Genomic DNA, 57,671 nt, shown 5'->3' with positions numbered 1-57,671 from the left:
ACTGCATCTGGCGAATGAAGAAGAACCAGAGTCCGAGGAACAGAGCGAAGGGCGCGAGCTGAAGCAGGAAGGTGATCCAGCCGTTCGAGCTGGTGTCCTTGACCGTGATGCTGACGCCGTGGTCGCGGAGCGACTTGTAGAGGTCGGGGTAGTTGGCCGGGATGATGGTGTGGAACTGGTTCTTCGCGTCGTCGCGGTAGTGGCCCGTGACCTCTTCGCCGTTGACGGTGATGTCGCTGATCTTGCCTGCATCAGAGTCATTGAGCAACTGCGTCAGGCTGACGTTCTTTTCCTGGCCTGTGCCTGTGCTTTTGACCACAAACTGCCAAAGGAAGACAAGGCAGGCGGCCATGAACACCCAGATTAGAATTTGGCGAACGGTCGAGTTCAAAGCGAATTCCTCATGATTTCCGGTCCGAAGCAGCCTCGGGAGATCGCATCTGGCGGCTTGCCGAACCAGGCTTCCGGGTGGCTATGGCTCCCGGAGGCCCTGTTTCTTTAGACGGCATTCGTGCGGGAAGGTTCCGGGCGTGCTCGGCTCCGGACCTCTTGGCGGCAGGTACACCGACATCTAGTTTGATTCTACTCTTCACCTCGGGGATTCAGGAGGATGATTTGGGAATGTCGATGTGACTAAAGAGTGATGGAGCACCTGGTTGGGTAATGGCTTATGGCTTGCGTGAGAGGCGAAGTTCGCGGGCGGAACGCTCGGCGTGGAGGCCGTTGGCGAGTGCGAGTGTGGCTCCGGTGCGGGCGGCGACGGTGGGGGCTCCGATGGGAGGGTAAGGGCGAAAACCGCACAGGGCGAGCAGGCGGGCGGTCTCGTCGAAGCTGAGACGTGCTCCAAGCTGGCGCGCTGCGGCCCGGATGACGCGGCGGCGGAGAGCGGGGTCGAGCGATTTGAGGCGGTCGAGCTCGATGGCGACGGAGGATTCGCCGGGGGTGGTGGAGACGGCGCGGCCGCCTCCGCGGACGGGCTTGCCGGGGAGCAGGATTTGCGGGAGCAGGCGGGTCAGTTCGGACTGCCAGCGGGACTCTTCTTCGCGGGCCAGCTCGGCGAGGTTGGCGAGGGTCTGGTCGAGGCTGGGGTTGTACTGGCGGAGTTGCGGGAGGAGCTCGTGGCGGATGCGGTTGCGGGTGTAGGTGGTGTCGGTGTTGGTGGAGTCTTCGCGCCAGGGCTGGTTTTGGTGCTTGAGGAAGGCTTCGATCTCGGACCGGCGCGTGGAGAGGAAGAGGCGGAGGATTTTGCCTTGTTTTTGTGGCGGGGTGTTGACGAGGACTACGGGGTGGATGCCGCTGAGGCCCTCGGTCCAGGCTCCGCGGAGGAGTTTCATGAGGACGGTTTCGGCTTGGTCGTCGAGGGTGTGGGCGGTGAGGATGGAGTCGGCGTGGCCGGAGGCGATGAGGTTGGAGAAAAATTCGTAGCGGACTTCGCGGGCGGCTTCTTCGATGGTCTCGCGGGTCTGGGCTGCGCGGGCGGGGACGTCGGCGTGGTGGATGTGTAGCGGGATTTCGAGCGCGGCGCAGAGGTCGCGGACGAAGTTGAGGTCGGCGGCGGATTCTTCGGTGCTGCGGATGCCGTGGACGACGTGGACGGCGGAGAGGCCTGCGCCGAGGGCGTCGTGCTTTGCCTGGTTTGCTGCGTGGAGCGTGAGCAGCAGGGCGACCGAGTCTGCTCCGCCGGAGATCGCGGCGCAGATGCGGTCTCCGGGGTGGATGTGGGTGCGGTCGAAGGGCAGGAGGGCGGGCTGCGGCATGTTTTTATGCTAATGGCTGATGCGTCAGACGCTGAGGCCGATGAGGCGCATGAGCTCGACTCCGTTGCTGTGCGTGACGATGCCTTCGCGGAGTTTGTAGTCGAACTTCATCTTGCCGTTCTCGATCTCGTCCTGGAAGTGGACGTTGTGGATGCGGCGGTCTTCTGGGTTTTCGCTGCTTTCGCGGTCGTCGATGTTGGTGAGGGCGAGGTCGTGGGTGCTGATGAGGCCGATGGCGTTGCGGTCGAGCAGGGCTCGGACGATGCCTTGGGCGCCGGTGAGGCGGTCTTTGGAGTTCGTGCCTTGAAGGAGCTCGTCGAGTAGAAAGAGCAGCGCGGGGTCCTTGCCGGCGAGGTCGGAGATGTGGCGCAGGCGCGTGATTTCGGCGTAGAAGCGGGAGCTGCCTTGCTGGAGCGAGTCGTTGATGAGGATGCTGGCGCCGAGTTGTAGGGCAGTGAGCTTCATGCTTGCGGCGCGGACGGGCGCGCCTGCCATGGCAAGGACGGTGTTGATGCCGATGGCGCGCAGGAGGGTGCTTTTGCCGGACATGTTGGAGCCGCTGACGAGGAGGGCTTTGGTCTCCTCTCCGAGGTTGATGTTGTTGCGGACGCACTTTGCCGCCGGAAGGAGTGGGTGGCCGAGGGCTTCGGCGTGGAACGAGGGTGGGGCGTGCTCGATCAGCTCGGGGAATGGGTCGGCGGGGTGCTCGTAGCTGTAGGCGCTGAGTGAGAGCAGGGCTTCGGCGGTGCCGATGGAGTTGAGCCAGTGGCGGACTGCGCTTCCGTGCGCGTGGCGCCAGGACTCTGCGGCGTAGGCGGTTTGCACGGTGTAGAGGAGGGGGATGTCGAGGAGGTGGACAAATATGTTTTCGAGCGAGTGGATGTATTCGACGATGTTAGCCAGTCGTGCGATGGCCTTGGATGCGGACTGGTTTTGCGAGATGAGTTGTTGTCGCAGGTTTTCGAGTAGCGGCGTGGTGAACGTCTCGCGCTCGAAACGGCTGAGCACGGCGGAGAGCAGCTTGAGATCATCGAACGCCTGTTCGGTTGTGTAGAGGACCGTTGTGGTTTTCTTCCTGAGCAGGAGAGTGATCGTGCCTTCGACGATCAGGACGGCGAAGAATGGGGCTTTGATTCCGGCTTCTCCCCAGATGATGGCGGCTGCGATTGCTGCGACTGCGAGCACGAGCGCGAGCCAGCGGACCCAGGTGTGGGTGAGGATGGCGGGGGCTTCAGCCCATGCGAGCAGGGCTTCGGGATGCACGCCGGTCTTTAGCTTTTCGTCGCCGAGGATGGCGAGGTCTTCGCGAAGGTCGAGGCGCGGGCGGAGTTCGGCGATGGCTGCCTGGCGGCGGCGGATGTCCGCGATGGGCGATGGCGCGAGCAGCCAGCTTGCCAGTGTGTCTTCGCCCATATGGGTGCGAGCCTGAGAAAGCAGTTGGAAGAGGCTGGCTGGTCCGAAGAGATCGAGATCGGCTGCGTAGAGATGCGAGGTGAGGTTGGGGCGAGGGCTTTGATTGCCTGCGCCAGTCTGGTGGTCAGCCCAGCGGTCTTCGATGCGGGCGATGCCTCTGCGATAGAAGTCGGCGGCGCGCCTGGCGAGTGTGCGTTGGTGAAGGACGCGCCTGTGGAAGGCGGCGACTGCCGTGAAGATTGCGATGGGGATGAGCAGCCACCATGGGGAGAGTGTGCGGTAGATGGACCACCACGCCATGACGAGGATTGTGGCGACAAGCAGAAGGCGCAGGTATCCGATGCGGATGTGGATCTGCTCGAAGTGTGCGGCGGTGGCTTCGCGCCGTCGCTCGCGTTGGCTGTACTCTTCGGCTGGAGGCTGCGGGTTGGCGGGCACGTGGTTATTATCGCCTGTCTGTTTGTCAGGCCATGCCTGTGGAGTGCGGTCTTGTTATACTTCGCTGGGTATTTATGCAAGTATTTGTGATTCTTCCAGCAGCAGGAATCGGCACGCGGATGGCCGCGCCGGGGGCGCATGTGGCCTTGCCGAAGCAGTTTCTTGAGATTGATGGCGTGCCGGTGCTGATTCGATCGGTGATGGCGTTTCTGGCGGTGAAGCGCGTGGATGCGGTGTGCATTGCGGTGCGTGGACCGGAGCGGGCGCGTGTGGAGACGCTGGTGGACGCGCATAAGCTGGGGCCGCGTGTTCATATGGTGGAGGGCGGCGACAATCGGCAACAGTCGGTGAGCAATGCGCTGGCGGCGCTCGAATGCCATCCGGACGACGTGGTGATGGTGCATGATGCGGTGCGTCCGCTGATTGACCCGGCGACGATTGAGCGGACGATTGAGGCGGTTGCGAAGCATGGAGCGGCGATTGTCGGGCTGCCTGCTGTGGATACGATCAAGCAGGTGGAGCGCACGGCGGAAGGCGCGATTGTGACGGCTACGATTCCGCGTGAGCGTATTGTTCTTGCACAGACGCCGCAGGGTGCGATGTGCAAGTTGCTGCGGCGGGCTTTTACCGAGGCCGCGGCTGACGGCTTTACCGGAACGGATGAGGCGAGCTTGCTGGAGCGGGCGGGGATTGAGGTCTCGGTCGTGGCTGGGTCTCCGCGCAACTTCAAGATTACGCAGCCGGGAGATATTGAACTGGCTGAGTTCTACCTGCGGCAGGGGCACCCGTAAGGCTGGGTTCTGCGTAGTCGTTGAAAGCATGGGAAGATAAGCGTATGGGGATGAGAATTGGATACGGGTTTGATTCGCATGCGTTTAAGGCGGGTGTTCCGCTGGTGATTGGCGGGTTGCCGATCGAGCATCCTGAGGGGCTGGCGGGCCACTCGGACGGCGACGTGCTGCTGCATGCGATTACGGATGCGCTGCTGGGCGCGGTTTCGGCGGGGGATATTGGCACGTTCTTTCCTCCGAGCGATCCGCGGTGGAAGGGCGCCGACTCGCGTGTGTTTTTGAAGACGGCGCTCGAAGAAGTGGCCGTGGCGGGCTACAAGATCGTGAATGTGGACACGGTCCTGGTGATGTCGAAGCCGAAGATTGTGCCGATTGCAGGCGACATGCGCGAGCGCGTGGCGGAGCTGCTGGGCGTGAAGCCGGGCGATGTTGGCATCAAGGCGAAGACGCCGGAGGGACTGAATCAGGACGGTGTCGCCGTGGCCCATGCGACGGTGCTGCTGGAGAGCGTGAAGCTCGCCGATCAGACAGGGCGCATGGCCGCAGTTGCCGATGTGGATGAGATCGACCAGGTGGTGAAGGGATTGGTGGGCGGCGCACATGATGTGTCCGCCCTGGGGCGCAAACGGCCTACGTTCAATCCGGATGATCTGACCTAAGGAGACTCTGATTAAGTCCTGAACGATCCCCTCAGAGGCTAAAGCCTCATTGAATAGAGGGACGTTACGGCGTGGCTGAAGCCACGCCCCTTCAAGGCTGCGACTTAATCAGAGCTTCCCTATGCGGTCAGGCTTTGTCTTTGACGATGGCGAGTGCGAAGCCGTCGTGGTGTTTGCTGCCTACGGTCTGGATGGCGGTTGCGTCGAGTAGTGGGTGGCTGCCGAGCTTTTCGAGAAAGAGACGCGTGCCGGTTACGTTGGGGTCGGTGTCGTTGGTGTCGATGATGGCGCCTTCGCGGATGACGTTGTCTCCGATGATGACGGTGCCGGGATGCGAGAGCTTGATTGCCCAGTCGAGGTAGACGGGGTTGCTGGGCTTGTCGGCGTCGAGGAAGATGAAGTCGAAGGGCACGGATTTTTCGGTGTGGAGGCGCGCGAGTGAATCAGCGGCCGGGCCTACGCGCAGATCGACGAGATGGCTGAGGCCTGCGCGGCGGATGTTGGCTGCGGCGACCTCGGCGTGTTTGGGGCTGAGTTCGAGGGTGACGAGTACGCCGTCTTTGGGCAGTGCGCGCGCAAGCCAGATGGTGCTGTAGCCGCCGAGCGTTCCGACTTCGAGGATGCGCTTTGCTCCTGACATGCGGGCAAGCAGATGGAGCAGCTTGCCTTGTACGGGGCTGACGTCGATGGATGGGAGTTTGGCTGCGGCGTTTGCCTTCAGAGCTTCGTGGAGTGGTGCGTCTTCCGGGAGAAGTTTGTCGGCGAGGTAGTGGTCGACTGCGGCGAAGAGTTTCTGGCTCATGCAAGAAGCATAGCGGCGCATCGGCTTGTGTGCCAGATGCGCCGCTGCTTTATCCAGATGCTGCTTTACCAGATGTGGATGCGGTCTTTCGGCGCGAGGTAGAGTTTGTCGCCAGGTTTGATGTCGAAGGATGAGTACCAGCCGTCGTTGTTGCGTACGGTGTCGGCGCGGAACTCGGCGGGCGCGTGCGGGTCGGTGAGCAATTGTCTGCGTAGCGCAGCTGGTCGTATGACCGAAGCCCAGTTCTGGCCGAAGGCGATGAAGAACTGCTGGTCGCCGGTGAAGCCGTGGAGCTTTGGCGCTTCTTTGCCGTGCAGCGAGGCGTGGAAGCCGTCGTATGCGGCGGCGAGGCCGGCGACGTCGGCGATGTCTTCGCCGAGCGTCTGCTTGCCGTTGACGGAGGCGTCGGGGAATGGCTTGTAGCTGCTGTATTGCGCGGCAAGTGCGGAGGTGACTTGTTCGAAGTGTGCGAAGTCTTCCTGGGTCCACCAGTTGCGCACGCGGCCTTTGGAGTCGAATGCTGCGCCTTGCGAGTCGAAGGTGTGGCTGATCTCGTGACCGATGATGGTGCCGATGGCTCCGTAGTTGGCGGCTGCGGGAGCTTTCGGATCGAAGAACGGCGGTTGCAGGATGGCGGCGGGGAAGTTAAGGCCGTTGTCGAGCGGGAGGTTGACGGCGTTGACGGTCTGCGGCGTCATGCACCACTCTTTGCGGTCGACTGACTTGCCGATGCGGCCGAGCGAGTAGTGGTACTCGAAGAGGTCGGAGTTCCAGATGTTCTCAAAGAGGTTGTCGGGAGAGACGCTGTAGTCTGCGTAGCTGCGCCAGTGGTCCGGATAGCCGACACCGACTTGCAGCGTGCCAAGTTTGGCCAGCGCTTCGGTCTTTGTTGCCGGGGCCATCCATGTCACGTTCTCGAGGCGCTTGCGAAACGCTGCGAGGAGATTGGCGACCAGATCCTGCGCCTGTGCCTTGGCTTCGGGCGGGAAGTATTTTTGCGCGTAGATTTTTCCTACGGCTTCGCCGAGATGCGATGAGACGAAGAGGTCTCCGCGGAAGTCACGTGGGCGCTGCTGTGGCGTGCCGCTGAGCGTCTGGCCGAAGAAGGCGAAGTGCTCATCGGCGAGTGCTTTTGAAGCACCGGTGGAGTAGTCCTCGATCAGGTGGTAGGAGAGCAGGTCTTTCCAGGCGTCGAGCGGCTGCGAGGCGACCAGTTCAACTTCGCCGGAGAACGCGCCGGGCTGCCACACGATGAACTCCTTCTGGCTTTCGAGTCCGGCGGCGCGGAAGAACTCCTTCCAGTCGAGGCCGGGGGCTTTCTCCTTGAAGTCGGCTACAGTCCATGGGTTGTTGGCGTGCTCGATGTTTTCGCTGTCGGCGAGGGAGACCTGCGCTTTGGCGATGGCTGTTTCGAGCGTGAGGACGCGGGCAGCGCGTGCGTCCGCGTCGCTGATTCCTGCGAGGCGGAACATTGCGGCTACGTGCTTCTGGTATTTATCGCGCACCTCTTTCATGTGTGCGGAGTCGGACAGATAGTAGTCGCGGTCGGGCATCTCGATGCCGCCTTCGAGCAGGTAGGGCGCGTAGTGGTCGGGATCATTGAAGCTGGCCGCGACCCACAGACCGAAGATGTTTGCGGTGTGGTAGTTGGTGACGTTCAGCGGGTCTACGTCTGCGCGCAGCGAGTGACCGAGGGCGCGGGCCAGGTCGGCGGGGGTTTTGATTGCGGAGATCTCGTCGAGGTGCGGCTTCAGCGAGGCCATGCCGTGTGCTTCGATTGCCGCTTCGTCCATGTAGGAGTGATAGAGGTCGGCGATCTTGCGCTGGTCGGAGCCTGCGGGCGCGTTTGCTTTCGCGGCTTCCGCGATGATCTCTGCGATCTGTTTGGAGCTTCTGTCGATCAGGGTGTTGAACGTTCCCATGGAGGTGCGGTCTGCTGGCAGCTTTGTCCGCGCGACGTAACCGCCGTTGGCGTAGAGGAAGAAGTTGTCGCCGGGGTGGACGGAGGTGTCCATGTTGGAGGTGGCGATGCCGTGCGACACGGGAGTTTGCGCGGGTGTTGCTAACGAAAGGGTGGTGCAGAGGAGAGCAGGGAGGAGTGCGCGGGTCATGTTCATTGCTTGAGGTGCTCCATTAGGTTTAGGCGCGGTCTTTCGCTTTGCTACCTTTGGCACGGTATCACTTGAGGGCGAGCTTGAGAAGGCGTCGGGTCAGCGCGGCGGATAAAATTGAATCATGAGCAAACATGCGCCTGATGTTGCGCCGGCCATGGAGTTTTCGGCGGTAGTCACGGATATTCGCGAGGAGTCGCGCGCGGCGGGAAGACAGCGCTGGCAGATTGCGCTCGATCGTACTGAGTTCGGCACGGATGGTGATAGACGCGTTGGAGTGATGGAGGCTGTGGCTCCGCGTGGAGCGCGGCTGATCGTGCCTGTGCTTGATGTGGTGGTGGACGCGGCGGGTGAGGTTTGGCAGGTTGTCGAAAAGCCGCTGGCTGCCGGGACACGCGTAACGGCACGCGTTGGCGTGGCGGAGTTTGAGCGAAGCGCGGCTTGCTGATACACTCAATGAAGTTATTCCAACAGCGTGTGCGTCTGCTTTGGTGGAGGCCGCGTATCTGGTGGGGGGCTGTAGCTCAGTTGGGAGAGCGCCTCGTTCGCAACGAGGAGGTCAGCGGTTCGATCCCGCTCAGCTCCACCAAAAAATCAATTACATGCGGTGATGGTAAAGACGGTGGCGATGTCTTTGTGTCGCTGTTTGTGTCGTAGAAAGCGCGTCCAGCGCGCGTTGCGCTTACAGTGAGAGCTAAACTCGTATTGTGATGCCGCACCCGTCATGGAATGAGAGTTACGCTTCGGGACAGTTGCCCTGGGACACCGGGCAACCAGAGCCTCTGCTCGTCGAGTTCGTCACTTCGAGCGAGGTCAAACCAGGTCCGACACTGGAGATCGGCGCGGGTACTGGCACGAATGCAATTTGGTTGGCGGAACGCGGTTTCGACGTGCTCGGAGTCGATGTTTCTCCGCTCGCCGTCGAAAGAGCCCAAGCCAAGATCAACGGGCGCGCACTCCGCTGCCGCTTTACCGCATTGGACATTCTCGCTACGCCACCTTCCGAGGGCCCGTTCCAGTTCGTCTTCGACCGTGGCTGCTTTCATGTGTTCGATGAACCAGGCGAAAGGCAGCAATTCGCGGCAAGAGTGGCTGCCGCGCTGGTGCCGGGCGGCTGGTGGTTGAGCTTGATCGGCAGCACTGAAGGACCGCCTCGTGAGGTCGGACCGCCGCGCCGCTCGGCACATGAGGTCACCCTCGCCATCGAGCCAGCGCTGGAGATTGTTGAATTGCGATCCGTCGAGTTCCGCGAGCACGGCGCGAAGGCGTGGTTTTGCCTGTCGCGTCGACGCACTATGCCGGCGCAGCCCTCGATCAACCGTTTTTCAGTTGATCGGTGAAGAATAGAGGCACACTCCTTCATTGCCGTGCCGAGACGCACCATGTCTGCTCGCACTTGCGAGCCACTGGGCCGTCAAGTGTTATACCCCCATCCCGGTGACTGGTCTGCGCTCCATTCGTATGCGGAAGGTAATGAGCGCGCCCACCAGCAGGAGTCCGCCACAGATTCCGAAGATAGGTCCCAGGCCAATGTGGCTCTTTAAAGCGCCTGCGCCGGCTGCGACGATGCCGCCGCAGAATGTTCCCGCAAAGTTGAGGATGCCGAACGCTGTTGCGCGCCTGTGCGGGTCCACTCCTTCACACAGCACGGGCATCGTGTTTCCGTCGTACATCCCTTTGCCGAGTCCGAAGAGAACCATTCCCACGTACAGCATGGCAGGAACCCGCGTGATCCCGCTCAGTACAAGGAATGGAGCCGCGATCAGCAAACCTGCTGTCTGGGTGAAGACATAGCCCGACCTGGAGAAGCGAAACCATGCATCGCCGAGGAAGCCGCCCACGAGTAGCCCTGCGAAGCCTCCTGCCTTCATGTAGAACGTTGCGGCAAAGCCCGCTTTCGCCAGCGAGAAGTGAAAGCTCTCGTACAGGTAAAACGGCATCCAGGTATAAATCGCCCAGTCGCAGACCGAAGCAATCGCGAACACGATGAGCAGTTTGCGGTAGCCGGGAGTGGTGAGGATCTCTATGACGATCTCACGCACGTGCCGTTGTGCTGCCACAGGCTTTTCTTCTACTGGAGCTTTGTCGCGCAGCACGAGGAGCAGCACGATCGCGTAGGCGCAGCCAACTGCACCGAAGATGCCAAAGACTGACCGCCAGCCGTAATAGGCCGCAAGAAGGCCTCCGAGCGTGCCGCCCAACACGGTTCCGATGTAGGTTCCGCTGTAATGCAGACTGATGGCCTTCGCCCGGGTTCGCTGGCTGTGAAACGCGGCGATCAGTGCGAGTCCCGCCGGAAGATAGCAGGCTTCGCTGATGCCCATCAGGGAGCGCAGCCATAGGAGCCGCTCGAACGAGCGGGCATGTCCTGTTGCCAGCGTGACGGCGGACCAAACTAAAAGACTTGCGCAGATCATCCGCTTGCTGCCAATCCGGTCTGCAAGGTAGCCCGCGATCGGACTGCTGAATGCATACACCCAGAGAAACGACGTTCCCAGCAGTCCAAGCTGGAAAGTGGAGATGTGAAGCTCCTTTTCCAGCAGAGGAAAGACGGAGAACAATACCTGCCGGTCCAGGTAATTCAACATCCAGACCAGCGTCAGCAGGAGGACGACGATCCATGCATAGGCGTTCGAGGATGAAATTTTTTTTGACGAATGGAACATCGGCTCATGATACATTATCAATTATCGTTTTGAGGGGTTCTTTTGAACACTGCACTCGCTGGTCTCTACTCCGCCTTCCTGACTCCACTGACTCCAGACAGGAAGTTTAATCCTGCCGTTGCCGAGCCGATGCTTCACTCCCTGCTGCGCGCTGGTTTTGACGGAGTTTACGTTGCGGGTACGACCGGGGAGGGACTGCACCTTGCACTCGATGAACGCAGGGCATTGGTCGAAACGCTGGCTCGTTGCCTCACGCCGGGCAAGCGGCTTCTGGTCCATGTCGGGGCTTCTACGATCAAGGATGCTTTGATGCTTGCCGAGCACGCCGCGCGGCACGGAGCCGACGCCGTCAGCAGTCTTCCTCCGAAGGGAGATGCTGCTGCGATTGGCGCCTACTATGCCGAGCTGGCCGCAGGCTCTCCACTGCCTTTGATTCTCTATTATTTTCCCAAAGCGTCTCCTCATGCCTTCTCCGATCCCGAGCAACTGCTCGAGATCTGCGATCTTCCGAATGTACTCGGTGTTAAATTTACTGACTTCAACTTCTACCTGATGCAGCGACTCATCAAGCGCGGCAACCTTGTCTTCAACGGATACGACGAAGCCCTTGCCGCAGGACTTCTTATGGGGGCTCAGGGCGGTATCGGCTCCACGTACAACATCATGCCTGAGGCCTACCTAAGCCTCTACCGTGCGGCGATGGCGGCCGAATGGGAGACTGCACGTCGCTGGCAGACCCAGATCAACGACGTCATCACCACTCTGCTTAACTATCCGTTCTTCCCGGCGCTTCGTGCCGTGATGAAGGAGAAGGGCTTCAACTGCGGCCCTATGATGAGTGGAGAGGAACTTCTTCCCGAGTCGCAACGAGTGGCCCTGCTCGCGGACCTGGATCGCAATGTGTCTCGTGAGATTGCAACGATTCTGAGCCTGGGCACAGCGGGAGCGCTGATCAATCCTCGATAATATTGCCTCACCATTCTTCTTTCGGTAGGATAAAGCGCGTGGCCACACACGATCTGACCCCAGTCCGGGCCCTCAGTAAATCACGCGAGGTCTTTGAGAGGCTGCGCAGCGCGATCTGGTCAGGCGACCTCGCTCCCGGGACGGCCTTGCGTGAAGCACACCTTGCCAAGCAGTTGAATGTCAGCCAGGTTCCCGTGCGTGAAGCGCTCCTGCAACTGGAGCATCTTGGACTGGTTGTGCGCGTGCCCGATCGTGGCACGACCGTGACGAAGCTGACGCGTGTCGAGATCGAGCAGATGATGGCGGTCCGCCGCCATCTGGAGCATATGGCGTTTCAGCTTGCAGGTAGCCGGATTACTCCTGATATCGAGACCACGTTGCGGGCGCACATCCGCCGCATGGAAGAGGCCGCAGCGAAGAACGATCACTTTGCCGTGGCAGATGAGGACTTCAACTTTCATCGAACCGTCTGGAAGGCCTCTGGCAATGAAGTGCTCGAAAAGACTCTGGAGCACCTTTGCATTGCGGTGTATGCGTTTGTCAGCCTCAAGCGTCACGCGGCCGGCGAGACCATGAAATCTGCTGTGCGCTCGCACAAAAAGCTGCTCTCAGCGCTGCTCTCTAAGAATGCCAAGACCATCCGCCAGGGTGTCGATGAACATCTTGTGCCGGACGCCGTCATCCCCCCTTCAATCGCCGAGTAGCTGCCCTCCAGCACATCCAGCCGCTTTTTTCGCGAGGACGTGTCTCTGTATCTCCGTAAAAAGCAGGGGCCGGGAAATTTTTTGTTGACAAACATACTAACGATTATCAATTATCCATAAAGTTTGATTCGCCCCAAATTCCATGCCATGCACTATGGGGCCTTCCGAGGTCAAAAATGAAGTTTGTCGCAACCGTTCTTCTATCGCTCTGTGTCTTCTTTGCCGTCCAGTGCTCCACGCTCGCGTCTGCCCAGGCCATTGCCGCTGCGGAGTTGGATGGCACGGTCGCCGATCCATCGGGCGCGCTCGTTCCTGGGGCGGCCATCACTGCCACCAACACCGAAACGGGAGCAGCCCGTGCCACTACGTCCAACAAAGCCGGCCAGTTTGCCCTGCCCAACCTTCCAGTAGGACCGTACCGTCTGGATGTGAGGATGAAGGGCTTCAAGGATTACGAACAGACCGGCATTACTCTCCAGGTTGGCAATTCGGCTTCAATTGCTGTGGTGCTGTCGATGGGATCTTCCGCTCAGGCCATCGTGGTGCAGTCGAACGCCCAGATGGTCGAGACGAATAATACGGCCATCTCTTCGGTCATTAATACGCAGGAGATCAACGACCTGCCACTGAATGGCCGGCTCGCTACACAGCTCGTTCTCATTGCCGGCGCATCGGTCAACACGACAGGAGGAGACCTGACCGGCAGCAAGCAATTCTTCAGCTCGCAGTCGATCTCGCTTGCTGGCGGACAGGGCAACGGGCTGAACTACATGCTCGATGGCAGCGACAACAACGATCCGTTCTCAAATGTGAATCTGCCATTTCCATTTCCTGACGCGCTGCGCGAGTTCAGCGTCTCCACCAGCGCTCTGCCCGCGCAGTATGGAACCCACCCTGGCGGAGCCGTCAACGCCGTGACACTCTCTGGCACGAATGATTTCCACGGAGTCCTCTTAGAGTACTGGAGAAACAACATCTTCAACGCTCTCGGGTATTTCTCCGTCAAAGACACGCTGCACCGTAACCAGTATGGTGGCACGATCGGTGGCCCTATTCTGCACAATCGCCTGTTCTTCTTCGGTGGTTACCAGGGGACGCATAACGTACAGCAAGCTGTCTCTACTTCGGCCAAGGTCCCAACCCCGGCGATGATTGCGGGCGACTGGTCCACTTATGAGTCGGCCTCTTGCGTGTCTTCGGGGAAGGCGCGGCAGTTGAAAGACCCCTCAACCGGCCTGCCCTATCCGAATAACCAGATTCCTGTTTCCGAGTACAACTCATCCACACTGAAGCTGCTGGACTATCTTCCTGCGGCGGCTGACTCCTGCGGCAACGTCAAGTATGGAATCCTGAACAACAGCGATGAGTGGCAGAGCATTGGCCGCGTCGATTGGACTATTAGCCCGCGCCAGTCAGCCTTTGTGCGTTACTTCATCGACGATTATGGGGTTCCAGCAACCTTCATTCCTCACAATCTTCTCGTCACTACGCAGTCGGGCAATCAGGAGCGGGCGCAGACACTCACGGTCGGTCACACGCTGGTGATCAATAGCAGCACACTCAATGTGATGCACGGCGGCTTCACACGGCGTCGCGACAACCGTCTGCCTGCGGCTGAGGGTATCAATGGCCCTGCGATCGGCAGTAACATCTACTCGCTTGAGAAGAACTCGTTGCGCCTCTCGGTGCCGGGTAACTTCAGCATGAGCTGTTCTTCCTGTGCGCAGGGCAAGTTCAACGACAATACCTTCGAGTTCTCCGACGATCTCTCCATGTCACGCGGCCGCCATCAGATTGATATCGGCGGCAGCGTCATGCGTATTCAGCTCAACCAGGAGAACAACTACCTGTTGGACGGGAGCTATACCTTCGGCGCTTCCTTCAGCGGCGATAATATGTCCGACTTCATGCTCGGCAAGCTCAGCGAATTTTCCCAGAGCGCGCAGCAGGGAACGGCAAACAGGCAGACGCTTCCTGGTATCTATGCGCAAGACACCTTCCGTATCTCTCCGAAATTGACAATCACTGGAGGCCTTCGCTGGGAGCCGCATATCTTTCCGCAGGATTACTTCGGACGAGGCAGCCTTTTTGATCGCGCTGCCTTTGACGCTGGAATCCACAGCAGTGTCTTCGTCAACGCGCCGGCGGGTAGCTTCTACTACGGTGACCGCGGAGTTTTGAAGAGCTTCGTTCATTCAGATTGGATGGGTTTCTCTCCGCGTCTGGGGCTTGTTCTCTCGCCGCGCGGCGGGCAGGATGTCTTTCGCCTCGGCTACGGCATGCTCTACGACAACATCGAGCAGTACTATGACGAGCGCGTTCAATCCAACCCGCCTTTCACCGACGAGGTGGACAACACAAATCCTGGTTCATTCGACAACCCCTGGGCCAACTATCCTGGCGGCAATCCCTTTCCTATTGCGCGTCCCAGCGCCAACATCGCATTTCCCACGTCGGCGCTCTATGTAACCCTGCCTACGCATCTTAAGCCTACGTACATCAGCCAGTGGAATGCGAACTTCGAGCACCAGTTCTCAAGTAACTGGCTGTTCTCGCTGAGCTATATCGGCAACAAGACAACCCACCTATGGGCGGGGCAGGAGACCAATCCTGGCGTCTACATTCCGGGGACCTGTGGCAAATCGGCATGTTCTACGACGACCAACACACAGAGCCGCCGCGTGCTCACGCTCGCCAATCCTGTTCAGGGCGCGTACTACGGCTCCATGCCTACCACCAACGACGAGGCCAACGCGAGCTATAACGGACTGCTGGCATCGCTCAATCACCGCTACAGCCACAACTTTTCGTTACGGCTCAACTACACATGGTCGCACTGCATCAGCGAGAGCGATTTCAATATCGAGCTCACCGGCCCGACCTACATGAATCCCAACAATCTTGCCGAGGACCGTGGCAACTGCAATCAAGACGTGCGTCACGTATTCAACGGCTCTGTGATTGCCACCAGCACCTACGGCGGAAATCATCTGTTGCACTTGCTTCTTGCCGACTGGAAGGTTGCACCGCTTGCGCGCATCACTTCGGGCGGATCAATTAACGTGACCTCTGGCGTGGACAACTCACTCACTGGCGTTGGGCTAGACAGGCCGAACATGGCCAACCCTCTGATCGTCTATGAGAAGAGTACCTACCACTATGCTGATTCAAAGCATGTTTATCTGAATGCGCTGGCATTTTCGGAAAACGCGGCTGGGACCTTCGGTAATCTCCAGCGGAACGCATTCAAAGGACCTGGGTACTTTGATCTTGATGCCTCCGTTGCCAGAATTTTTCCTTTCACAGAGCGCTGGCGTTTCGAGTTGCGTATGGATGCCTTCAACATGCTCAACCACGTCAACTTTAATAGCCCATCCTCGCTGGGAATGAACGCTTCTACCTTTGGTGAAATTCAATCGGCGCAGGCCAACCGCATCCTTCAGTTTTCAGGAAAGATCCACTTTTAGCAGGGTGAAGAGGAACATGATATCTCGTATACGTTTTGCGATTGTTTGTGCGTTGTCTCTGGTTCTGCTTGCGTATCCTTCCGTTGCCGCATCCTCTCCGCAGTGGTCCCAGACACTGCTGTGGAAGGCCGGCACGGATGGGTACGAAACCTTTCGCATTCCCGGCGTCGTCGCCACGGCGCGCGGAACCATCCTGGCGTATGCGGTGGGGCGACGGTTTCTCAAAGACGGGGATTGGTCTGACAGCGACATTTTTTTCCGTCGCAGCGACGATGACGGGAGTACCTGGAGCCGAGCCTACAGGGTTGCAGGCAACAGTCACGGAGTCACCGACAACCCTGTCGCGATTGCCGATCGCAGGCGAGGTGTCATCCACCTTCTCTACCAGCACAATTATGCCCAGGTTTTCTATATGCGCAGCGACGATGACGGGAAGAGCTTCACCCGGCCTACCGACATTACGTCCGCGCTCGTGGGGATTAGGGCGAAGTTTGACTGGACTGTGGTTGCTCTTGGCCCGGGTCATGCCATTCAGTTGCGCAACGGAAGGCTCCTTGTTCCCGTGTGGATGGCGGAGGGAGGCTCGATCGGCAACGGCAGACGCAGGCATTCTCCCACGGCCATCACAACGCTCTACAGCGACAATGATGGCAGGACGTGGCATCACGGCGAAATTATCGCGGTCAATTCGCCGGATTTGCCCAACCCTAACGAGATGCAGGTGGTGCAACTGGCCGACGGAAATATCATGGCCAATATCCGCTCAGGCGGAAAACAGATGCTTCGCGCTGTAGCCATCAGCCCGGACGGCATCAGCCATTGGACCGCGCCACATTTCGACAAGCATCTCTACGATCCTATTTGTGCCGCCGCCATCGTTCGGTATGGCAAGGACCCGACGAGCGGACGCAACCTTATGCTCTTTACCAACCCCGATAGCCAATCGCTCGTAGGCCGTTCTTCTCGCAGTCATGGCCTCCGGCGCAATCTTGTGTTGAAGATGAGCGAGAATGGTGGTGGAACGTGGCCAGCTTCACGGCTTCTCCATGAGGGCAGTGCTGGCTACAGTGATATTGCGGTTGCACCCGATAAGATGATCTACGTTATTTACGAAGGTGCGTTCAAGTCGGGAGACAAGGCTAATAGCGTTACCATTCTGCGATTCAACCTTGCATGGGCCCAATCTCAGGATGACTCTGAACAACATTGAGGCTAGCGGAATTCTTCCGGAAACATGGTACTTTGCTTCTGTTCGATGGTCAGTTGGAAATTCGGCCAACGAGATTTAGATCGATCGCAACATCATTCTCAGCTTTCCAGAACATAAAGCTTGGATTTTTGAGACCCCACTGAACATAGGGAACCGAGAATTGCGCTTTAACGATTACCTTGGCGCCATCCATCTGAATCTGCATCGGAATCGTCAGGTCGTGAGGATTGCCAAGTATGGTGAACACTCCGCTCACCTGAATTGTTGAGTCGCCGGAAGGCGCGATCGTCCCGGCGTAGGTCTTAGGCGCAAAGGATACGGTGGTGTATTGATCCGCCTTGAGAATGTCCTTGTTCATCTTCTTGTCGCGGATGCCGTTACCAGTCTTCCCGCTGCCTGCCAGTACGACCACCGAACCAGATAGTTTAGGAGCATTGCGGTCAAACTCAATCGATCCCGATTGGATATGAAACGTGCCGTTGACGACCTCGTGAGTTGTACCGAGTGTCATCTTGACTTGACTGGCATCGGGGTTGACTGTGAAAGTCTGATGCTGAGCAAGTGCGGTTGAAGCGAGTATGAACGCGAGAGCCGAGACCACGAAGGACTTCATTGCATCTCTCCTTAGTACGATTCTGACTAGCCAGTGGTCACCCGCGCGTAGCTCAACTTCAATTTGCGAAAGCTTCTGGAGCAACAGCGGGGGGCTGGGTCACCCGCGTGAGCGTAGCCGTCACACGCATCGCGCCCGGCCAGACTCTTAAGCAGAACGGCAATACAGCGCGTGCAAGTGCGTTGTTCAAACCGTTGGCGGCGGCCTCGGCAAGGCGCATCTGGGGCAGCATTGCGGAACGCAATTTGGGCTGAAAAATCGTCGCCGGCTCGGCGGCAAGATAAGCAGAGACAGCACTGCGAGCAGTATGGAGCGCAATGGATATACCATCGCCAGTGAACGACGGGATGACAGCCGCCTGATCGCCGATGCAATAGAGGCCCTCCTCCGTTGTGCGGCGAAGATAACCATAGGGGATATGTGTGACAGTGATCGGCTTGGCGAGTAGTGGCTCAGCTCCTGCAAGCCGCATCGCGAGGTGAGGGCAATCCTTCTGCATATTTGCAATGAGGCCCTCCCAGCGAAGACCCGCACGTGTGAAATACCGTTGTTGCACCACACAGCAGAAATTCGCAACGCCGCCTTCCACCGGTTGAATACCCCCGTAGCCTCCGGAATAGAGAGTTAGCTCGGACGCGTCACCCAGGTCAGCGGTCTGAGCGGCAGACAGACGGTAATACATCTTGAAGGCTACCCACCGATGAGGATCCCTGGGGCGCGCGTGGCCACGGAGATCGTGTTTGCCCGTGGCGAGAAAGACTGTAGGGGCTTCATGCGTACTGCCGTCATCGAGGATCGCCTGCCAGCGGTTAGCGGTCGTGCGGCTGAGTGACTGTACACTGCGCCCGCACTTTACGCTGACTCCCGCGGTAATAGCTTCGGCGATGAGCGCCGTATCAAGCGACTTACGTGTGAGCGAGGCTGCGGGAAAAGGCAACGGAGCTTCAGCGGCTCGCCTGGCTGCGGCAAGGCGAACGTACTCGATAGGTACCGCGCCGAGCGAAGCCACGTCAATACCGAGAGCGCGCAGGTCATCGAGGGCTTCGCCGCTCAGGAACTCGCCGCATACCTTATGGCGCGGCGTGGGCTCGCGTTCGATTAGTGTGACGCTTTTTCCTTTGCGGGCAAGTGCGATTGAAGCGGCGCAGCCTGCCACTCCACCTCCTACGATTAGAACTTCATCTTGCAAAGCATCGCTCCTAATTCACTGGATGTCGAACCAACTTGTGGAGGGGCTCCATCTTTTCTAGTAGACGTCTAAAAGGCGGCTTGGCGGGTCATTCTGAACAAAACGTCATTTGAATGGACGAAGTGAAGGGCTATTAGGTATCTCAAAGAGCCAAACTCTGAATCGAGGCCATTGACGGAACGAAGCAATTTCCTTGTCGCTGATGATGCCGTGAAGCTCTCGCCGTATCTTATCCGACAATCAGGCACGGCGAGTGGTGAGTTCGCGCCAGTTGAGGCCGATATCTACGACTAGCAGGGAGACGAGGGTGAAGGCGATGACGCCGACGGCAGAGAGGGTATCGCCGAGGTGGCTCCAATAGCGAGGCCATAGGTTGAGCACACGGCTGGAGACAAAGGTAAACGTCACAGCATAGGAGCGGGCCATCCATTGGCGGTGTTGGATAATGTGGCGATTGCGTGCGGTGACCAGGGCAGCCGCGGTGCAAACGACCCAGGCGGTAGCTTGCATGGCGGTTCCGGGAAAACCGGGACGGCCGCTGGCGAGAGCGACTCCGGTTGCGGCGCCGATGAAAACGGAGATGACGTAGATGCGTCCGAGAACGCGATGGAGCTTGAGGTATCGTTCGCGGATCCGCGAGGAGAAATTGATTGGGCCAATTAAGAGAGCGAGTGTTCCGGCGAGTACATGTGGAATGAGGAGATGTCGGTCTGCTATAACCTGCAAACGATAAGCGTGGTACATCGGATAATCGGTAATGAGAAGGAGCTCGGATGTAATAAAGACAAAGAGCGTGGTGAGACCGAGCGAGGCCCAGAGAATAGTTTTGAATCTGGAAGCGGTGGATCTGGGCGCTAGTGTGGATATTGGCATGATTCGCTCGAATGGCTAGACGAGTGAGGCGCACCATGATGTGTAGCACGGGTGAGAGCCTTCATGTATTCAAGTCTAACGAGAAGTTTCAGAATCGCCGACCTCACTTCCACCGCCCAACGCATAACCGTCCAGGCCGCCATTGCTCCACCGTCACTGCCTCGTGCGGGACCCCAGCAGCAGCCAGCAGGCGTGCCCAATCTTCCTTCCGGAAGGCTCGCCTGAACGATATTGGTCCATCATGCCGCACAAGCCAGTGCCACCGCACCCACCCGAACATCCGACTGGTCCACTTTGATCGCTCCAAATCATTGATAAACCAACCTACCTGCACGGTCGTTTCCATCCATCTCAGCAGGGCGATAATCTCCTCGTCCTCCAGATGATGTGCCATCAGTGAGCTAACGACGATATGCATCGGCTTCTCCGGTCGATACACCATAGCATCGCCGGTCACCCATGTGATCCCGCATTCCTTCGGTGTGAATTCCACGGCTGCACGCGCGGCATGAGGATTCAAGTCGATCCCCGTTAGCTGCACAGCAATGCGCCGTCTCCGTGCCCAGCCTGCAATTCGACGCAGAAAATCCCCGCCGCCACTACCTATATCGACGATGTGTAGTGGATCACGCAATCCATTTGGCAATCGTTTCAGCCAAGCCAGTGTAGGCCGATAGCCCAGCAGCCAGCGGTTGACCGTTTCCAGACTACGCATGCAGTCACGGAAGTCCTCATAGCTACAGTCACCATCCATCAGTTCTGGCAACTCACGTGGCGAGACCCGCTTCCTAAAGTCAACCTTTGCACTAGACCACATGAAAGCGCATCGTCTCCGCTGTTAGACCGGGTCCAAATGACATCGCACACCCGCGTTGCCCAGACCTCGCCTTCTGCATTATCCGCTGTAGCACAAACATCACCGTCGCCGACGACATATTTCCGAAAGACGACAGCACCTCGCGCGAAGTTGCCAGCGCATCGGCCGGTAGTTCCAACCCTCTCTCCACAGCATCCAGAATCGACCGTCCTCCTGGATGAACTGCCCATAAGTCGGTGCCATCGCGGTCGGCCATCAATTCGCCCCCATGTAGCGCGCGGCCCAACTCCACTGGAACCTTGCCCGACAGAAACATGTCGAATCCCAGATCACGGATCTTCCAGGTAATCAGTCCCCTTGTTTCGGGGAGCGTTACCGCCTTGAAGCTGTCCAGTGCGAAGCCCTGCTCGCGTGCAGTAATTAGACTCGCGGCCGCGCCATCAGCAAAGATGAGGAAGGAAAGTATTTGCTCTAGCTGCTGGGTCTCCTGGAAGTGCAGCGTACAAAGCTCCAGATTGACCATCAGAACACCAGCTTTTGGATCTGAGCGAACAATATGCCGCGCCAGCTTTAGCGCATTGATCGCGGCATAGCATCCCATGAACCCAATCACCGTGCGCTCCACATCAGCAGAAAGCCCGATATGGTCAACGATTTCAAAATCCAGCCCGGGTGCATAGAGCCCAGTACAACAAGTCACGAGCACGTGAGTAATGCCGGAGCGCTCCTCTTCGCTCAGCGCAAGCTGATCTACGGCATTCCGCATCAGCACCGGAGCGCTCTCCTCAAACAGCTGCATACGCCGTGCTGTGCTCGGAAAATTAGATCGCCGATAAAACTCATTCGCATCATGCGACGAGAGTCGGTCGGAAGATTTGCGCGGATCAAGGAAGGAATAGCGATGCGCAATGTCGGCGCGGCTCGCCATTCGACGGAAGATCGCACGTAGCCGCTGGTCGACAAGCATTTTCTCCGCGAATTCGACGAAGGCGTCATGTACATCGTGCTCTGGCACGGCAGTGGCAATGCGATTCAGGTAAGCCGTGGTCATGCTTTAAGTAGGCCCTCAGCCCAGATTGTCAGGACTAGATGTCGGATGTATGTCTTGTGGATGCCGAATCACGAAGATACGACAGCATAGCGCAGTCGACTACTTGAGAGAACAGGCTCCGAATTCTCATTACAATGGTTCTCTTTGAGACGAGACCGCTGTTCTTTTGATAGCACTTTGCAGAAAGGAAATAGGATGACGATTCGTTCATAGAGGCATCAGCACCGCGGTATCAATGTCTTACCATGTTGTATGCGCCTTCTGCTGGTTGAGGATGAATTTGAGATTCAAGATTTCGTCAAGCAATCCTTGATCGAGGCTGGATATGAAGTGGATGCGGCGGACGACGGGAGTGCCGCGATTCAGCTAGCGTCTAAGCACGTCTACAACGGCCTCATTATTGACTTGGGACTTCCGGATCAAGATGGCATTGACCTGATTCTTCAGCTCCGACGGTCTGGTATTAGCAGCCCTGTATTGATACTTTCAGCCAGAAGATCGGTCGACGATAGGGTCAAAGGTCTGGAACAAGGTGGGGACGACTACCTGACAAAACCCTTCGCAGTCGCAGAGCTGCTGGCCAGATTGCGTAATCTTTTGCGACGTAATCTGGTTGCGAGTGAAGAGACGACTCGCCTCCGGATACTGGATCTGGAGCTGGATTTCATCAGCCGCAGAGCTTCACGTGGAGGAGAGCTTTTAAATCTAAGTCCGCAAGAATTCGTACTTCTGGCGTATCTATGTCGGCACGCTGGGCGTGTTGTCACTCGATCGATGCTTCTCTCCGAAGTATGGGGGATGAGAATTCAACCTAACACCAATGTTGTTGATGTACATGTCTACCGCCTGCGCGGCAAAGTGGATACAGAAGGCCGTGAGCCGCTGATCAAGACCTTGCGAGGTATCGGCTATGTCCTCAAAGACCACTAATTCCGTCGTGCGTAGCGCTGCATGGCGCATTTCTCTATGGGCAACGCTTGCATTTGCCCTTGGAATAATGCTGGCCTTTGTGATGCTTCACAGCTTTGTAGCCAACGACATCCAGCGTAGGACTGACGCTTGGCTTACTGGAGAGGTGGGAGTTCTCGGTGATGTGGCGGCACGAACGCCAAAGGACCGTCTCTATGGTCGGGTAGTGAGAGAAGTCGCAGAGCTCGCGAGCAGAGAGGTGCCAGACAAACTCCGCTCCAACGGCGATGAGAACGACTCCGTCTTTTTTCTTCAAGCCGGGGACGATGGGACTCTGAAGCTTTGGGTGGGGTCCGGCGACGGGCAGCCAAACTTAGCCGCGATTCGTGCGCAGAAGTTTATCTCTGATGTTCCCTACGACTTGAACGTCAAAGGATTTAATCATCCCTTTCGAGTAGCGTCAGTACGGCTCGACGACGGGAGCCACATTTATCTAGGGCTTTCAGAGCGAGATGAACTACATGTACTTAACAATTTGCGTTTCCGTTTTTTCTGTCTCTGGGTAATGCTTGTGCTGTTCGGTTTCTCGATTGTCTTCTTTGTGACCAGACGCATGCTGGGTCATGTTCGCGAGATAACCGAAGCAGCGTCTCAGATCGGACAATCGGATTTGAGTAGCAGGGTTCCAACTAGCAAGCGGAATGACGAAATTGGGCACCTGGCGCTAACACTCAACCGCATGCTGGACCGGATAGAAAACTCTGTACATCAACTACACACTATTACTGGGGCTCTTGCCCACGATCTTCGCAGCCCGTTGACGGCAATTCGGGGAAAGCTGGAGATCGCTTTATCGGGCGACTTAAAGGGCGAGCAAAGTGAGCCACTTGTCACCGCTATTGATGAACTGGATCGACTAACGGAGTTCCTAAACGTCTCGCTTGACGTCGCAGAAGCGAAAGCCGATGCGCTTCAGCTTTCCCTCACGGAAGTGGATCTTGATGAACTGATTCGAGTCATGATTGACCTGTATGAGCCTTCCATGTCAGAGAAAGGGCTTCGAGTGAATCTGCGCAGCACGGGGCCTGTCACGATAGTGGCAGATGCGGCCCTTCTGCATAGAGTGATCGCAAACCTTCTCGATAATGAGCTTAACCACTTACCCGCCTCATGCACAGTTTCCATACGACTCGGCTCAAACGAAAATGCTGCGACGTTGGTTGTCGAGGATGATGGCCCCGGATTTGCTTCGGAAATTGCTGCCCACATGTTTGAGCAGAGAGTGAAAGGAAGAGACTCCAAGGGGCATGGTCTTGGGCTTGCATTTGTTGAAGCTGTAGTGCTCGCACATGGAGGAAGTGTGACGGCGTCGAATCGTCCAGGCGGAGGAGCATTGCTATCGGTCTCCTGGCCCTGTAATACCGGAGATAAGATCGAAGCCCTCGCTTTTTGACCCCGATGAAGAAGTAACTCTGGTCGCCCCTCTCGTCTTCAATGACCGGAAACTCAGATCTGGGTTTAGTTGTTGCATCTGCATGTTGCCCACGCCATAAAACCATATTGATCCTTAGAATGAATGCGATGAGTATTCCTCGAATCGCAAAACTGGCAAATGTTTCTCTGGGGACGGTAGACCGGGCCCTGCACAATCGAGGGCGTATCAGCGAAGAGACGCGGAGCAAGATTCTTCGCATTGCCGAGGAATTGGGCTATCAAACCAATCCCAGAGCTCGTGCGCTTGCGATAGGGCATCGCCAGTTCCGCATAGGGGTTTGCATTCCCAGAGCGCTGCGCCAGTATTTCGATTCCATCTACGATGGAATTGAAAGTGAGCTGAACCATTTCAGCGAGTTCCGGATCTCGCTCGTCAATTCATCTCCGGAGCAACCGGGAGATTCTCGACACCAACACATTGCTTATCTTCTGCAACAAGACATCCAGGCGCTGATTGTCTGCCCTGGAGATTCTCATGAGCTTACTGAGCTGATTGTCTCCGCGAAAGATGCTGGGATTCCGGTTATCTTTATCTCCTCGGATGCGCCAGCAAACCAGCGCACTTCGGTAGTTTGGGTAGACCCCGAGCTATTGGGAAGAATCGCGGGCGAATTAATGGCCAGATTTCTTGGCGGGCGTGGCCAAGTTGCGGTCGTGACAGGTAATTTGAGCAACCACTCTCATTCGAAGCGCGCAGAATCGTTTGCACGACGGTTTGAAGAAATTGCGGTGAAGGGGAGATGCATAGAAACCGTCGAAGGGCATGACGATCCCAAAGATACCTTTGAGAAAGTGTCAGTACTCTTGCGGCGGAAAGCGAATCTGAAGGGTATTTATGTGGCAACGGGTAACTGTATTCCTGTTTGTGAGGCCATCGACGCACAAAGGAAGGCGAGTGGAGTACAGGTAATTGCTACAGACTTTTTCCCGGAGATGGTTCCCTATTTTGAGCGGCAAATGATTGTCGCTTCCGTCTACCAAAGACCTTATTGGCTGGGACGCTATGCCTTGCAACTGGCTTTGAAGGCGGTTCTGGAAAAAAAGCCGCTTCAGCCGTCGTATCTGGTGCAGCCACAGGTCATCCTGGCATCCAACATGCATTTGGCGCGCGAGTATAAGAAATCGTAAATCTCTTTTTCTGTCGTTTGGTATTGGCTTGGCCAAATTTCGACAGTAATTGCAATAAAAACATCTTGACAGTTACGTTCTCCGTGCGGTAGCGTTACCGCATATTTATAAGCTCATCTGCCTGATATTTGGGCAGGTGAAAGACGTAGAGCAATGGCTGTCTTCGTTTGTGAATGTCATGTAACCGATTGCACGTTAAGCGCATTGCATCCGTGTTCAGGGACTAATGGCACATACATGAAGAACAGCCTGCCAGAAAATTTTAGGAGGATTTGCGATGCAAAAGAGGTCAATAGTTTTTATATTCATGTTCGGCTTGTATCTGCTCTTCGCGGTAGGAAGTTCGGCGAGAGCACAAATGGATCAAGGAGCCGTTACAGGAATTGTGGAGGACCAATCTGGCGCGATTGTGCCAGGAGCTCAAGTCAGCCTTACCAGCAGGGATACTGGGCTCGTTCTTCAGATGAAGGCTGACGCGAACGGGGTCTACACGTTCACGCCCATCAAAATTGGAAACTACGATGTGAGCGCCAGCGCGCCGGGTTTCGAAACTACGACACAGCGGAACCTGCATCTAGATGCGCAGCAACGGCTCAACGTTATTGTCCAGCTCAAACCGGGTGTGGTTTCAACCGAAGTTACTGTCAACACTGCTCCTCCAATGTTGCAGACGCAGTCTGGCTCCACGGGACAGGTGATGAGCACAGAGACGATCAACAACATGCCGCTGAATGGCCGTAACCCAGTGTATGTCGCGCAACTGGCAGCAGGGGTGTTGAAGGGCGTTGGCGGTAGAGGTCTCTCTACAGGAGACTTTACTGCCAATGGGCAGAGGCCGACCCAGAACAACTTCATCCTTGACGGCGTGGACAACAACACGTCTGTGCCCGACTTTTTGAATGGATCGAGTTTCGTTGTGAACCCGCCGCCAGATGCACTTTCTGAGTTCAATGTGCAGACGGGCAGTTACAGCGCGGAATTGGGGCATTCGGCAGGTGCGGTTATGAATGCAAGCATCAAGTCGGGAACGAATAATCTCCATGGCAGCCTCTGGGAATATCTTCGCAATACAGACCTGGACGCGAAGGATTTCGACGCTTTGACGATCCCTGCCTACCATCAAAACCAATTTGGAGCGACCTTGGGCGCTCCCATCATTCACAATAAGCTGTTCTTTTTTGGCTATGCGGAAGCGAGCAGGATCGTTTTTGGAAATACCTATACGCAGTCTGTGCCGACTGCGTTGATGCGGCAGGGTGATTTTTCGGAGTTACTCAATCCCGCACTTACATCTTCAGGAAATGCAGTCACGCTCTATCAGCCGGGAAGCGCGGGGAGTCAGTTGCTGAGTTGCAATGGCAATCAAAATGTCATTTGCCCAAACAATATCAATCAGACCGCGCTCAAACTGTTGAATTTGTATCCTCAGCCCAATACCAACGGCGGGAAGTTGTACAACAACTATGTTGCCAACATGAATGATGTTGCAAATAGCTGGCAATGGGGGACGAGGTTTGACTGGAATGTAAGCTCGCGGGACCAGATGTTTGCGAGATTCAGCTATTTGAATGCTCCGGCGAACTATCCAGCGCCGCTTGGTCCGATATTGGATGGTGGTAGTTATGGGACAGACGGAAAGATCATCAATCAAGCTGATAATTTTGCGTTTAGCGAAACGCATATATTCACGCCTACTTTTATCAACGAGCTGCGTTTCGGTTTTAACTACGGTAACTTCGGATTTCAGCAAGCCACTTTCGGAAATTCTGGACTGGCCGCTTCTCTTGGCCTGGGCGGGGTTCCTGGTGGCGGAGCATTAGGTGGTGGCCTTCCTCTTGTGTCATTGTCCGGGCTAACAGGATTTGGGCAACCTGGTTACTACCCCAATCATAAGAGCGAGAACACGTATCAGATTCTTGACAATGTGACGAAGATCATCGGCAACCATTCACTGAAAGCCGGGATGTTGTTGCAAAGCGTCCGCTTTCCGTTTTTCTCTCCTCCTAATGCGCGAGGGACTTACAACTACAGCGGATTTTTTACTTCATATCCTGGGAAGTCCAACACCGGATTCGGGCCCGCGGATTTTCTGTTGGATTCTATGGCTTCAGCGACTGTTCCCAATTATCAGCATCTTGATTTTTCGCACTGGACTCGCGGAGCTTATGTTCAAGACGATTGGCGAGTAACAAGACGGCTTACGTTGAATATTGGTCTTCGGTATGACTACAACCAGCCGATTAAGGAAGTAGGAGGCAAGTTTGCAAACTTCTACATGCAGGCGCTTGGGCCAGGAAGCGGGACCGCGACGCTGACCTATGCGGCATCGCAACAGAGCACTTATCTGGCGCCGGTGTTCACGAACCTGCTGGCAGCCAACAATGTGGCAATTCAATATACGAAGAATCCGTTTCTTGTGAACAGCCAGAAGACGAATTTCTCTCCCAGATTTGGGTTTGCCTTTAGCCCGGATGATAAGACGGTCATTCGCGGAGGATACGGCATCTTCTATGGCGGAGTAGAGAATACTGGAGGTCCGGAGACGTTGCAGAACTATCCATTCCAGTTCACCTCTAACTTCAATCGCGGTAGTTCGTGTACTCCAGGAAATTGCGCAACGGACGGGATCTATCTTGCTACCGGGTTTGAGCAATACCTTGCTGCCGGGTTGGCGAACCTGGTTTCGACGCCTTCGTTTGCAGGGTCGCAGCCCAACATTCAGAACCCATATACAGAGTCCTACAATTTGACTTTCCAGCGTGCTCTTTCGGCAAATGTGGTGGCAAGCCTGGGATATGTGGGTGATGTGACTCGCCACTTGATTATCAATGTGAATACTAATGCGCCGGCAGCGCTGATTGATCCGCGATTGAGTACGCAGACAGTCACCCCGTTTCCAGCGTTTGGCAGTGTTGGTACGAATGAGTATGTAGGAATTTCCAGCTATAACTCATTGCAGACCAAACTCGAAAAACGGTATGAGAACGGCTTGAATTTTCTGGCGACTTATACATGGGCGCACGCAATGGATGATGCCAGTCAGCCCCTTGGAGGATCAGGGTATCGAGGCCTCAATTTGATTGGTGTAAGAAACGATTTTGCTAACTCGCAGGCGGATGTTCGCCATCGCGTTACCTTCAATGGCTACTATCAACTTCCCTTTGGAAAGGGCCGGAAGTTCGCCAATCACGGTGGAGTTCTTGATGTTCTTGCCGGAGGCTGGGCTGGAGATCTGCAATTTACAGCACAGACGGGGTTTCCATTCAGTGTAGGGACAAACCTGGGAAGCGCAGGGCCCAATGGAGGATCAGCAAATGCGATTCTGATTCGCAATCCATTTACACCTGGAGGTACGCCTGACCCGAGCGTCTCCGCAGTTGGTAGCGTGACCTGTGCTGCCAGCACGCGAAATACAACACACTGGTACAACCCGTGCGCGTTTGCAAATCCTCCTCAGGCATTTCCTAATGCGGCGGTGAAAGGTAGTCCGATTAGCACGACTCAGATTACCGGGCTGAACGCTTTGCCCTATCTCGGAGGGCGCTTTAATCAGGTATACGGGCCTGGTTATGAGCGTATTAACGTGTCCCTGTTCAAAAATATCTCGGTATTCCATGAACAGTATGTTCAATTCCGTGCGGATATATTCAATGTGCTGAATACGCCGGCATACGGGAATCCTAGCTCAACAGGTATTGGGACGACTGGAGGACTGATTACCAGTCCACAGAGTTTCCAGAGCTTCACTCCTGATGCGAGGTTCTTTCAACTGTCTGCCAAATATGCTTTTTGAGGCAGAGACTTAGATGCATGAAAGCCAGACGATCTGTTAGCGGTCGTCTGGCTGCAACATTTCCTGTGTTTTCTAACAAAGGAGTGAGATTCGAGTGGCAGATTCGACAAACCGGAACCATCCTACAAGGCGTGATTTTCTGAAGGGCGCTGCACTTACGTCGGGCATGATTGCTACTGCGGCCTCTGGTGCGGCAGCGGCGGATCTTGGTGTATCCGATACCGCGCCGCCAAACAAACGGAGGCCGAATGTTTTGATGATCTGCGCTGACCAGTTTCGCGCAGATTTTATTGGAGCCAGCCATAAGAACTCGTCGGTGAAGACTCCTCACATTGATGCACTGGCCGAGCGCGGAATGAACTTCAGGCAATGTATCTCCAATCAGCCTCTTTGTTCTCCTTCACGCGCTTCTTTTCTTACAAGCAGATATGCGACCGAAGCAGGGGTCTGGAGGTTGGGTTTGGAGTTGGACCACAGTCTTCCGACCATTGCGACTGAGTTTCGCAAAAATGGCTATTCCGCGAACTTTATAGGGAAGTGGCATGTCTCTGCGACGGATGGCAGGAAAAACCTTGGATGGATTCCGCCGGGGCCGTCGCGTGGCGGCTTCGACGATCTATGGGAAGGAGCTAATGTACTTGAGCTTGTATCTCATCCGTACGAAGGAAATTATTGGGACAACGATGGGAAAAATATTGGATTCAAGGACGAGTACCGTGTTGATTTCATCGCCAATCGAGCTGTCCAGTTCATTGAGCGTCAACATGATAAGCCGTGGCTTTTATTCCTCTCACAACTTGAACCGCACCATCAAAACGATGTAGATGAGTTTGTCCCTCCCAAGCGTTATGAGGACAAATATATTGATCCGTATATTCCAACCGACCTGCGAAATCTGCTGGGGAACTGGCGCTCGCGGATTCCTGGCTACTATGGCTGCGTGCAGGCGATTGACGACTGTGTTGGCACGTTGGTCGAGACGCTTCAACGGACAGGTCAGCTGGATAACACGATCATTCTGTTTTTCTCCGATCATGGATGCACGTTCAGAACCCGTATGGGTGAATACAAACGCTCACCGCATGAGCCGTCTATCCATGTGCCTTTTGTCATTGCCGGACCTGGCTTTGATCGGTCGTGTGTAATCGACGAGGTCGTCTCCCTGATCGACATGATGCCGACACTGCTCGACGGGGCAGGACTTACCCTACCGGCCAGTCTGAGGGGTAAGTCGCTTAAGAAACTTGGAGAGAGCGCTCAGGCCCGAAAGAACTGGGACTCGACCGCATACTTCCAGATCAGCCAGTCCATCTGTGGGCGCGGGATCCGTACACGCGACTGGAGTTATTGCGTGTTCGACCCTGCGGTTAAAAACGGCCAGGCAGAAAGCAGTGCTCACTATCAGGATTTTGTGCTGTATTCGATTGCCGATGATCCAAACGAGTCTCTTAATCTTGTCGGACGACCGGAGTACAGAGAGATTGCCGATCAACTTCGGCAGGAACTTGCTTCACGCATTGTGGCAGCAGGTGAAGCTGAGACCACGATTGAACCAATTCACTACTATGCATGAACAAACCAACCGGATTCAGCCGGTTGCATTTCTATACCTTTACCATTCGAGTCGGAGCAGGGATATTGCCTGACGCGGCAGTTTGGTTGTGATGATGACCTGGCCGCTGGTGACAGCGAGCCACTGCGGGGAGTCGAGAAGCTGTAGCTGGCCGGCGGCTTTGAGCGTGGCGTATTGCTCGGGCGTGGGCTGCTGTGGAGAGCCCATCGCCTTCCACACGGTGTAAGCGTTGCTGTGGTGCTCGTCGATGCGGTAGTGATGCAGCAGAACTCTGTGCACGCTGGCGGGTATGCCTGAGATAGTTGTCTGTACCTGAGCGGCTTCGGCGGGAAGGTTGTCGTCGTGATAGTTCCAGAGCATGACTGCGGCGTTGTGAGTGGATTTTGTGGCGAATGCGTCGATGTCTGGCGACTGTCGTATGCCGGAGGCGAGGATTGCGTCGAGCGGTATCTGGGCTGTGCTGGTTGTGCTGACGCGCTCGCCGGACATGAGTCCTGCCATACGGAATATGTTCAACACGGGCTTGTCGATGCCGTTGGTGGCCAGCGAGCGAAAGCCTTCGAAGTAATCCTTGTTTTCAAATTCGAATGCCCAGCTCAGCATGGCGAACAGGTTGGTCTGGTGGCGGTCGCTGAGATCGAAGATGGCTTTCATCGCAGTGGCTGTGTATGCCGGATAGAGTGTGCCGTTGCGATAGTTGTTTGCCGGATTGACTTTGGCGGAGCAGGCGGCGCAGCCTTCGGGGTCGGCTTCGCTGATGATTACGGGAAGGTGTTTGAAGGCTGGATACTTTGCGATGATCGCAAATCCTTTGTCTACGTCGTTCAACTCGTTGCTGAGGCCCATCTGTACGTGTGTGCCGATGACGGTGGGATGACCCTTTGCGTGGAACGAGATGAAATTGAGTGGTATGGGGCCGTCTGTGGCAGCGCTTTTGCCGGTCTGGATGTGTTTCAGGAAACCATTAAGGAAGGCTGCCGCGTGGGTTGAACCGGGGCCTGTGCTTGCGGGGCCCCCGACTCTTGCGCCGGGCAAGGCGGCGCGTACGCCTGCGACGGCGTAGTCGTAGAGCTTGTAGTAGTTTTCCGGAGTCGAGTGCCAGTAGGCGATGTCGGGCTCGTTCCAGACTTCGAAGTACCATTGGAGGACTTCATCTCGGCCGTAGCGTTCGACGAGATGCTGGGTGACTTTGCGGACCAGTTCGCCCCACATGGCGTAGTCTTTGGGCGGATTGTTCGAGCCGCCTGAGATGGTGTTTTGCGGGTAGTGGACCTGATACGGATCGGGGTTGATCGCGAGGTCTTTCGGCATGAAACCAAGCTCGACCATGGGGCGAACGCCGGCGGCTTTGTAGGCGTCGAAGATGCCGTCGAGGATTTTGAAGTCGTATGCCGGCTTGCCGTCGGGGCCGATGGTAAAGACGTTGGTTGAGCTCCACTTCAACTCCGGCACGCCGTTGCCGGATGTCAAGAGGTGGTGAGCGCGGATGTAGACGGGTACTGGACTGAGATTGTGCAGCTCGGTGAGCAACTGCCGTCCATGAGTCATCGTGGTGTAGTTGGCTTCGTCATAGCCGAACCAGCGGTAGATGGGAGTGTATGCACCTTGTGTTTTTGCCAGATCGACATGGATGGAGACTGGAGTCTGTGCTGTCAGTTGCAGAGCGACGGAGCAGAGCAGGGTGATGAGAACAGAACGCATCTTCATGACATCTCCTGAGTATTCCCACTGTAAACGTATTCTCGGGATGATGGGGAAGATGAATGCAGGTTATTGAGTGATTAGCTTGCTGCCGCGTGACTGCGGGTTTTGACGCCGGCGGCGGCTTGCTCGGCGATTTTCTGGCGGGTGATGTCGGCGACCGCGATGGAGATGCCGATGACCTCATTGGCTTCGTCGCGAGCCGGTTGGAAGGAGAGCAGGAGTGTTAAGTGATGGTCAGGCTTGCGAGCGTTTGGCTGTCTGCTTTCGACATTTGTGACGGCTTCGCCTCCGAGTGCGCGGCGGAGATACGGTTCGAGATCGGGATACCAGAGGGGGAGGACGTCGGCTATGTTGCGTCCGAGATGACTGGAGACGGGAAGATTGTTGATTCGCGCGAGTTGCTTGTTAATGCTGATGTAGCGGAGATCGCGGTCGAGGAAGCAGAGGCCCATAGGGGCGCCATCGTAGATGGCCTGGAGGTGTGCGAGCCGCTGCGTAGGCAAGGCTTCGAGCCGTAGCGGCATGGTGTCTTCGAGCGTGGCTGTGCGGAGTTGGTGCGAAGGAAAGATGGTCCGGATCATAAGCAGTTCCTGGAGACCTTCGACCGGAACGGGGCGGCCGTAGAGGAAGCCCTGGCCGCGCTGACAGCCAAGCCATAGAAGCATGTCGGCGTGGGTGGCGCTTTCGACACCTTCGGCGACGGTGATGAGACCGAGACTGTTGCCGAGGCCGATGATGGCAGCGGCGATCTTGCGGCTCTCGCGGGTGTGGGTCATGGTGCGGACGAAGCTGGCGTCGACCTTGATCTCGTCGAAGGGCAGGGCTTGCAGGTGGCGAAGGCTGGAGTAGCCGGTGCCGAAGTCGTCGAGCGCGAGGTGGGAGCCTTGCTCCTTGAGCTCGTTGGCGATGAGGTAGGCGTGCTCGGTGTCGCCGACGAGTGCGCTTTCTGTGATCTCGAGCACGAGACGATTGAGCGGGAAGCTGGATTGCTCGGCAGCCTGGCGGATGTGGCGGGTGAGGGTTCGATCGGTGAGCTGCGTAAGAGAGATGTTGACCGAAAGAGTGAGATGAGATGGGATGTGGGCAGAGATGGCAAAGGCTGAGCGCAGCAGTTTGCCGAGAAGCAATCCGTTGAGACCGGCTTTTTCCGCAACCGGGATGAACTCATCGGGCGCGACTGTTCCGTGGCGAGGATGTTGCCAGCGAGCGAGGACCTCGAAGCCAGTCAGCAGGCCGGAGCGCAGCTCGACGATGGGCTGGAAGTAGGGGACGATCTCATCGGATTCGATCGCGCGCCTGAGGTCGGTTTCGGTGTGAGGGGCCATAAAGGAAGCAGACGTGTGCTCCTATACAGTTTGAGGAGAGATAGTACCCGTTTTATGACTAGGCGGCAAGAGAGTTTTTGGGCTTGCCGGATGAGCGGAACGCCTGTTCCGCGAATGTTAAAATTTGAACTTTCTCGGAGGAGCTGTGGAGGGCTGTCCGTTGTCGTTTGTGAGCTGGAAACTGGCGTTCTTTCTGGCGGTGGTGCTTTGCGTGTGCTCATTGTCGGAGGCGGCGGCTCAGCCTCAGATGGTCTTCGCGAATGGAACGCGCGGGTACTCCTGTTTTCGGATACCTGCGATCGTACGGACGCCTCGTGGAACGCTGCTGGCTTTTGCTGAGGCTCGGAAGTACGGCTGCGGCGATTTCGGCGATGTCCGGCTGGTGATGCGCAGGAGCCGCAACGGCGGAAAAACCTGGGGGTCAATCGAGACCGTTGCCGAGTTTGGGACACTGAAGGCGGGCAATGCCGCGCCGGTTGTCGATACGATGGACTCTCGCTACCCGCAGGGCAGAATCTTTCTTGTTTACACGACAGAAAATGCTTCGGAGTCGAAGGTGATGCAGGGTAAGGGCGCGCGGCGGGTGTGGTATCGCACGAGTGTGGATGATGGCACAACGTGGGCCGCGCCGGTCGAGATAACCACGAGTGTCAAGTTGACCGTGTGGCGGGCGTACGCGACAGGGCCAGGACATGCGCTGGAGCTGACCGAGGGACCGCATGCTGGGCGTATCGTGGTCGCTGCGTATCACTCGGAGGGTGAGCCTCAGCCGGAAGGGCAGAGTTATGCGGCCAATGCGTTCTTCAGCGACAACCATGGGGCGACCTGGCACGCGGGAGCCGCGGTGAATGTGCCAGGTAGCAATGAGAGCACGACTGCCGAGTGGCCGGATGGGACTGTGGTGATGAACAGCCGCGACCAGAGCGGAAGATCACGTGCGCGTATCGTTTCGATCAGCAAGGATGGCGCACAGAGTTGGGAGACGACCTTTGTTGCCCATGATCTGACCGATCCTGTGTGCGAAGGCAGCGTGATTGACTACTCGCCTGCAAAGGGCGAGCGCGCGCTGCTGTTTAGCAACGCGGGAGATCGCGAGCACAGATGGGATCTGACCCTTAGCGTGAGTAAGGACGGAGGGAGAACCTGGCCTAAGCATACGGTTCTCTATGCCGGGCCGAGTGCATATTCAGACATTGTTCTGATGCCGAAAAGGCGACTGGGCATTTTGTGGGAGTTGGGCAATGAAGGCGGCATTGCTTTCATGGTGCGAAAGATAGCGCCGCTTCTCTGATACGGTTGAGCGATGAGTGATTTTGTAAAGACAGAAGATGCGCCAATGTTTGCGCCTGAGGAAGGAATGAGACGGCAGGTGCTGGCGCATAATAACCAACTGATGCTGGTGCGCCATTATTTCGAGAAGGGGTGGGTAGGAACGCGGCACAGTCATCCGCATACGCAGTTAGTGTACGTAGTGAGCGGGGCGATTCGGGCGGAGATGGATGGCCGTGTGATTGAAGCGCGTGCGGGGGACAGCTTTGTTGTGGACGGAGGTGTCGAGCACCAGGCCTCCGCTATCGAGGTAAGCGAGGTGCTCGATGTGTTTACGCCAGCGCGTGAGGACTACCGAGAGCTAGTGAATAAAACAAGCCCCGCATTTTAGATTTTGGGTCGGGGCGTTGCTGCGGCGGATTCGATAGTGACGTTGCTGCTTTCGAGGTTGGATGAAGATGCCTGGATTGTGATGGGGCCGGCGGTCTTTGAGGCTTGCACGATGCACATGCAGAGGCCATTGAAGGCGCTGCGCGCGGTGGCGTGGTCGGCTTCGTAACTGCTGGGGTCGCCGTTGCCTACGCCGATGATTTTGCCTTCGCCGGTGAGGGTGAAGGTGACTTTGTTGTCGGCGAGCGGGACTATGCGGCCCTGAGCATCGGTGATGGTGACGTTGATGACGGAGACGTCTTCGCCGTCTGCGCTGATCTTCGTGCGGTCGGGCTGGAGTTGGATTTTTGCGGCGGGGCCGGTGGTCTCGCGTTTTTCGACGAGTGTGACTTTGCCGTTCGAGGAGGCGCGGGCTTCGATGGTACCGGGTGCGTAGTTCACCTTCCAGACGAGGTGTCCGTTTTTTTCGACGGTTTGTGAGCCGAGGCTTTTGCCGTTGAGGAAGAGTTCGACGCTTTGCTGATTGGAGTAGCACCAGACTTCGATAAGTTGGCCTTCTTTGCCGGACCAGTTCCAGTGCGGGAAGAGATGGAGCGCGGGTTCGGTGCGCCACCAGGTGTGGTAGTAGAAGTAGTTGTCCTTGGGGAAGCCGCAGGTGTCCATGAGGCCGAAGTGCGAGCTGATGCAGGGCAGGTGGTAGGGCGTGGGTTCGCCGCGATAGTCGAAGCCGGTCCAGACGAAGCCACCTGAGAGCCACTCGCGCTGGTCGTAGAACTTCCACCAGTCTTCGGCGGTCTCGGCCCAGCGGGGTTTTTCTGTGTCGTAGGCGGCGACGTAGCCTCGTTTGGGATCGTTGGCGTAGATGCCGCGCGTGGAGACAGTGCTGGCGGTCTCGGAGCCTACGGTTGGCTGATCCGGGAAGCTCTTGTGGAACGCGTCGATGTCAGGGAGGTTGTAGTTGAAGCCCTGCACATCGACGACGCCGGAGATGCCTTTGCCCCAGGAGTGGTTCATAGCGGCGGTGACGGGGCGGGTTGTGTCGAGGCGGTTGAGAGCTTCCATCATGGAGCGGCCCATGCGTGCGCCGCGCTCGGTGCCCTGCTGCGGCTCCTCGTTGGCGATGGACCAGAGAATGATGCTGGGGTGGTTGCGGTCGCGCTTGACCATGCTTTCGAGTTCTTCGAGGGCTTGCGGGCTGGAGGAGAACTCGCGCGTCTCGTCCATGACCAACATGCCGAGGCGGTCGCAGGCGTCGAGCAGCTCGGGTGTTGGTGCGTTGTGGGAGGTGCGGTAGGCGTTGGCGCCCATTCCTTTCAGGAGCTCGACGCGGTAGTACTGGAGGCGGTCGGGAAGGGCGGCGCCGACGCCGGCATGGTCTTGATGGTTGCAGGTACCCTTGATTTTGACGGGCTTGTCGTTCATGAAGAAGCCCTCGTCCTTATCAAAGCGCGTGGTGCGGATGCCGAAGGTGGTTGAGTCCTGGTCGACCGGTTTGCCGTTGAGCAGGACAGTGGCGACGAGACGGTAGAGGTGCGGGGTCTCGATCGACCAGAGCTCGGGGTGGGTGACGGTGGCCTGCATCTCGACGATGCTGTTTGCCGCTGCGGCGATGGTGGCTGATTTGGAGCGCACGGTGGCGACGATTTCGCCGTTGGGGTCGAGGATGGAGGCGTGAACAGTGCAGTCGGCGGGCTGCCCGGTTGCGTTTTCGATCTCAGAGGTGATCCGCAGAGACGCGGGGCCGGTGATGCCGGAGCGTAAGCTCGATTGGACGTAGTTGCCCCAGGAGGCGATGTGGACTGGCGCGGTTTTGGTGAGCCAGACGTGGCGATAGATGCCTGCGCCTTCGTAAAACCAGCCTTCGCTGAGGGTCGCGTCGACGCGGAGGCAGAGGACGTTGTCGCCGCCGTAGTTGATGAAGTCTGTGACGTCGTACTCGTAAGGAGCGTAGCCGCTGGGGTCCTGGCCGAGGTACTGGCCGTTGATGAAGACCTGGGCGTTGCGGCGGATGCCGTCGAAGCGGATGCGGATGCGTTTGCCGAGGTCGGAGGCGGGGATGGCGAAGGGCTTGCGATACCAGCCGATGCTGGTTTCGGGGTAGGCGCGGCCGAGTGGTTTGCCGCCGGTCCAGACCAGGGTGTTGTCGAGTACGAAAGGGAGATCGACGGCCCAGTCGTGGGGCAGATTGATCTGTGACCATGCGCTGTCGTCGAAGTGAGAGCCGGTTGCTCCGCCGGAGTCGCCGGATTTGGCGAAGGTGCCTATGATGGCGGTCTTACCGAAGTTGAAATCTTTGACGGGGTCGCAGGCGTTGCCGAGATGGAAGCGCCAGCCGAAGTCCATGAGCAGGTTTTCGCGTAGAGTGTTGTCGATGGTGGGCGGTGCGGCGGGTTGGCTGGCCTGGTGGGTTGGACTGCTGGACGGAGTGGCTTCTGCGGGGAGGGTACGGTTGCCGATGACTGCGGCAGAGGTGGCTACGGCTGCTTTGACCAGGTCACGTCTTGTCCAGCGGGGCATTCAGGTTTTTCTCCTTCGAGAGAATTATGAGGCAAGTAAAACGATTTGGCGATTTCGATTTTGCGCAATTGCTGAATTGTTTTCTATATAAAATTTGTCTTTTACCATTGACAATCATATCTTTGGCCGTTTAGAACGCTGTTGCGGGTGGAAAATCGCCTCCGCATCAAACCAGGCAAAGGACGGAGTCATTCCAGAATGGATTCATTCAAGATCAACCGCAGAAATATGTTGATGGGCACGGGAGCTTCGCTGGCTTCGCTTGCCTTGAGTGGGCGCGCGGAAGCGGCGATGAAGGCCGCAGTTGCGGCGCAGGACGAAGCAGAGGCGCAGCCGACTCCGGACCAGGTGCGGCGCATGCAATGGTGGCATGCGGCGAAGTTCGGAATGTTTATTCACTTCGGCTGCTACAGCCAGCATGCGCGGCATGAGTGGGCGATGGAGGATGAGGCGATTCCGCTGGTGGAATATCAGCAGTTCTCACAGGAGTTTCGGCCGAAGCCGGGATCGCAGCGCGCGTGGGCGAAGCTGGCCAAGGCAGCCGGCATGAAGTACATGGTGATGACGACGAAGCACCATGAAGGTTTTTGTAACTGGGACACGAAGCTGACCGACTACAACGCGGTGAAGCAGGGACCGAAGCAGGACCTGGTGCGCGAGTACGTTGAGGCGGCGCGGGCTGAGGGAATGCGGGTGGGCTTCTACTATTCGCTGATGGACTGGCACCATCCGGATGGCGCGCGGTGTGCGACGGATGAAGATGCGCGGAAGCGGTTCGTCGAGTACACGCATGGGTTGATTCGCGAGCTGTTGACGAACTACGGCAAGATCGATGTGCTGTGGTACGACGTGGCCTGGCCGCTGGATGCGCAGGGGTGGGAGTCCGAGCGGATGAACAAGATGGTGTTTGAGCTGCAGCCGGACATCATTGTGAACAACCGGAACCATTTGCCGGGAGATTTTTCGACGCCGGAGCAGAAGATTGTTGCTTCGAACGGCGGACGTGCGTGGGAGAGCTGCATGACGCTGAACGATAGCTGGGGCTTTCAGCGCGCGGATGACAACTGGAAGTCGTCGAAGACGATTATTCGCAATCTGATCTCGTGCACGAGGGATGGCGGAAACTATCTGCTGAACATTGGGCCGAGAGGGGACGGGTCGATTCCAGAGGAGTCGGTGCGTGTGCTGAGCGAGGTTGGGAAGTGGATGGAGACGAACGCCGACCCGGTGCGGAACTCTGACCTGTGCCAGCCGCGGCGGTCGACCTATGCGAGCTTTACGCGCATCGGCAATACGCTCTATATGCACGTTCACTTCTGGCCGGGCGGGGATGTGGCGATCTCTGGCTTGCAGACGAAGGTGAAGTCTGCGCGGCTGATGAAGACAGGGCAGGATGTGAAGTTTACGCAGGACCCGTACCGCGTTCACCTGGTTGGGCTGCCGATGGAGGCGCCTGATTCGCCGGTGACGACGATTGCGATTGAGTGCGAGTCGGAGCCGAAGCAGGATACGGACTTTGTGCGCAAGAACAAGCCGCGCGGTGGAGTGGGTATCGAGGCGTAACGAGTATCTTCCAGAAACCCCGCCGAGTCTGGACTCCGGCGGGGTTTATTTTTTGCGCGTTTAAGTCTTTGCAACTTGAGGCTTTTGCGATTTGTGTGAGCGCGGCTTCTTGGGTGGATTTGGAGGCTCAGGGTTGACGAGCGGGGGCAACGCTCCGAGCGCTTCAGACATTTGTTGACTTGCTTTGCTCAGCGCGGAGATGATCTCCGTCATACTGAGCGGATCTTCGATGCGCTTGACGTAGGGGATGGTGAGGCCTGCCACGGCGGTTCCCTGCGCATTCAAGACAGGGAAGGTAATGTTGACGACGCCGCTGATCTCATAGCTGGCGCGGCGCTCGTATCCACGTGCGCGGATTTTGGCGAGATGCTCGTCGAGATCGGCAGGTTTTTTGTTTTTTGTTTCCCGGCTCCACTCCTCAACGGCGCGCGCGCAGGCGTCCTCGGTCAGGTGAGCGAGGATGACATGGCCGGTTGCGGCATGCATCAGGTCTACCCTGCGACCCACCTTGACGTAGAAGCCGGTCGCTTCGGGCGAATCGACCTGCGCGAGGATAACGACGTCTCCGCCGTCGATCACGCCGAGGTGGCACGACTGGCGGATCTCGTGCGCGAGTGAATGCATGATAGGCATGGCTTCGGTGACGAGGCGTTTGGTGGGCGGATGCTCCTGCGCGAGGCGGAAGAGACGGAGTGTCAGGTGATAACGGTCCTTGTTGGCCGACTGCGCGAGATAGCCGCGCTGTTCAAGGCAGAGCAGCATGCGGAAGATTTCGGAGACGGTGCGGTTGAGTCTTCTGGCGACTTCGCTGACGGTAAGGCCGGCGGGGGTGTTGGCGAAGAGTTCCAGAATGTCGAGGCCCTTTTCGAGGGCTGGGGTGGGGTAATAGCGCTTGGTTTCAGATTTGGCCATGAACGTTCCTGTACAGAAAGCAGCTCTGAACTAACCGTATCAAAGGTAACAAATGTCACTTTCGTTGTGACTGATATTTCGCATCATGGAGGCGCAGGGTGTATCTGTACTGATTCGTTTTATTCGCTGGGCAGCTTGTAGGGGATGGCGAAGCGGCCAATCTGTATTATCTGACGATCGGAGGGCGGCCAGAGACGGAAGGACTCGACACGCGAGCCGGTAGGAAGGCGGTGCATGACAACGTCGCCGATCTCGGCGCCGGTGGCAGCCTCGTAGAACTTGATGCGCAAAGAGTCCTGGTCACGCTGCCAACCGAAGACGTAGTTTCCGGGAGCGAGTGCAAGGGAGCCGATGGTGATGGGTGCCTGCACGAGGACGTAGTGGGAGTACTTGCCGTCTGCCGAGTAGCCTGCGGTGATTAGGACGACGCCTGCGATGATTTTGCCGTGAGCGTTGATGATGCCGGAGGCAGTGCGCATCTCGGTTTCGATGCGCTCTTTCACGACAGGGGCGCGGGCGGGAAGTGCGGCGGAGAGCTCTGCGGGAGTTGCGGAGCGCCAGTTGGATTTTGCCTGCGCGCTGATGGCGGGAGGGAGCGAGAGCGGAAGGAGGAAGCAGAGCAGGAGTCGTGGCAGGAGTCGTTTCATGGGCCGTCTATATGTTGGTTTTGCTGATTTTCTTTATGTGAGATGTACGATGCCGCGTTGAAGCGCGGCGGTTGCAGCCTGTGTGCGGTCGGTGACGCCGAGCTTGCTGAGCAGGTTGTTGATGTGGGTCTTGACGGTGGCTTCGCTGATGTTGAGGTCGGAGGCTATCTCTTTATTGGCGCGGCCACGGACGATGCGTTCGAGGACTTCGAGCTCGCGGCCGGTGAGTTCCTGTCCGCTCATGCGCTCGGCGAGTTTTTCGGCGATGGCGGGGGCGATGCGGGTTTTGCCGCTGTGGACGGCCTGGATGGTGGAGCGGAGTTCTTCGACGGTCATGCCTTTGAGCAGGTAGGCTTTTGCGCCGGCCTGGAGAGCCCGGTAGATGTCCTCGTCCCCGTCGAAGGTGGTGAGTACGATGAAACGCGCGGCGGGGGACTCGGTGCGTATCTTTAGGATGGCGTCGACGCCGCCGAGTTTGGGGAGTTGCAGATCCATGAGGGTGATGTCGGGTTGGAGTGTGCGGTGCAGCTCGATAGCCTGGAGGCCGTCGGAGGCTTCGCCTGCCACTTCGAGCTCGGGCATGATCTTGAGGAGCGCGACGAGACCTTGGCGGACGACATGGTGGTCGTCGACGACCAGCAGGCGGATGGGGCTACTCATGGTGTTTTTATTCCTTTCTCGGCTGCGATGGGTGCATCGAGTGTGACTGTGCTGCCTTGCCCGGGAACGCTGCTGACGGCAAGGTTTGCGCCGATTTGCTCGGCGCGCTCGCGCATGCCTTGGAGCCCGAAGTGACCGTTAGCAGGGAGCGTGGTGTTTGTAGTGTCGAAGCCGCGACCGTTGTCGGTGATGGTTAAGGTCAGACGCTTTGAATGATAGCGCAGATCGATAGCTGCGCGGGTTGCCTGAGCGTGGCGGGTGACATTGGCTAAGGCTTCTTGTGCGATACGGAGGACTTCAGTTTCGACCCCAGGCGCGAGTGGGCGGTAGGTTCCGCCGATAGTGAGGTTGATTTGGAGCTGTGGCGTTCCAGTTTGGTCGGCGAGGCGGGTGAGGCGCGTGGGCAGGGTGTCCTGCGCGGTGATGGCGCGTAGGTCCCAGATGCTGCGGCGTGCTTCGGCGAGTCCTTCGCGGACGTAGGCGCGGGTGCGGTCGATCTGCTCGTGGGCGGCGGTAACGTGCGATTGCGCGAGGAGTTGTGCGGCGAGTTCGAGCTGGACGGAGACGCCGACGAAGCTCTGCGCGAGGGTGTCGTGGATCTCGCGGGCCATGCGGTTGCGCTCGGCGAGGACGGCGTCGAACTGGCGCTGAAGACGGCGGACGCGCAGGCGATAGAGCAGCACGATGATGGCAGCGAGCAGTGCGAGGCAGAGCAGGATGAACCAGGCACGGCGGTAGAACGCGGGGCGGACGTAGAAGCCGATCTCGGCTCCGGGTTCGTTCCAGCCTCCGCTGTTGTTGGCTGCCTGCACGCGGAAGCGGTAGTGGCGCGGAGGAAGATTGGTGTAGTAGGCGGTGCGGCGGGAGCCTGCGTCTGTCCACTGCTTGTCGAAACCTTCGAGGATATAGCGGTAGCGGACCTTGGAGGGCGCGGCGAAGCTGAGGCCGGCATAGGCGAAGGCGAAGCGAGTGTGGCCGGGCGGGATGTCGATCTCTGTTGATGAAGAGGCGATCGTGGCGTCGTCTACGATGAAGCTTTCGATGACGACGGGAGGCGGGATGCGGTCTTCAGAGAGATGGTTGGGGTCGGTGATGGCGACGCCTTTGCGTGTGGCGAACCAGAGGAGGCCAGCGGTATCTTTCCATGCGGCGGGGTGGCCGATGGAGGAGGCTTCTTCGGTGGGCATGCCATCGGCGCGGCCGTAGGGCTCTGGATGCGGGTTGCAGCTTGTGGACGTGCCGCAGGCGATGAGGGTGTCGCGCGGGACCCGGGTGATGCCGTGGGTCGAGCTTAGCCAGAGATTGCCTGCGTTGTCTTCGAGGATGGAATCGATGGAGCGGGGGAGATCGGCGCGCTGCATGGAGATGAAGCCATTGGGAGTGGAACGGCTGAGGCCGCTGCCCTTAGTCCCTATCCAGAGCGTGCCAGCGGAGTCTTCGAGCAGCGAGGTGATGATGTTGCCGGAGAGGCCGTCGTTTGTGGTGTAGGTCGTGATCCTGCCGTCGCGCAGGCGGGAGATGCCGTCGAGTGTGCCGATCCACAGAGCTTGCGGGTCTTGTGCATTGCGTACAAGTGAGCCGATGAGATTGCTTTTGAGTCCGGTGGCTTCGGTGTAGATGGTGAAGGCGTTGTTCTTCCAGTGGGCGAGGCCGCGGCGGGTGCCGATCCAGAGTGAGCCGTCGCTGTCGACGAGGAGGGAGCGGATGAGGTCGTCGGGCAGGCCGTCGGCTGCGGTGTAGGAGTCAATCTTGCGGCCTTCGATGTGGTTGAGGCCGTCGGGCGTGCCGACCCACATACTGCCGTTGCTGCCGGGAGCGAGGGCGAGGATGATGTCGCTGAGCAGGCCGTTGCTGGCGGAGTAGTGCTGAGTCTTGCCGCTCTGCCAGCGGTCGAGGCCGTCTCCGTTGGTGCCTGCCCACATTGCACCGTCGGTGGACTGTGCTACGGCGGTGATGACGTGCTCGGAGAGCGCGGGGAGTGTGTGGAAGTTCTGGCGGCGAAGGATGTGCAGGCCGGCGGTTTCGGTGCCGACCCAGATGTCGCCTTCACTGTCTTCAAAGAGCGAGAGGATGCTGTTGGCGCCGAGCGCGGGTTCGATCTCGGCTGGTCCTCCGTTCTTCGACACTACGAACAGGCCGCTGCTGGTACCGATCCAGAGATCGCCGCGTGCGTCTTCGAGGAAAGACTGGAGCCTCGTGTTCGGAAGATCGCGACTGGTTTGAAGCGTACGAGGGTGACCGCTGCGGAGAAGAGTGACGCTGCTGCGAGTCATGATCCACGGTGCATTGCCATGGAGTGAGCCGATGCTTTGGATTGGATTGGCGAAAGGTTCTGTGCCTGATGAGATCTGCTTGAGTGAGCCGTCGCTGTATTCGAAGAGCTGGGTGGCGGTAGCGATCCAGAGAGCGCCGTTGCTGGCCTGGGCTATGGCTGTAGGGCTGATGTTGGATGGAAGTGGAAGCGGAGTGAATTTGTCGCCGTTCTCGACGAGGATGCCGCTGTCGGTGAGGATGTACAGGTTGGCGTTGTCTGCAGCGAGGGCTTCGATCGTGATCTGGCCGTCGCCGAGAGTGAAGTGACGGAATGCTCCGTTCGCGTATTGGACGAGGCCGTCTGCGGTGCCGACCCAGAGCGCGCCTTTTGCGTCCTGGGTGATGCAGCAGGTGTCGTTGGTGGTGAAGGCGGGGTTGTCTTCCTGGCTGAAGGCCTGGAAACCGGATCCGTTGAAGCGTGCTATGCCGCCCTCGGTTGCGGTCCAGATGTAGCCGTCGCGGGACTGAAATATCTGGTGGATGCTGTTTTGCGGGAGACCGTTTTCGGTGGACCACTCCTGGTGGCCGAGATTGTCGAAGCTTTGCGCGGACGAGTGCGCGAGGGGCAACGCGGCACATGCGAAGCAGACGAGCACAATGGCTCGGAGCCTGTCGAAGTGGGCGCGCCGGTGCATGTACTTGAGGGTAATTCAGGCTGCTGCGGTAGATGGTGGAAGATTTGCTTGAAGAAGATACATCACAATGCGATGCATATTGAATCACAATGCGATATAATTTGGGTATGAGACTGCGATCGGCAGTCGAGCAGGTCCCTCCCCGAACGGCCTCTGCTCTCGACGAAGATACAATCCGAAATCTGGCGTGGTTCCGCTACAACTTGCGAAAGTTTTTGCGCTTCAGCGAGAAGGCGGCGCGGCAGTGCGGCGTGACTCCGCAACAGCACCAGTTGATGCTGGGCGTTGCCGGGTATACGGGGCGCGGCTGGGCGACGGTCTCAGAGCTTGCTGAGTTTTTGCAGGAGCGGCACAACTCGGTTGTGGGCCTGGTAGACCGTGCGGCGCAGTGCGGTCTGGTTCGCAAGGAACACGATACGAGCGACCGCAGGTTTGTGTTCGTGCACTTGACGCGGCATGGCGAGCAGATGCTGGCAAAGCTTACGGAGATGCATAGCGAAGAGGTCGGCCATGCGCGGGAGACGTTGTTGAAGCCGCCAAAGGTTCCTCCGCAGACGCTTGCGTTCAAGAAGAGATCGTCGGGCGCGGAATAGGTATTCGAGCAGCACAGAGATTGAGCTGGAATTTCAAAGGATGGCAGTTTAGATGCAGACGATGGTTGAGAATCCGAAAAAGAGAAGCTGGGTGCTGAGACACCCGATGCTCCGCAAATATCTACCGCTGGTTCATGAGGACCTGACGGCGACCTATTCGCGCGACCTGCACAAGTGGTTGATTGTTGCGCCGATTATTGGCATCGTCACGGGCCTGTTCATTACGGGCCTGACGGTCGTGATCCTGGGCAAGATGTGGCCTGTGGTGCTGAGCTATTATCTGGGCCACCATTGGGCGATTGTGCCGAGCTTGACCGCCGGCTTCGCTCTGACGGGCCTCATTATGCAGTTTCTGACGCCTGATCCGGATACGCACTCGACCGAGGAGATTATCAGCTCGTACCACGAGCACAACGGCGACATTAACATGCGGCCGTTCTTTGCGAAGATTCTTGCGGCCATGACAACTGTGGGATTCGGCGGCAGCGCGGCGCTCGAAGGGCCAAGTATCTATGGCGGTGGCGCGATTGGTTCGTGGCTGTGGGCGAAGCTGAAACGGCTGCGTCTGGATGCGCGCGACCGGCGGATTATGCTGATCTGCGGCGCGGCTGCGGGTATGTCGGCGGTGTTCCGCGCGCCGCTGACCGGTATCGTGTTCGCGCTGGAGATGCCGTATAAGGACGACCTGGCGCATGAAGCGCTGGTGCCTTCGCTGATCGCGTCGGTGATCTCGTACATGACGCTGAGCTCGTTTGTCGGCGGACAGCCGCTGTTCGACTTTGCGTCGAACGTGACGTTCACGCGCCGCGACCTGGTATGGTGTGCGCTGCTTGGCCTGGTCGTTGGGCTTGTGGCGATGGCGTTCGTCATTACCTTCCGCCGCGCGCGGGTCTTCTGGGTGAAGTGGTCATGGCCCCATTGGATCAAGCTGATGGTTGGCGGCTTCCTGACTGGTGTCTGCGGTATTTCCTTTCTCGCGATCTTCCACGGGTCGCTCGTTCCTCTTGGCCCCAATTATGAGGCTGTGGGTTACATTCTGACCAAACACTACAGCTCGTTTGAGCTGGTGATGTTCAGCGTTCTGAAGCTGGCTGCAACTACGTTTTCACTGGCTGCCGGCGGTGTGAGCGCGATGTTCGTTCCGCTGTTCCTGTCGGGCGGGAGCCTGGGCGTGGCTTTTGCTCAGTCGGTGGTGCATAGCCCGGCAATTGAGCTCTATGCGGCCGTGGGTATGGCTGCGTTTATCGCTGCCGGTTACAAGACGCCGCTTGCGGCCGTCGTCTTCGTTGCCGAGGCGACGGGTGGTCACTCCTTCATTATTCCCGCGCTGATTGGCGCAGCGGTGGCGTATGCGGTTTCAGGTGATGCGTCAGCTTCGGGCGACCAGCGGCTCCATGAGGGCGTGCGTGTGCATGAGCTGAGCAACATTATGGTTGCCGAGGTGATGCAGCAGAATGTGATCTCGGTACAGGCTTCGCTGAGCCTGCACGGGTTTACCGATGTCCTCTCGACACATTATCGGCATGCGACCTATCCGGTGTTCGATGGCGAGGAGCTTGTCGGGATCGCGGCGGTGTGGTCATTGGCCAAGATTCCACGCAGCAAGTGGGACGCGATGTACGTGCGTGACATTGTGGACCGTCATGTGACGAGGGTGCCTGCAAATTGCGATGTGATGGAGGCGCTACGACTGTTGCTGAGCGAGTACCGCCAGCACATGTTGCTGGTGGTATCGCACACGGGGCGACTCGAGGGCATTGTGACGAAGAGCGATATTTTGAAGGCGCTTAGAACGCAGAAGCATACGGCGGCAAACTACAGCTATGACGAGAATGCCACCCACTATGGTCTGGAGGGATAGGGACTAAGTAGGTTCGGCATGATTTCGAGGGCGTCGGCGCAGTCGAAGTTCGGCTACGCTTCAGCTTGCACGAATGGATGTCTTATTGATTGACCGGAATGGATGGAAATTAGACAGGAGTAGCGAAGCGAACCAATAAAGACCGCCGGAGGTGATCGATGGCTGATTTTCCTTTCACGCAAGCCCCGAATGGCGCTGAGGTGAAGCTGCGGAAGAAGAGCCAGTTTGGTGTGGCGCTTGAGCCGGAGGTGGTCAAGATATGCGGCTACGCTGTGCTGGTGGGCTTCATCGGCGGCCTGGTTGCGCAGGGACTTCTGGAACTCATCTATTTGTTCACTAATATCTTTTTTTACGGCAGGTTTTCGTTCGCCATCACGAATCCTGCGTATAACCATCTCGGTCTTTGGGTGATCCTGATTCCGCCGGTTGGCGGGCTGGTCGTGGGCATCATGGTCCATTACTGGGAACCGACGCTGAAGGGGCACGGTATTCCGGAGGCGATGGAGGCTGTTCTCTTCGGGCATAGCAGGATGCGTCTTCGCGTCGCTCTTCTGAAACCGTTGGCCACAGCATTTGCAATCGGAACAGGCGGGCCATTTGGCGCGGAGGGGCCGATCATCCAGACGGGCGCTGCGTTTGGATCGCTGTTTGGACAGGCTGTTGGCTTGACACCGTACTATCGGCGCGTATTGCTTGCGTCTGGTGCAGCTGCCGGTATGGCGGCGACGTTTACCGCTCCACTTGCCGGAATTCTGGTGGCGGTGGAGTTGCTGCTCTTTGAGTTTCGGGCGCGCTCGTTTATCCCGGTAGCGCTAGCGGCTGCAGTGGCGACTGGGGTGCGCATCCATTTTGTAGGATGGGCTCCACTGTTTCCAACGCCTGCCTTTCGGCTGACCAGCATGAATGAGCTGTGGCTGTTTGCGGTGATGGGCGTGCTGATGGGCATCATCGGCATTGCGATGATTCGTACACTGGGATGGTTGGAGGATTTCTTCGATCATCTGCCGATTAAGCGTGCGCTCATCTGGTCGCCTGCGATTGGGGCGTTGTTTCTGGGCATCATTGGCTACTTCTATCCGCAGATATTTGGCACCGGATATGACACGATTCGCGACATGCTCAATGATCGCTTGCCGGGTAAGAAGCTGATCGGCGTTTCGATTGCGAAGTTTGTTGCGTTGGTGGTTTCGCTGGGATCGGGAACGACGGGTGGTGTGTTTGCGCCGTCGTTGATTGTTGGCGGAGGCTTCGGCGCTGCGTTTGCAATTGTCTGTAAGCATATCTTTCCGCACCTGGTTGGCGACCCGGCGTTCTATGCGCTGGCCGCGATGGCTGCGTGCTTTGGAGGAATTGCGCGCGCTCCGTTTACCAGCATCGTCTTCCTGTTTGAGCTGAGTCACAATCCGAATGCGCTGATGCCGTTGATTGTTTGCGTGATGGTGGCAGATGGATTTGTACGGTTGTTCAGCCGCGATTCGATTATGACGAGCAAGCTGGTGAAACGCGGGCTCATTATCCTTCAGGATTACTCTGTGCCTGTGCTGATGCGAGCGCGCATCGATCAGATTATGCAGAAGCAGTTCAGCGTGCTCGATGCGGATGAAGAACTGCGATCTGTACTTGGGCGCATCACGCCTGGGCATGTTGGGTTGATTCCGATTGTGGAGAAGGACGGGGCCCTGGTCGGGATTGTTGAGGCGCATGATCTGTTGAAGGTCGAGCCGCCGGACCATCACTTCAGGATGCGGGAGCTTGCGCGGCAGGACTATGTCATTGCTTATCCTGACGAGGCGGTGGACCAGGTCAATCGCGATATGCTGCTCAAGAACAACGAGAACATTGTTGTTGTGGAGTCGCATGGGTCGCGCAAGCCGATTGGCATCGCGCGCGCCAACGACCTGCTGCAACTGCGGCGCTGGCTGGTGCAGGAGGAGACACGCGAGGTAACCACAAATCAGGCTGCAAATGGAAATGGGGCAGGGAAGTAGCACTCCCGTGCCCCATAGTATTGTTCCCAGAGATGAGCCAGAAGCACCCAGGCTCTGCGCGCGGCAGTGTTAGAAGATGAAGCCGGTTTCGAGAACTCCGCGCGGCTGATTGGCGCTTTGGCCAGTGGGTCCGAAGGCATCGCCAAGGGTCATGTTCGTCGCATGGACCAGAGCAAATTCCCCACGCATGAAGAACGCATCCTTGTGATAGGTGGGAGTCAGCGTGAGGCCAAAGGCGCCGCTGCCTGGACCATACAGTAAGTTGATGGCCCCGCTCGTTGCGCTTCCGGTGGTCTTGATGTATTCAGGACGAACGGCGAGGGAGAAGCCGCGTTTAAAGTTGTAGGTCGCGAGGACTGCTCCGCCTTTTGTTCCTGCTCCCTGTATGATCCCGATTCTTGCGTTGGTGGGTACGTCGGTCAATTGGAAGTATGGCTGAATGACCCAGTTTCCCTTGGTGTAGGTGTAGATCAGGTTGTAGATCTGCTCGTTGTTCAGGTAGAGAGGAGTCGCTGCGGTGTTTTTAGCGTATGCGCCGGCGTTTCCTCCGGCGATGAACGCGAGGCTGTGCACGGGGTTAAAGGTGTAGGTGGCTGAGCCCCACAACCAGGTGTAGCGATTCGAATAATAGCCGTCGTTCCAGGAGACCGAGAGGGCCAGCTTCTTGTAGGTGTCGTCGAGTTGGATGCCTTTATTGACGGCGTTCTCCTGGTTCCATAGCAGGCCACGCTCGATGTTCATATTCTCGAAGCTGAAGGTGTATTCGGCGCCGATCAGAGTGGGCAGCGCTCCGATCTTGATGTCGTAGTTTCCTTTGACGAGCTTCAAGTATCCCTGCGGAAAGGGGCCGTAGATGTTCTTGACGGTGTCGGAGGTTGAGAGGAATGGCGTTCCAATTGCCGGAAGGTTGTAGGCACCGCCTTGTAAATAAAACTGCCACCATCCGTTGACCTTCTGGACGAAGACCTGTGCGTTACTGACGTCGTAATGAGTGGAGTTGTCGCCTGCGACGTGATCGCCTTCGGTCCATCCCATGCCGCTGAGAATGCCGTTGACGGCTATGCTTCCATTCTCAATCATGTGAGGCGGCGCAAGCTGTAATGGGCCGGACATGGAAGGCATGGCGAGGGGTGTTGGAGCGGCAGGTGCCGGTGCCGCGGCTGGGGCTGCCGGGGCTGGAGATGTGCTCTGCGCAAAGCATGCAGGGAGTGCAATCAGAGCGCAACTGGTCAGTATCGCAATGGCAATTCTCATGTGGGCCTTTTCGTTATGTGTGTGTGGCATCTTTGTCGGTCCTTTCAAAGGGTTGATTGCAGGCGTGGAAGGAGGCACAAAATGCGGTGCGGAAGACACGCAATGAGATAGGTGGCACGTCCTGGGGCCATGGAAATGCAGTGCGGAGCAAAAGACCGCAGCAGATTGTCAGGGCTTGCAGTTTGGGTATAGCACGCTCGTTTTGGGCCGACCTACATCATTCGCGCGTCATCAATGCATTCGATAGTTGTTATCAAAGAAAGTGATTGCGGGATGCGTTCGCTCTGATTTCCATTTCATATTGGCTTCCGTAAGAAGGTCATGAGGAAGTCATAAGAAGTCCGTAAAGTAGCACGAGAAAGTGAGCGTGTGGCGGGTCGATTTCGATAGCTAATCAGGCCGATAAAAAAATCTTTTTCCAGGAAATACAGTCTTGGCACATTCTTCTGCGCTGTGTAGGTTGCAACTATCACGTGTCAATTTTTGCCGTTAATGTCTGACCGGGTAGCCATGAATGCTCTCCGCCGGCACGGCGATAAGTGTCTCCAACCTGTCACTCTCGTCAATTTTTCACGATTCACAGCAGAAGGAGCTCTCTATGCCTAGAACCCTGGATGCAGGTTTACATTTGACCCTTTCACAGAAACTCAGCCGGTTTAGCGATCGGTTGCGCCAGCCGGAGTGGCGCAAATATGGCATGGTCACGCTCGCCGGCAAAGTGCTCGGCGTGGCTGCGGTGCTGTTTCTTGCGCACGCTGTGTCTGATCTGTGCTTTACCAAGGTGTTTGCAGCGGACTCGCCGGTGAAGGCAGCGGACATTGTCAATCCTGTGAATACGGCCTGGACACTGATTGCGGCGTTTCTCGTGTTTGGTATGCAGGTCGGGTTCACGATGCTCGAAGCCGGCTTCTGCCGTTCGCGAGAGACGGTGAACGTGCTGATGGAATGCGTGGTCGATACATGCTTGTGCGGCCTGCTGTTCTATGCGATTGGTTTCGCGTTTATGTTCAGCCATGGCAATGGGTTCATTGGATATCACTGGTTCTTTTTGAAGGACGCGCCTGCAACGTATGAAGGAACGGGCGTGGCGTTCCTGGCCTTCTGGATATTCCAGTTTGCGTTTGCCGATACGTGCTCGACGATTACTTCCGGGGCGATGATCGGGCGCACTGGATTCGTGGGCGATCTGCTTTACAGCGTGGCGGTGTCGGGCTTTATCTATCCGATTATTGGTCACTGGGCCTGGGGGCCGGATGGCTTCCTCGCAACGATGGGTTCTGCCGGATTCTTTCTGCCTGGGCTCGGCCAGAGCTTTCATGACTTCGCCGGATCTACCGTTGTCCACACGATTGGCGGTGTGATTGCGCTTGCCGGTTCGCTTGTACTTGGGCCGCGCCTTGGCAGGAAGTTCAAGCGCGATGGTGGCGGGCCGATGCTTCCGCATGACCTGACGATTGCTGCGTCGGGCGGCTTGCTGCTGTGGTTCGGGTGGTATGGATTCAACCCAGGCAGCACGCTTTCGGCGATGGACTTCGAGGGCATCGGCCGAGTTTCGGCGAACACCACACTGGCTGCATGTGCTGCTGGCCTGACTGCGATGTTTGTTGCGTACTTCATGAGCAAGAAGTGGGACATGAGCTTTACGGTGAACGGCTTCCTTGCCGGCCTGGTCGCGATTACGTGTCCTTGTTACTGGGTCAGCCCGACTGGGGCAATACTCCTGGGGGGTATTGCAGGCATCATCGTAGTTTACGGTGTCGAACTGCTGGAGTGGCTGCGTATCGATGACCCGATCGGCGCGGTGCCGGTGCATGGCATCTGCGGCATCTGGGGGACGCTGTCGCTTGGCCTGTTTGCTGTGGGTAAGTATGGTGCGACCGGACCGATTGCGCCGGACAACAGTGCTCCGCTGAAGGGGCTCTTTTACGGTGGCGGATTGACGCTGCTGAAGGCGCAGTTTATCGGCAGCGCAATTATTACCTGCTCGACGTTTGCGGTTGCGATGCTGGTGATGTGGCTGGTCAATCTGACGGGTACGCTGCGCGTGTCGAAAGAGGGCGAGTTGTATGGCCTCGATCTGCACGAGCATGGTATCTCAGCGTATCCCGAGTATGTCATCACAGCACTTGGAACGCCTACGGGCTCGCATGGCTTGAAGGACTAAGTACTGCTTTCAGAGGACAGCGCAGGCTGTCTCCTGAAAGCTTCATTCTTCGCACGGTGAGAGTAATCCGCTCAACTTAACCCTGTTGGATGAGAGGGAGATATGACGAAGATCGAAGCGATTGTAAGGCCAAGTAAATTTGACCAGATTAAAGAGGCGCTCTCGGAGCTTGGCATCGAGGGGATGACGGTGTCGGAGGTGCGCGGACACGGGCGGCAGAAGGGCCATAGCGAGACCTATCGCGGGCGCGAGTATGAGGTCAGCCTGATTCCCAAACTGCGCATTGAGATCGTCGTTGCCGATAACCGCGTAGAGCAGATTGTGGAGACAATTGCTGCGAACGCGGCGACAGGCGAGATAGGCGATGGCAAGATATTTCTCTTCAAAGCCGCCGATGCTATTCGGATTCGCAACCGTGAACGAGGTGATACGGCGCTGTAGACCTGGCGCGTATTTTGCTAGTCGCGGGATGGGGTGCGGTTCGACGACTCGAAGGGATCGAGCCGCACGCCTCCGATTGCGATCTGTAAAAAAGCTTTGGCTGCGTGGGGAAGGGTCTTTTCCTTCAGGTAGATCAGGCCGAGGTCGCGGGAGACCTTCAGCTCTTCGATTTTGATGATGGCGATGCTGCCGGCTTTTACTTCCGCGTCGATGTTGATGCTTGGCAGGAAGCCGATTCCAAGTCCTGCGAGGATGAATCGCTTCATCAGTTCGCTGCTTTCTACTTCCATGACGGATTTGGGATAGATGTCGTGCATGCGGAAGAGGTTGAGAAAGAGGTCGCGCTGGCGTCCTTGTTTGGGCAGAAGGAACGGGAATTTTACGAGGTCCTTCGGGCCTGGATTCGCGACTGAAGTGAGGGGATGTCCCTTTGGAACGGCGAGCGCGAGTTCGTCGATGTGCAGGGTTTCGACGACGAAGCGTTTGTCGGTGACCGGGAGCGAGACGACGCCGAAGTCGACTTCGCGGGCGAGCAGGGCTTCGATGGTGCGGGCGCGCTCGGCGCGGGCGATTTTGAGGGCGACTTTGGGGAAGTGCTTTTTGAATTCGGCGAAGACATCGGGCAGGACGTAGAGGCTCGTGGACTCCTGGGCGCTGATGGAGATTTCGCCGCGAGGGGAGCGGCGCTGCTCGGAGACCATCAGGAGGAGATGGCGCTGGCAGTCGAGGGCGTGCTCGGCGAAGGGCTCGAAGACGCGGCCTGCGGGGGTGAAGGTGATTTTGCCGCCCTTGCGGTCGAAGAGCCGCTCGCCGACCTCGCGTTCGAGCGAGTGGATCTGCGCGGAGACGGCCGGCTGGGTGATGCGGAGCTTTCTGGCAGCTTTCGAGAAGCTCTTCTGGTGCCAGACCTCAAGGAATGTCTTCAGTTGTTCAAAGTCCATGGGGCTCCGAGTGGGTGGAAGTCGTAATCAAGGCTAGCACTTGCGGATGGGTGCGGCGCTTCCTATCTCGCGGCATTTGCAGTTGGTACCCCCTCCCCGTACTTAAGTACTAAAGTATTAAAAATAAATGGGTTAGGCGTGGGGTACTTCTCTCCTGCCATTCTGCTCCCTGGAGCAAAGGGTTTAGAGATGCGAAGACTCGGGTTGTGTCCGGGGCTTTTGTGTTTGTTATCTGCTATTTCCATTGTAGCCGGGCGGAGAAAACTAAACCGCCAGATTGGAGTGAGTAATTTCTGATTGTTTTGTGGGGGTTGCGGGAGATTTGGGATGCGTGGGGGCTTGACATGGTTTTTTCGATGGGTTCGGCGATTTCTATTGCAAAGATTGCTGATAGAGATTATAGTCGTTAGTCGATATATCGATTTACGACTATGCCAAAGAAAACTCTCGATCCGTTACCCTCGGCTGCCTTCCACATCCTGCTTGCTCTGGTGGATGGGGACCTGCATGGCTATGGGGTGATGCGCCGTGTTGCTGAGCAGACTTCCGGGCGGGTGCGTTTAGGACCGGGGACTTTATACGGTTCAATTCAAACTCTTCTTGAGGCTGGGTACATCGACGAGGTGGAGACGGAGAGTTCGGACCGTCGGCGCTGCTACAGGCTTACTGTTACCGGAGGTAAGCGTGTGCGGGAAGAGACGGAGCGGCTGGAGGAGCTGTTGCGTGTGGCCCGGTCTAAAGGAGTGCTGGAGGGCGGATATGTCTGAGCGAATTTATCTGCTGGTGTTGAAGCTCTATCCTCGGAGGTTTCGCCAGAGCTATGGCGATGAGGCGTTGCATCTGTTTCGAGATCGTATGCGGGATGAGACGGGACTGCTCCGGCGGGTGCGGCTTTGGTTTGATCTGCTGAGCGATCTGGCGGCCATTCATGTGCGTGGATATCACGAGGCGGCTGCGGTTCAGGCGATTGTCCCGGTACAGAGTGGAATTCCGGCGTTCAGTAGTTTGGACGACAGAGCGTTTGACCTTCGGTTTGTACTGATGGGTGCGGTTTTGGCTGTGATCGTCTGCGGCGGGGTGTTCAGGGCGCTGGACTCTGGCGGCGATTTGTCGTTTCGGAGTTCGGTTACGCATGCTGTTGATTCGTCTTCAAAGACGAAGGCGAGCATGGAGTTTTCGTATGAGCCTGCGCATCCTGTTGCCGGATCGGTGGTCCGATTCAGCGCTACGGTAAGCGGAACCGGAAGTGGCCCTGCGCCGACCGGGAGGGTGCGGTTTGTCGATGGATGGATTCCTCTGGCAGATGGCGACCTGGTGCATGGTTCGGTTACGGTTGTGGCGAGGCTGCCGGAGGGGAAAACGTTCCCACTGAATGCGTTTTATCTGGGGGATTCGAACTATGGGCCGGCCATTGCGCTTGAGAGGAATCGTTGAGCGGTGCTCCATTTCGCAGGAGCGCGAAGGGTGGGGCAGCTGGTGGGGGCTTGCATGAGTTGTCCGGCTTGATCTTGGTGTGGGTCGATTGATGTCGGTACGGTGTATGTGTTTCGTGGAAGAGAAAAGCGGTTCGCGCTGTACGCGAATGCCCAATCATGCGGTAAAGCTGCATGATTGGGGCACCCAGAGTATAGGAGTCATTTGGTGCATGGGCCACCCGCCCATGCAATTGTTATTTGGGGCGAAAAGCATCGAAACATTCACGACTATTGTCTTCATACCAGCATGGGGAGGCCACAGACGATGAAGACAGCCACGGCCAAGAGTAGAGAGAGAAAACCAACCTCTCGACGTTGATCTACGAATATCGCTATCACCGCAAACACGATAGACGTGATGCTGCCAAGAATCCACGCAGTGGAAGCGATCGAGACCAGACTGAGCGGAGCAGACGGCCCTGATGAGAAGTGGATGATTAGCACTATGCCCCAAACGGTAATTATCTCCAAAATGCAGGTAACGATTGAAACCGAAGCCGTCTTATGTTTAGACCAAAGCTGAGCAACAAATGTCATTGGCATAGAGTCCTGGCGGGTGGCCCACACATCGAATGAAATCTATACACTGGGTGCCCCATTCATGCAGTTTTATCGCATGATTGGGCATTCGCGCGAGTGCGCGAACCATCTTGTTCAGGGAAATATCTGAGGAATGGTCGGGGCGATTGGATTCGAACCAACGACCCCCTGCTCCCGAAGCAGGTGCGCTACCAGACTGCGCTACGCCCCGACTGTGTATTGCGGATGTCGATGATCTGGAGCGGTTTCCTGAGTCGAATGCCCTGGGAGAGCTTCGAGGTTCGCTGTATCGACTTGCTTAGTTTAGCAGATGCCGACGCTGGTGTGTTGCCGTGGATTCGTCGCTGCGCTGTTGCGGTTGCAAGTGGCGGCAACTATACTAAATGCATGGTGTCGTCGATTCAGCGCGCGTGTTGTTGCCGGATGATCGCTCTCCGGCGCTGTCCCCGCTAGCCGGCACTGTCCCCCTTACAACCCAGACCTTTACCTCAGCAGGCATTCGATTGCGACCTTGGCTGAGATGTAGTTTCCCGGAGCATACGAATGATTGCCCTAGAACCGAATGAAGTCATCCAGCCAGCCCAACTGAACCATCTGCAGGCGTTGGAGGCTGAGAGCATTGCCATTATGCGCGAGGCTGTGGCGGAGTTTGCGCGACCTGTGATGCTGTACTCGATTGGGAAGGACTCGTCAGTGATGCTGCGGCTGGCGCAGAAGGCGTTTTATCCGGGGAAGATTCCGTTTCCGCTGCTGCATGTGGATACGAGCTATAAGTTTCCGGAGATGATCGCGTTTCGGGACAACTATACGAAAGAGATTGGCGCGGAGCTGATTGTGCATCGCAATGAAGAGGCGATTGCGGCGGGGGCGGCTCCGTGGAAGCTGGGGACGCAGAACTGCTGCGGGCTGCTGAAGACGCGCAGCTTGCTGGATGGGTTGGCCGAGGGTGGGTTCGATGCGGCGTTTGGCGGGGCTCGGCGCGATGAGGAGAAGAGCCGCGCGAAGGAGCGGGTTTACAGCTTCCGCGATACGGCGGGGCAGTGGGACCCGAAGAATCAGCGGCCGGAGTTGTGGAGCTTGTACAACTCGCGATTGAGGAAGGGCGAGAGCATTCGCGTGTTTCCGCTTTCGAACTGGACCGAGCTGGACATCTGGCTGTATCTGTATGCGGAGAAGATTCCGATTGTGCCACTGTACTTTGCGAAGGAGCGTCCGCTGGTGGTGCGGGGCGGTGCGATGACGCTGGTGTATGACGACACGAGGTTGTTGCCCGGCGAGAAGGTCGAGACGCTGAAGGTGCGGATGCGCAGCCTGGGCTGTATGCCTTGCACGGGCGCGATCCGCAGCGAGGCGGACACGTTGCCGAAGATTATTGAAGAGCTGATGACGTTTCGGCGGAGCGAGCGGGAGAACCGCGCGATTGACCACGATGAAGAAGGCTCGATGGAAGTGAAGAAGCGGGAGGGCTACTTCTAATGGCGCAGGCGGGAACAGTGGAACAGGTATCTGGCGCGAAGTTTGAGGAGTTTCTTGAGGCGCATCTTGGGCAGGAGATGTTGCGCTTTACGACAGCAGGCAGCGTGGACGATGGCAAGAGCACGCTGATTGGGCGTCTGCTGCACGATACGAAGAGCGTTTACGAAGACCAGTTGGCGGCGGTGAAGAAGAGCCGCGTGAACCGCGCGGCCAATGGGCATGTGGATTTTTCGCTGCTGACTGACGGCCTGAAGGCGGAGCGTGAGCAAGGCATCACGATCGATGTGGCGTATCGCTACTTTTCGACATCGCGGCGGAAGTTCATTATTGCCGACACGCCGGGGCATGAGCAGTACACGCGCAATATGGCGACGGGGGCTTCGACGGCTGATGTTGCTGTGGTGCTGATTGATGCGAATGCGTATCTGAAGCAGGGGAGTTTGCTGCCGCAGTCGCGGCGTCACACGTATATCGCTGCGTTGCTGGGGATTCCGCATGTGGTTGCTGCGGTCAACAAGATGGACCTGATTGCCTACTCGGAGGAGAGCTTTCGGGCGATTCGTAAGGAGTTTCTGGAGC

The 57,671-nt window shown here is 57.4% G+C and carries 45 protein-coding genes and 2 tRNA genes (2 of these 47 running past the window's edge); 26 read left to right on the top strand and 21 right to left on the bottom strand.

The genetic code is table 11. The features are described 5' to 3' along the window. The 3 genes from ftsH to IEX36_RS07880 all read right to left on the bottom strand — a co-directional run. A protein-coding gene (gene ftsH / locus IEX36_RS07890) for an ATP-dependent zinc metalloprotease FtsH (protein WP_188758762.1) crosses the window boundary here: on the bottom strand, window positions 1–391 show its 5' portion. It extends 1,520 nt beyond the left edge of the window; the window shows 391 of its 1,911 coding nt (coding positions 1–391); it begins with the start codon at window positions 389–391; the stop codon falls past the left edge of the window. Window positions 392–668: 277 nt separating this feature from the next. Beyond that, window positions 669–1,757 carry a tRNA lysidine(34) synthetase TilS gene (gene tilS / locus IEX36_RS07885; protein ID WP_188758761.1) on the bottom strand — a complete coding sequence of 363 codons (1,089 nt, stop codon included), beginning with the start codon at window positions 1,755–1,757 and terminating at the stop codon, window positions 669–671. Window positions 1,758–1,781: 24 nt separating this feature from the next. Next, entirely contained in the window at window positions 1,782–3,608 is a 1,827-nt protein-coding gene (locus IEX36_RS07880) for a MutS-related protein (protein ID WP_229668793.1), read from the bottom strand. A gap of 74 nt (window positions 3,609–3,682) precedes the next feature. Here IEX36_RS07880 and ispD point away from each other — a divergent pair, with 74 nt between their 5' ends. Together ispD and ispF are read left to right on the top strand one after the other, a co-directional pair. Continuing rightward, on the top strand, window positions 3,683–4,399 hold the full coding sequence (gene ispD, locus IEX36_RS07875) for a 2-C-methyl-D-erythritol 4-phosphate cytidylyltransferase (RefSeq protein WP_188758754.1): 717 nt from the start codon (window positions 3,683–3,685) through the stop codon (window positions 4,397–4,399). Between the two features lie 44 nt (window positions 4,400–4,443). After that, a complete protein-coding gene (gene ispF, locus IEX36_RS07870) occupies window positions 4,444–5,058 on the top strand; it encodes a 2-C-methyl-D-erythritol 2,4-cyclodiphosphate synthase (RefSeq protein WP_188758752.1) in 615 nt (204 codons plus the stop codon). A gap of 127 nt (window positions 5,059–5,185) precedes the next feature. On the opposite strand, the gene IEX36_RS07865 is transcribed toward ispF, so the two are convergent. Both IEX36_RS07865 and IEX36_RS07860 read right to left on the bottom strand, forming a co-directional pair. Beyond that, a complete protein-coding gene (locus tag IEX36_RS07865; RefSeq protein WP_188758751.1) occupies window positions 5,186–5,860 on the bottom strand; it encodes an O-methyltransferase in 675 nt (224 codons plus the stop codon). A gap of 65 nt (window positions 5,861–5,925) precedes the next feature. Then, a complete protein-coding gene (locus IEX36_RS07860) occupies window positions 5,926–7,977 on the bottom strand; it encodes a M13 family metallopeptidase (RefSeq protein ID WP_188758748.1) in 2,052 nt (683 codons plus the stop codon). Between the two features lie 118 nt (window positions 7,978–8,095). Here IEX36_RS07860 and IEX36_RS07855 point away from each other — a divergent pair, with 118 nt between their 5' ends. From IEX36_RS07855 to IEX36_RS07845, 3 genes are all read left to right on the top strand, one after another. Further along, complete coding sequence (locus IEX36_RS07855) at window positions 8,096–8,419, top strand: hypothetical protein (protein WP_229668792.1); 324 nt, start codon at window positions 8,096–8,098, stop codon at window positions 8,417–8,419. Window positions 8,420–8,484: 65 nt separating this feature from the next. Beyond that, a tRNA-Ala gene (locus IEX36_RS07850) sits at window positions 8,485–8,560 on the top strand. 121 nt (window positions 8,561–8,681) lie between these two features. Next, entirely contained in the window at window positions 8,682–9,311 is a 630-nt protein-coding gene (locus tag IEX36_RS07845) for a class I SAM-dependent methyltransferase (RefSeq protein WP_188758746.1), read from the top strand. A gap of 81 nt (window positions 9,312–9,392) precedes the next feature. Here IEX36_RS07845 and IEX36_RS07840 read toward each other — a convergent pair whose 3' ends face one another. Next, the gene (locus IEX36_RS07840; RefSeq protein ID WP_188758745.1) at window positions 9,393–10,637 is read right to left on the bottom strand and encodes an MFS transporter; all 1,245 of its coding nucleotides are present in this window, start codon (window positions 10,635–10,637) and stop codon (window positions 9,393–9,395) included. 42 nt (window positions 10,638–10,679) lie between these two features. Between IEX36_RS07840 and IEX36_RS07835 the strand changes: the two genes are divergently transcribed. From IEX36_RS07835 to IEX36_RS07820, 4 genes are all read left to right on the top strand, one after another. Beyond that, window positions 10,680–11,603, top strand: a complete 924-nt coding sequence (locus IEX36_RS07835; protein ID WP_188758743.1) for a dihydrodipicolinate synthase family protein — start codon at window positions 10,680–10,682, stop codon at window positions 11,601–11,603. Window positions 11,604–11,641: 38 nt separating this feature from the next. After that, window positions 11,642–12,307, top strand: a complete 666-nt coding sequence (locus IEX36_RS07830) for a GntR family transcriptional regulator (protein ID WP_188758741.1) — start codon at window positions 11,642–11,644, stop codon at window positions 12,305–12,307. A 176-nt stretch (window positions 12,308–12,483) separates the two neighbouring features. After that, window positions 12,484–15,774, top strand: coding sequence for a TonB-dependent receptor (locus tag IEX36_RS07825; RefSeq protein WP_188758738.1), 3,291 nt, complete (start codon window positions 12,484–12,486; stop codon window positions 15,772–15,774). Between the two features lie 16 nt (window positions 15,775–15,790). Beyond that, window positions 15,791–16,984 carry a sialidase family protein gene (locus IEX36_RS07820; protein ID WP_188758737.1) on the top strand — a complete coding sequence of 398 codons (1,194 nt, stop codon included), beginning with the start codon at window positions 15,791–15,793 and terminating at the stop codon, window positions 16,982–16,984. A 49-nt stretch (window positions 16,985–17,033) separates the two neighbouring features. Here the strand turns inward: IEX36_RS07820 and IEX36_RS07815 are convergent, their stop codons facing one another. The 5 genes from IEX36_RS07815 to IEX36_RS07795 form a co-directional block, all read right to left on the bottom strand. Further along, a complete protein-coding gene (locus tag IEX36_RS07815) occupies window positions 17,034–17,597 on the bottom strand; it encodes a YceI family protein (RefSeq protein ID WP_188758735.1) in 564 nt (187 codons plus the stop codon). A gap of 58 nt (window positions 17,598–17,655) precedes the next feature. Further along, on the bottom strand, window positions 17,656–18,786 hold the full coding sequence (locus IEX36_RS07810) for an NAD(P)/FAD-dependent oxidoreductase (RefSeq protein WP_188758733.1): 1,131 nt from the start codon (window positions 18,784–18,786) through the stop codon (window positions 17,656–17,658). A gap of 240 nt (window positions 18,787–19,026) precedes the next feature. After that, the gene (locus IEX36_RS07805; RefSeq protein ID WP_188758732.1) at window positions 19,027–19,659 is read right to left on the bottom strand and encodes a DUF2306 domain-containing protein; all 633 of its coding nucleotides are present in this window, start codon (window positions 19,657–19,659) and stop codon (window positions 19,027–19,029) included. 103 nt (window positions 19,660–19,762) lie between these two features. Next, a complete protein-coding gene (locus tag IEX36_RS07800) occupies window positions 19,763–20,374 on the bottom strand; it encodes a methyltransferase domain-containing protein (RefSeq protein ID WP_229668791.1) in 612 nt (203 codons plus the stop codon). A gap of 91 nt (window positions 20,375–20,465) precedes the next feature. After that, complete coding sequence (locus IEX36_RS07795; RefSeq protein ID WP_188758729.1) at window positions 20,466–21,527, bottom strand: type III polyketide synthase; 1,062 nt, start codon at window positions 21,525–21,527, stop codon at window positions 20,466–20,468. 252 nt (window positions 21,528–21,779) lie between these two features. Here IEX36_RS07795 and IEX36_RS07790 point away from each other — a divergent pair, with 252 nt between their 5' ends. From IEX36_RS07790 to IEX36_RS07770, 5 genes are all read left to right on the top strand, one after another. Continuing rightward, on the top strand, window positions 21,780–22,457 hold the full coding sequence (locus IEX36_RS07790) for a winged helix-turn-helix domain-containing protein (RefSeq protein WP_188758728.1): 678 nt from the start codon (window positions 21,780–21,782) through the stop codon (window positions 22,455–22,457). Beyond that, window positions 22,438–23,889: an ATP-binding protein gene (locus IEX36_RS07785; RefSeq protein ID WP_188758727.1), complete on the top strand. Its 1,452-nt coding sequence runs from the start codon at window positions 22,438–22,440 to the stop codon at window positions 23,887–23,889. Before IEX36_RS07790 ends, IEX36_RS07785 begins: the two co-directional genes overlap by 20 nt. A 128-nt stretch (window positions 23,890–24,017) precedes the next feature. Beyond that, window positions 24,018–25,058, top strand: coding sequence for a substrate-binding domain-containing protein (locus IEX36_RS07780; protein WP_188758726.1), 1,041 nt, complete (start codon window positions 24,018–24,020; stop codon window positions 25,056–25,058). A 277-nt stretch (window positions 25,059–25,335) separates the two neighbouring features. After that, the gene (locus IEX36_RS07775; protein WP_188758725.1) at window positions 25,336–28,851 is read left to right on the top strand and encodes a TonB-dependent receptor; all 3,516 of its coding nucleotides are present in this window, start codon (window positions 25,336–25,338) and stop codon (window positions 28,849–28,851) included. A 94-nt stretch (window positions 28,852–28,945) separates the two neighbouring features. Beyond that, window positions 28,946–30,424 carry a sulfatase-like hydrolase/transferase gene (locus IEX36_RS07770; protein WP_229668790.1) on the top strand — a complete coding sequence of 493 codons (1,479 nt, stop codon included), beginning with the start codon at window positions 28,946–28,948 and terminating at the stop codon, window positions 30,422–30,424. A gap of 39 nt (window positions 30,425–30,463) precedes the next feature. Here IEX36_RS07770 and IEX36_RS07765 read toward each other — a convergent pair whose 3' ends face one another. Together IEX36_RS07765 and IEX36_RS07760 are read right to left on the bottom strand one after the other, a co-directional pair. Continuing rightward, on the bottom strand, window positions 30,464–32,131 hold the full coding sequence (locus IEX36_RS07765) for a GH39 family glycosyl hydrolase (RefSeq protein ID WP_229668789.1): 1,668 nt from the start codon (window positions 32,129–32,131) through the stop codon (window positions 30,464–30,466). A gap of 74 nt (window positions 32,132–32,205) precedes the next feature. Beyond that, window positions 32,206–33,453: an EAL domain-containing protein gene (locus IEX36_RS07760; RefSeq protein WP_188758724.1), complete on the bottom strand. Its 1,248-nt coding sequence runs from the start codon at window positions 33,451–33,453 to the stop codon at window positions 32,206–32,208. A gap of 169 nt (window positions 33,454–33,622) precedes the next feature. On the opposite strand from IEX36_RS07760, the gene IEX36_RS07755 reads away from it, so the two are divergent. Both IEX36_RS07755 and IEX36_RS07750 read left to right on the top strand, forming a co-directional pair. After that, complete coding sequence (locus tag IEX36_RS07755) at window positions 33,623–34,744, top strand: sialidase family protein (protein ID WP_229668970.1); 1,122 nt, start codon at window positions 33,623–33,625, stop codon at window positions 34,742–34,744. A gap of 12 nt (window positions 34,745–34,756) precedes the next feature. Continuing rightward, a complete protein-coding gene (locus IEX36_RS07750; RefSeq protein WP_188758722.1) occupies window positions 34,757–35,113 on the top strand; it encodes a cupin domain-containing protein in 357 nt (118 codons plus the stop codon). Here IEX36_RS07750 and galA read toward each other — a convergent pair. After that, complete coding sequence (galA, locus tag IEX36_RS07745; RefSeq protein WP_188758721.1) at window positions 35,110–37,629, bottom strand: beta-galactosidase GalA; 2,520 nt, start codon at window positions 37,627–37,629, stop codon at window positions 35,110–35,112. The two genes, IEX36_RS07750 and galA, sit on opposite strands and share 4 nt — an antisense overlap. Before the next feature lie 198 nt (window positions 37,630–37,827). Between galA and IEX36_RS07740 the strand changes: the two genes are divergently transcribed. After that, window positions 37,828–39,192: an alpha-L-fucosidase gene (locus tag IEX36_RS07740; RefSeq protein ID WP_229668788.1), complete on the top strand. Its 1,365-nt coding sequence runs from the start codon at window positions 37,828–37,830 to the stop codon at window positions 39,190–39,192. A gap of 60 nt (window positions 39,193–39,252) precedes the next feature. Here the strand turns inward: IEX36_RS07740 and IEX36_RS07735 are convergent, their stop codons facing one another. From IEX36_RS07735 to IEX36_RS07720, 4 genes are all read right to left on the bottom strand, one after another. Then, on the bottom strand, window positions 39,253–40,104 hold the full coding sequence (locus IEX36_RS07735; protein ID WP_188758720.1) for an IclR family transcriptional regulator: 852 nt from the start codon (window positions 40,102–40,104) through the stop codon (window positions 39,253–39,255). Window positions 40,105–40,223: 119 nt separating this feature from the next. After that, window positions 40,224–40,751: a hypothetical protein gene (locus IEX36_RS07730; RefSeq protein ID WP_188758718.1), complete on the bottom strand. Its 528-nt coding sequence runs from the start codon at window positions 40,749–40,751 to the stop codon at window positions 40,224–40,226. 33 nt (window positions 40,752–40,784) lie between these two features. Continuing rightward, window positions 40,785–41,411, bottom strand: coding sequence for a response regulator (locus tag IEX36_RS07725; protein ID WP_188758716.1), 627 nt, complete (start codon window positions 41,409–41,411; stop codon window positions 40,785–40,787). Beyond that, window positions 41,408–44,359 carry a sensor histidine kinase gene (locus tag IEX36_RS07720; RefSeq protein ID WP_188758715.1) on the bottom strand — a complete coding sequence of 984 codons (2,952 nt, stop codon included), beginning with the start codon at window positions 44,357–44,359 and terminating at the stop codon, window positions 41,408–41,410. The genes IEX36_RS07725 and IEX36_RS07720 overlap by 4 nt, the downstream gene beginning before the upstream one ends. Window positions 44,360–44,466: 107 nt before the next feature. Between IEX36_RS07720 and IEX36_RS07715 the strand changes: the two genes are divergently transcribed. The 3 genes from IEX36_RS07715 to IEX36_RS07705 all read left to right on the top strand — a co-directional run bounded on the left by IEX36_RS07715 (window position 44,467) and on the right by IEX36_RS07705 (window position 48,801). Next, on the top strand, window positions 44,467–44,952 hold the full coding sequence (locus tag IEX36_RS07715) for a MarR family winged helix-turn-helix transcriptional regulator (protein ID WP_188758713.1): 486 nt from the start codon (window positions 44,467–44,469) through the stop codon (window positions 44,950–44,952). Window positions 44,953–45,004: 52 nt separating this feature from the next. Then, window positions 45,005–46,813: a chloride channel protein gene (locus IEX36_RS07710; RefSeq protein ID WP_229668787.1), complete on the top strand. Its 1,809-nt coding sequence runs from the start codon at window positions 45,005–45,007 to the stop codon at window positions 46,811–46,813. Between the two features lie 158 nt (window positions 46,814–46,971). Next, window positions 46,972–48,801, top strand: coding sequence for a chloride channel protein (locus IEX36_RS07705; protein WP_188758711.1), 1,830 nt, complete (start codon window positions 46,972–46,974; stop codon window positions 48,799–48,801). Window positions 48,802–48,870: 69 nt separating this feature from the next. On the opposite strand, the gene IEX36_RS07700 is transcribed toward IEX36_RS07705, so the two are convergent. After that, window positions 48,871–50,055, bottom strand: coding sequence for an outer membrane beta-barrel protein (locus tag IEX36_RS07700; RefSeq protein WP_188758709.1), 1,185 nt, complete (start codon window positions 50,053–50,055; stop codon window positions 48,871–48,873). A gap of 598 nt (window positions 50,056–50,653) precedes the next feature. Between IEX36_RS07700 and IEX36_RS07695 the strand changes: the two genes are divergently transcribed. Continuing rightward, window positions 50,654–52,219: an ammonium transporter gene (locus IEX36_RS07695; RefSeq protein WP_188758707.1), complete on the top strand. Its 1,566-nt coding sequence runs from the start codon at window positions 50,654–50,656 to the stop codon at window positions 52,217–52,219. Window positions 52,220–52,321: 102 nt separating this feature from the next. Beyond that, on the top strand, window positions 52,322–52,660 hold the full coding sequence (locus IEX36_RS07690; protein ID WP_188758705.1) for a P-II family nitrogen regulator: 339 nt from the start codon (window positions 52,322–52,324) through the stop codon (window positions 52,658–52,660). 17 nt (window positions 52,661–52,677) lie between these two features. Here IEX36_RS07690 and IEX36_RS07685 read toward each other — a convergent pair whose 3' ends face one another. Further along, the gene (locus tag IEX36_RS07685; RefSeq protein WP_188758703.1) at window positions 52,678–53,601 is read right to left on the bottom strand and encodes a LysR substrate-binding domain-containing protein; all 924 of its coding nucleotides are present in this window, start codon (window positions 53,599–53,601) and stop codon (window positions 52,678–52,680) included. A 431-nt stretch (window positions 53,602–54,032) separates the two neighbouring features. Here IEX36_RS07685 and IEX36_RS07680 point away from each other — a divergent pair, with 431 nt between their 5' ends. Beyond that, complete coding sequence (locus tag IEX36_RS07680) at window positions 54,033–54,368, top strand: PadR family transcriptional regulator (protein WP_188758702.1); 336 nt, start codon at window positions 54,033–54,035, stop codon at window positions 54,366–54,368. Next, window positions 54,361–55,035 (top strand): Ig-like domain-containing protein, encoded by a 675-nt coding sequence (locus IEX36_RS07675; RefSeq protein ID WP_188758700.1) that lies wholly within the window; start codon window positions 54,361–54,363, stop codon window positions 55,033–55,035. The genes IEX36_RS07680 and IEX36_RS07675 overlap by 8 nt, the downstream gene beginning before the upstream one ends. A gap of 715 nt (window positions 55,036–55,750) precedes the next feature. Here the strand turns inward: IEX36_RS07675 and IEX36_RS07670 are convergent. Then, window positions 55,751–55,827: transfer RNA gene (locus IEX36_RS07670), tRNA-Pro, on the bottom strand. A gap of 332 nt (window positions 55,828–56,159) precedes the next feature. On the opposite strand from IEX36_RS07670, the gene cysD reads away from it, so the two are divergent. Both cysD and cysN read left to right on the top strand, forming a co-directional pair. Next, window positions 56,160–57,092, top strand: coding sequence for a sulfate adenylyltransferase subunit CysD (gene cysD, locus IEX36_RS07665; protein ID WP_188758698.1), 933 nt, complete (start codon window positions 56,160–56,162; stop codon window positions 57,090–57,092). After that, on the top strand, window positions 57,092–57,671 hold the 5' end (the start) of the coding sequence (cysN, locus tag IEX36_RS07660; RefSeq protein ID WP_188758696.1) for a sulfate adenylyltransferase subunit CysN. The gene runs 1,055 nt beyond the window's last position; 580 of the gene's 1,635 nt are visible here — the first part of the coding sequence; its start codon is at window positions 57,092–57,094; the stop codon falls past the right edge of the window. Before cysD ends, cysN begins: the two co-directional genes overlap by 1 nt.

The sequence above is a fragment of the Edaphobacter acidisoli genome (assembly GCF_014642855.1).
Lineage (GTDB): Bacteria > Acidobacteriota > Terriglobia > Terriglobales > Acidobacteriaceae > Edaphobacter > Edaphobacter acidisoli.
Note: the sequence above shows the minus strand (reverse complement) of the source record. Positions and strands in the feature narration are given on the sequence as shown.

What these genes read in the sequence shown, in the direction of transcription:
- IEX36_RS07785 (WP_188758727.1), top strand. Translation starts at nt 22,438, where the DNA reads ATGTCCTCAAAGACCACTAATTCCGTCGTGCGTAGCGCTGCATGGCGC.
- IEX36_RS07705 (WP_188758711.1), top strand. Translation starts at nt 46,972, where the DNA reads ATGGCTGATTTTCCTTTCACGCAAGCCCCGAATGGCGCTGAGGTGAAG.
- IEX36_RS07750 (WP_188758722.1), top strand. Translation starts at nt 34,757, where the DNA reads ATGAGTGATTTTGTAAAGACAGAAGATGCGCCAATGTTTGCGCCTGAG.
- IEX36_RS07735 (WP_188758720.1), bottom strand. Translation starts at nt 40,104, where the DNA reads ATGGCCAAATCTGAAACCAAGCGCTATTACCCCACCCCAGCCCTCGAA.
- IEX36_RS07720 (WP_188758715.1), bottom strand. Translation starts at nt 44,359, where the DNA reads ATGCACCGGCGCGCCCACTTCGACAGGCTCCGAGCCATTGTGCTCGTC.
- IEX36_RS07845 (WP_188758746.1), top strand. Translation starts at nt 8,682, where the DNA reads ATGCCGCACCCGTCATGGAATGAGAGTTACGCTTCGGGACAGTTGCCC.
- IEX36_RS07685 (WP_188758703.1), bottom strand. Translation starts at nt 53,601, where the DNA reads ATGGACTTTGAACAACTGAAGACATTCCTTGAGGTCTGGCACCAGAAG.
- IEX36_RS07865 (WP_188758751.1), bottom strand. Translation starts at nt 5,860, where the DNA reads ATGAGCCAGAAACTCTTCGCCGCAGTCGACCACTACCTCGCCGACAAA.
- IEX36_RS07775 (WP_188758725.1), top strand. Translation starts at nt 25,336, where the DNA reads ATGCAAAAGAGGTCAATAGTTTTTATATTCATGTTCGGCTTGTATCTG.
- IEX36_RS07700 (WP_188758709.1), bottom strand. Translation starts at nt 50,055, where the DNA reads ATGAGAATTGCCATTGCGATACTGACCAGTTGCGCTCTGATTGCACTC.
- IEX36_RS07795 (WP_188758729.1), bottom strand. Translation starts at nt 21,527, where the DNA reads ATGACCACGGCTTACCTGAATCGCATTGCCACTGCCGTGCCAGAGCAC.
- IEX36_RS07715 (WP_188758713.1), top strand. Translation starts at nt 44,467, where the DNA reads ATGAGACTGCGATCGGCAGTCGAGCAGGTCCCTCCCCGAACGGCCTCT.
- IEX36_RS07740 (WP_229668788.1), top strand. Translation starts at nt 37,828, where the DNA reads ATGGATTCATTCAAGATCAACCGCAGAAATATGTTGATGGGCACGGGA.
- IEX36_RS07825 (WP_188758738.1), top strand. Translation starts at nt 12,484, where the DNA reads ATGAAGTTTGTCGCAACCGTTCTTCTATCGCTCTGTGTCTTCTTTGCC.
- IEX36_RS07860 (WP_188758748.1), bottom strand. Translation starts at nt 7,977, where the DNA reads ATGAACATGACCCGCGCACTCCTCCCTGCTCTCCTCTGCACCACCCTT.
- galA (WP_188758721.1), bottom strand. Translation starts at nt 37,629, where the DNA reads ATGCCCCGCTGGACAAGACGTGACCTGGTCAAAGCAGCCGTAGCCACC.
- IEX36_RS07820 (WP_188758737.1), top strand. Translation starts at nt 15,791, where the DNA reads ATGATATCTCGTATACGTTTTGCGATTGTTTGTGCGTTGTCTCTGGTT.
- IEX36_RS07680 (WP_188758702.1), top strand. Translation starts at nt 54,033, where the DNA reads ATGCCAAAGAAAACTCTCGATCCGTTACCCTCGGCTGCCTTCCACATC.
- IEX36_RS07815 (WP_188758735.1), bottom strand. Translation starts at nt 17,597, where the DNA reads ATGAAGTCCTTCGTGGTCTCGGCTCTCGCGTTCATACTCGCTTCAACC.
- IEX36_RS07730 (WP_188758718.1), bottom strand. Translation starts at nt 40,751, where the DNA reads ATGAAACGACTCCTGCCACGACTCCTGCTCTGCTTCCTCCTTCCGCTC.
- tilS (WP_188758761.1), bottom strand. Translation starts at nt 1,757, where the DNA reads ATGCCGCAGCCCGCCCTCCTGCCCTTCGACCGCACCCACATCCACCCC.
- ispF (WP_188758752.1), top strand. Translation starts at nt 4,444, where the DNA reads ATGGGGATGAGAATTGGATACGGGTTTGATTCGCATGCGTTTAAGGCG.
- IEX36_RS07695 (WP_188758707.1), top strand. Translation starts at nt 50,654, where the DNA reads ATGCCTAGAACCCTGGATGCAGGTTTACATTTGACCCTTTCACAGAAA.
- ispD (WP_188758754.1), top strand. Translation starts at nt 3,683, where the DNA reads ATGCAAGTATTTGTGATTCTTCCAGCAGCAGGAATCGGCACGCGGATG.
- IEX36_RS07805 (WP_188758732.1), bottom strand. Translation starts at nt 19,659, where the DNA reads ATGCCAATATCCACACTAGCGCCCAGATCCACCGCTTCCAGATTCAAA.
- IEX36_RS07710 (WP_229668787.1), top strand. Translation starts at nt 45,005, where the DNA reads ATGCAGACGATGGTTGAGAATCCGAAAAAGAGAAGCTGGGTGCTGAGA.
- IEX36_RS07790 (WP_188758728.1), top strand. Translation starts at nt 21,780, where the DNA reads ATGCGCCTTCTGCTGGTTGAGGATGAATTTGAGATTCAAGATTTCGTC.
- IEX36_RS07725 (WP_188758716.1), bottom strand. Translation starts at nt 41,411, where the DNA reads ATGAGTAGCCCCATCCGCCTGCTGGTCGTCGACGACCACCATGTCGTC.
- IEX36_RS07765 (WP_229668789.1), bottom strand. Translation starts at nt 32,131, where the DNA reads ATGAAGATGCGTTCTGTTCTCATCACCCTGCTCTGCTCCGTCGCTCTG.
- IEX36_RS07675 (WP_188758700.1), top strand. Translation starts at nt 54,361, where the DNA reads ATGTCTGAGCGAATTTATCTGCTGGTGTTGAAGCTCTATCCTCGGAGG.
- IEX36_RS07840 (WP_188758745.1), bottom strand. Translation starts at nt 10,637, where the DNA reads ATGTTCCATTCGTCAAAAAAAATTTCATCCTCGAACGCCTATGCATGG.
- IEX36_RS07690 (WP_188758705.1), top strand. Translation starts at nt 52,322, where the DNA reads ATGACGAAGATCGAAGCGATTGTAAGGCCAAGTAAATTTGACCAGATT.
- IEX36_RS07855 (WP_229668792.1), top strand. Translation starts at nt 8,096, where the DNA reads ATGAGCAAACATGCGCCTGATGTTGCGCCGGCCATGGAGTTTTCGGCG.
- IEX36_RS07800 (WP_229668791.1), bottom strand. Translation starts at nt 20,374, where the DNA reads ATGCGTAGTCTGGAAACGGTCAACCGCTGGCTGCTGGGCTATCGGCCT.
- cysD (WP_188758698.1), top strand. Translation starts at nt 56,160, where the DNA reads ATGATTGCCCTAGAACCGAATGAAGTCATCCAGCCAGCCCAACTGAAC.
- IEX36_RS07760 (WP_188758724.1), bottom strand. Translation starts at nt 33,453, where the DNA reads ATGGCCCCTCACACCGAAACCGACCTCAGGCGCGCGATCGAATCCGAT.
- IEX36_RS07780 (WP_188758726.1), top strand. Translation starts at nt 24,018, where the DNA reads ATGAGTATTCCTCGAATCGCAAAACTGGCAAATGTTTCTCTGGGGACG.